The organism is Micromonospora sp. NPDC007208 (genome assembly GCF_042869175.1).
Classification (GTDB): Bacteria; Actinomycetota; Actinomycetes; order Mycobacteriales; family Micromonosporaceae; genus Micromonospora; species Micromonospora foliorum.
Genome location: NZ_JBIAFG010000022.1, coordinates 1 through 56877 on the forward strand (window position 1 = coordinate 1; position 56877 = coordinate 56877).

General features: G+C 72.5%; 53 protein-coding genes (1 of these 53 only partly in view). 27 read left to right on the forward strand and 26 right to left on the reverse strand.

The features are described from left to right. Positions 1–127 precede the first annotated feature (127 nt). The 3 genes from ACFYL6_RS30265 to ACFYL6_RS30275 all read right to left on the reverse strand — a co-directional run bounded on the left by ACFYL6_RS30265 (position 128) and on the right by ACFYL6_RS30275 (position 2397). Positions 128–1156 (reverse strand): 6-phosphofructokinase, encoded by a 1029-nt coding sequence (locus ACFYL6_RS30265; protein ID WP_091408060.1) that lies wholly within the window; start codon positions 1154–1156, stop codon positions 128–130. Positions 1157–1318: 162 nt separating this feature from the next. Beyond that, positions 1319–1822: a pyridoxamine 5'-phosphate oxidase family protein gene (locus ACFYL6_RS30270; RefSeq protein ID WP_387176504.1), complete on the reverse strand. Its 504-nt coding sequence runs from the start codon at positions 1820–1822 to the stop codon at positions 1319–1321. A 77-nt stretch (positions 1823–1899) separates the two neighbouring features. Continuing rightward, a complete protein-coding gene (locus ACFYL6_RS30275) occupies positions 1900–2397 on the reverse strand; it encodes a polyadenylate-specific 3'-exoribonuclease AS (protein WP_112582786.1) in 498 nt (165 codons plus the stop codon). Positions 2398–2668: 271 nt separating this feature from the next. Here ACFYL6_RS30275 and ACFYL6_RS30280 point away from each other — a divergent pair, with 271 nt between their 5' ends. Next, positions 2669–3361: a Crp/Fnr family transcriptional regulator gene (locus tag ACFYL6_RS30280; protein WP_091407574.1), complete on the forward strand. Its 693-nt coding sequence runs from the start codon at positions 2669–2671 to the stop codon at positions 3359–3361. 183 nt (positions 3362–3544) lie between these two features. Here ACFYL6_RS30280 and ACFYL6_RS30285 read toward each other — a convergent pair whose 3' ends face one another. Then, entirely contained in the window at positions 3545–3802 is a 258-nt protein-coding gene (locus tag ACFYL6_RS30285) for a hypothetical protein (RefSeq protein WP_387176506.1), read from the reverse strand. A 137-nt stretch (positions 3803–3939) separates the two neighbouring features. On the opposite strand from ACFYL6_RS30285, the gene ACFYL6_RS30290 reads away from it, so the two are divergent. Continuing rightward, positions 3940–7431: an AAA family ATPase gene (locus ACFYL6_RS30290; protein WP_387176656.1), complete on the forward strand. Its 3492-nt coding sequence runs from the start codon at positions 3940–3942 to the stop codon at positions 7429–7431. Positions 7432–7471: 40 nt separating this feature from the next. Here the strand turns inward: ACFYL6_RS30290 and ACFYL6_RS30295 are convergent, their stop codons facing one another. Beyond that, positions 7472–8164 (reverse strand): lysophospholipid acyltransferase family protein, encoded by a 693-nt coding sequence (locus tag ACFYL6_RS30295; protein WP_387176508.1) that lies wholly within the window; start codon positions 8162–8164, stop codon positions 7472–7474. Between the two features lie 354 nt (positions 8165–8518). Between ACFYL6_RS30295 and ACFYL6_RS30300 the strand changes: the two genes are divergently transcribed. Both ACFYL6_RS30300 and ACFYL6_RS30305 read left to right on the forward strand, forming a co-directional pair. Beyond that, on the forward strand, positions 8519–9370 hold the full coding sequence (locus ACFYL6_RS30300; protein ID WP_387176510.1) for a DUF308 domain-containing protein: 852 nt from the start codon (positions 8519–8521) through the stop codon (positions 9368–9370). A gap of 158 nt (positions 9371–9528) precedes the next feature. Next, entirely contained in the window at positions 9529–11025 is a 1497-nt protein-coding gene (locus ACFYL6_RS30305) for a trehalose-6-phosphate synthase (RefSeq protein ID WP_387176512.1), read from the forward strand. A 16-nt stretch (positions 11026–11041) separates the two neighbouring features. Here the strand turns inward: ACFYL6_RS30305 and ACFYL6_RS30310 are convergent, their stop codons facing one another. The 6 genes from ACFYL6_RS30310 to ACFYL6_RS30335 all read right to left on the reverse strand — a co-directional run bounded on the left by ACFYL6_RS30310 (position 11042) and on the right by ACFYL6_RS30335 (position 16360). Next, positions 11042–11836 (reverse strand): alpha/beta hydrolase, encoded by a 795-nt coding sequence (locus ACFYL6_RS30310; RefSeq protein WP_387176658.1) that lies wholly within the window; start codon positions 11834–11836, stop codon positions 11042–11044. Positions 11837–11915: 79 nt separating this feature from the next. Beyond that, positions 11916–13322 carry a flavin-containing monooxygenase gene (locus ACFYL6_RS30315; protein ID WP_387176514.1) on the reverse strand — a complete coding sequence of 469 codons (1407 nt, stop codon included), beginning with the start codon at positions 13320–13322 and terminating at the stop codon, positions 11916–11918. Positions 13323–13440: 118 nt separating this feature from the next. After that, on the reverse strand, positions 13441–14133 hold the full coding sequence (locus tag ACFYL6_RS30320; protein ID WP_387176516.1) for an endonuclease/exonuclease/phosphatase family protein: 693 nt from the start codon (positions 14131–14133) through the stop codon (positions 13441–13443). Positions 14134–14144: 11 nt separating this feature from the next. After that, positions 14145–15092: an ROK family glucokinase gene (locus tag ACFYL6_RS30325; protein ID WP_387176518.1), complete on the reverse strand. Its 948-nt coding sequence runs from the start codon at positions 15090–15092 to the stop codon at positions 14145–14147. Positions 15093–15168: 76 nt separating this feature from the next. Continuing rightward, positions 15169–15873, reverse strand: a complete 705-nt coding sequence (locus tag ACFYL6_RS30330; protein ID WP_387176520.1) for a hypothetical protein — start codon at positions 15871–15873, stop codon at positions 15169–15171. A 31-nt stretch (positions 15874–15904) separates the two neighbouring features. After that, the gene (locus ACFYL6_RS30335) at positions 15905–16360 is read right to left on the reverse strand and encodes an SRPBCC family protein (protein WP_387176522.1); all 456 of its coding nucleotides are present in this window, start codon (positions 16358–16360) and stop codon (positions 15905–15907) included. Positions 16361–16477: 117 nt separating this feature from the next. On the opposite strand from ACFYL6_RS30335, the gene ACFYL6_RS30340 reads away from it, so the two are divergent. From ACFYL6_RS30340 to ACFYL6_RS30370, 7 genes are all read left to right on the forward strand, one after another. Further along, positions 16478–18292: an AMP-dependent synthetase/ligase gene (locus tag ACFYL6_RS30340; protein WP_387176524.1), complete on the forward strand. Its 1815-nt coding sequence runs from the start codon at positions 16478–16480 to the stop codon at positions 18290–18292. A gap of 14 nt (positions 18293–18306) precedes the next feature. After that, positions 18307–19998 (forward strand): GAF domain-containing sensor histidine kinase, encoded by a 1692-nt coding sequence (locus ACFYL6_RS30345; protein WP_387176526.1) that lies wholly within the window; start codon positions 18307–18309, stop codon positions 19996–19998. A 7-nt stretch (positions 19999–20005) separates the two neighbouring features. Further along, positions 20006–20674 (forward strand): response regulator transcription factor, encoded by a 669-nt coding sequence (locus ACFYL6_RS30350; RefSeq protein WP_030337723.1) that lies wholly within the window; start codon positions 20006–20008, stop codon positions 20672–20674. A 190-nt stretch (positions 20675–20864) separates the two neighbouring features. Further along, positions 20865–21674 carry an SAM-dependent methyltransferase gene (locus ACFYL6_RS30355; RefSeq protein WP_387176528.1) on the forward strand — a complete coding sequence of 270 codons (810 nt, stop codon included), beginning with the start codon at positions 20865–20867 and terminating at the stop codon, positions 21672–21674. A 79-nt stretch (positions 21675–21753) separates the two neighbouring features. Then, positions 21754–23412, forward strand: a complete 1659-nt coding sequence (locus ACFYL6_RS30360) for a putative bifunctional diguanylate cyclase/phosphodiesterase (RefSeq protein ID WP_387176660.1) — start codon at positions 21754–21756, stop codon at positions 23410–23412. A 305-nt stretch (positions 23413–23717) separates the two neighbouring features. Beyond that, positions 23718–24302 (forward strand): TetR/AcrR family transcriptional regulator, encoded by a 585-nt coding sequence (locus ACFYL6_RS30365; RefSeq protein ID WP_387176530.1) that lies wholly within the window; start codon positions 23718–23720, stop codon positions 24300–24302. A 20-nt stretch (positions 24303–24322) separates the two neighbouring features. After that, positions 24323–24985 carry a lysophospholipid acyltransferase family protein gene (locus tag ACFYL6_RS30370; RefSeq protein ID WP_387176532.1) on the forward strand — a complete coding sequence of 221 codons (663 nt, stop codon included), beginning with the start codon at positions 24323–24325 and terminating at the stop codon, positions 24983–24985. A 13-nt stretch (positions 24986–24998) separates the two neighbouring features. Here the strand turns inward: ACFYL6_RS30370 and ACFYL6_RS30375 are convergent, their stop codons facing one another. The 5 genes from ACFYL6_RS30375 to ACFYL6_RS30395 all read right to left on the reverse strand — a co-directional run bounded on the left by ACFYL6_RS30375 (position 24999) and on the right by ACFYL6_RS30395 (position 30232). Continuing rightward, a complete protein-coding gene (locus tag ACFYL6_RS30375) occupies positions 24999–26123 on the reverse strand; it encodes a glycosyltransferase family 4 protein (RefSeq protein ID WP_387176534.1) in 1125 nt (374 codons plus the stop codon). After that, positions 26120–27379 (reverse strand): M48 family metallopeptidase, encoded by a 1260-nt coding sequence (locus ACFYL6_RS30380; RefSeq protein WP_387176536.1) that lies wholly within the window; start codon positions 27377–27379, stop codon positions 26120–26122. Before ACFYL6_RS30380 ends, ACFYL6_RS30375 begins: the two co-directional genes overlap by 4 nt. Positions 27380–27535: 156 nt before the next feature. After that, positions 27536–27754 carry a hypothetical protein gene (locus tag ACFYL6_RS30385; protein ID WP_238657243.1) on the reverse strand — a complete coding sequence of 73 codons (219 nt, stop codon included), beginning with the start codon at positions 27752–27754 and terminating at the stop codon, positions 27536–27538. 217 nt (positions 27755–27971) lie between these two features. Beyond that, positions 27972–28694: a DinB family protein gene (locus ACFYL6_RS30390; protein ID WP_387176538.1), complete on the reverse strand. Its 723-nt coding sequence runs from the start codon at positions 28692–28694 to the stop codon at positions 27972–27974. An 86-nt stretch (positions 28695–28780) separates the two neighbouring features. Then, on the reverse strand, positions 28781–30232 hold the full coding sequence (locus tag ACFYL6_RS30395; protein ID WP_387176540.1) for an NYN domain-containing protein: 1452 nt from the start codon (positions 30230–30232) through the stop codon (positions 28781–28783). 127 nt (positions 30233–30359) lie between these two features. On the opposite strand from ACFYL6_RS30395, the gene ACFYL6_RS30400 reads away from it, so the two are divergent. The 5 genes from ACFYL6_RS30400 (at position 30360) to ACFYL6_RS30420 (ending at position 35865) form a co-directional block, all read left to right on the forward strand. After that, complete coding sequence (locus tag ACFYL6_RS30400; RefSeq protein WP_387176541.1) at positions 30360–32114, forward strand: DEDD exonuclease domain-containing protein; 1755 nt, start codon at positions 30360–30362, stop codon at positions 32112–32114. 128 nt (positions 32115–32242) lie between these two features. Further along, positions 32243–34036: a RelA/SpoT family protein gene (locus ACFYL6_RS30405; RefSeq protein WP_387176662.1), complete on the forward strand. Its 1794-nt coding sequence runs from the start codon at positions 32243–32245 to the stop codon at positions 34034–34036. 53 nt (positions 34037–34089) lie between these two features. Further along, entirely contained in the window at positions 34090–34632 is a 543-nt protein-coding gene (locus tag ACFYL6_RS30410) for an NUDIX hydrolase (protein WP_387176543.1), read from the forward strand. Beyond that, a complete protein-coding gene (locus ACFYL6_RS30415; protein WP_387176544.1) occupies positions 34629–35498 on the forward strand; it encodes an NDP-sugar synthase in 870 nt (289 codons plus the stop codon). Before ACFYL6_RS30410 ends, ACFYL6_RS30415 begins: the two co-directional genes overlap by 4 nt. 79 nt (positions 35499–35577) lie before the next feature. Continuing rightward, positions 35578–35865 (forward strand): Lrp/AsnC family transcriptional regulator, encoded by a 288-nt coding sequence (locus ACFYL6_RS30420; RefSeq protein ID WP_074313163.1) that lies wholly within the window; start codon positions 35578–35580, stop codon positions 35863–35865. Between the two features lie 93 nt (positions 35866–35958). On the opposite strand, the gene ACFYL6_RS30425 is transcribed toward ACFYL6_RS30420, so the two are convergent. The 5 genes from ACFYL6_RS30425 to ACFYL6_RS30445 form a co-directional block, all read right to left on the reverse strand. Further along, a complete protein-coding gene (locus ACFYL6_RS30425; protein ID WP_387176546.1) occupies positions 35959–36648 on the reverse strand; it encodes a DUF4142 domain-containing protein in 690 nt (229 codons plus the stop codon). 192 nt (positions 36649–36840) lie between these two features. Continuing rightward, positions 36841–38472 (reverse strand): cytochrome b N-terminal domain-containing protein, encoded by a 1632-nt coding sequence (locus ACFYL6_RS30430; protein WP_387176548.1) that lies wholly within the window; start codon positions 38470–38472, stop codon positions 36841–36843. Beyond that, positions 38469–39557: a ubiquinol-cytochrome c reductase iron-sulfur subunit gene (locus tag ACFYL6_RS30435; protein ID WP_387176550.1), complete on the reverse strand. Its 1089-nt coding sequence runs from the start codon at positions 39555–39557 to the stop codon at positions 38469–38471. The genes ACFYL6_RS30430 and ACFYL6_RS30435 overlap by 4 nt, the downstream gene beginning before the upstream one ends. A 64-nt stretch (positions 39558–39621) precedes the next feature. Next, positions 39622–40458, reverse strand: a complete 837-nt coding sequence (locus ACFYL6_RS30440) for a cytochrome c (protein WP_387176552.1) — start codon at positions 40456–40458, stop codon at positions 39622–39624. Positions 40459–40528: 70 nt separating this feature from the next. Beyond that, a complete protein-coding gene (locus ACFYL6_RS30445; RefSeq protein WP_091408043.1) occupies positions 40529–41128 on the reverse strand; it encodes a heme-copper oxidase subunit III in 600 nt (199 codons plus the stop codon). A 108-nt stretch (positions 41129–41236) separates the two neighbouring features. Here ACFYL6_RS30445 and ACFYL6_RS30450 point away from each other — a divergent pair, with 108 nt between their 5' ends. From ACFYL6_RS30450 to ACFYL6_RS30465, 4 genes are all read left to right on the forward strand, one after another. Next, positions 41237–42157: a cytochrome c oxidase assembly protein gene (locus ACFYL6_RS30450; protein ID WP_387176553.1), complete on the forward strand. Its 921-nt coding sequence runs from the start codon at positions 41237–41239 to the stop codon at positions 42155–42157. 107 nt (positions 42158–42264) lie between these two features. Then, complete coding sequence (locus tag ACFYL6_RS30455; RefSeq protein ID WP_387176555.1) at positions 42265–42660, forward strand: hypothetical protein; 396 nt, start codon at positions 42265–42267, stop codon at positions 42658–42660. Positions 42661–42751: 91 nt separating this feature from the next. Next, positions 42752–43795: an anthranilate phosphoribosyltransferase gene (gene trpD, locus ACFYL6_RS30460; RefSeq protein ID WP_387176557.1), complete on the forward strand. Its 1044-nt coding sequence runs from the start codon at positions 42752–42754 to the stop codon at positions 43793–43795. A gap of 139 nt (positions 43796–43934) precedes the next feature. Then, positions 43935–44138 (forward strand): hypothetical protein, encoded by a 204-nt coding sequence (locus ACFYL6_RS30465; protein ID WP_387176559.1) that lies wholly within the window; start codon positions 43935–43937, stop codon positions 44136–44138. Between the two features lie 103 nt (positions 44139–44241). On the opposite strand, the gene ACFYL6_RS30470 is transcribed toward ACFYL6_RS30465, so the two are convergent. Beyond that, positions 44242–44667, reverse strand: a complete 426-nt coding sequence (locus ACFYL6_RS30470) for a cytochrome c oxidase subunit 4 (protein ID WP_387176561.1) — start codon at positions 44665–44667, stop codon at positions 44242–44244. 9 nt (positions 44668–44676) lie between these two features. Next, entirely contained in the window at positions 44677–45648 is a 972-nt protein-coding gene (gene coxB / locus ACFYL6_RS30475) for a cytochrome c oxidase subunit II (RefSeq protein ID WP_387176563.1), read from the reverse strand. 171 nt (positions 45649–45819) lie between these two features. On the opposite strand from coxB, the gene ACFYL6_RS30480 reads away from it, so the two are divergent. Further along, complete coding sequence (locus ACFYL6_RS30480) at positions 45820–46971, forward strand: cysteine desulfurase family protein (protein ID WP_387176565.1); 1152 nt, start codon at positions 45820–45822, stop codon at positions 46969–46971. After that, complete coding sequence (locus ACFYL6_RS30485; protein ID WP_387176567.1) at positions 46968–47201, forward strand: sulfurtransferase TusA family protein; 234 nt, start codon at positions 46968–46970, stop codon at positions 47199–47201. Before ACFYL6_RS30480 ends, ACFYL6_RS30485 begins: the two co-directional genes overlap by 4 nt. 113 nt (positions 47202–47314) lie before the next feature. Here the strand turns inward: ACFYL6_RS30485 and ACFYL6_RS30490 are convergent, their stop codons facing one another. The 3 genes from ACFYL6_RS30490 to ACFYL6_RS30500 form a co-directional block, all read right to left on the reverse strand. Then, positions 47315–48295, reverse strand: coding sequence for a carbohydrate kinase family protein (locus ACFYL6_RS30490; RefSeq protein ID WP_387176569.1), 981 nt, complete (start codon positions 48293–48295; stop codon positions 47315–47317). 200 nt (positions 48296–48495) lie between these two features. Continuing rightward, the gene (gene erpA / locus ACFYL6_RS30495; protein ID WP_124774267.1) at positions 48496–48864 is read right to left on the reverse strand and encodes an iron-sulfur cluster insertion protein ErpA; all 369 of its coding nucleotides are present in this window, start codon (positions 48862–48864) and stop codon (positions 48496–48498) included. Positions 48865–49033: 169 nt separating this feature from the next. Further along, the gene (locus ACFYL6_RS30500; protein ID WP_387176664.1) at positions 49034–50173 is read right to left on the reverse strand and encodes a glycerate kinase; all 1140 of its coding nucleotides are present in this window, start codon (positions 50171–50173) and stop codon (positions 49034–49036) included. Between the two features lie 68 nt (positions 50174–50241). Here ACFYL6_RS30500 and nadA point away from each other — a divergent pair, with 68 nt between their 5' ends. The 5 genes from nadA to ACFYL6_RS30525 form a co-directional block, all read left to right on the forward strand. Continuing rightward, positions 50242–51441, forward strand: a complete 1200-nt coding sequence (gene nadA / locus ACFYL6_RS30505; RefSeq protein ID WP_387176572.1) for a quinolinate synthase NadA — start codon at positions 50242–50244, stop codon at positions 51439–51441. Positions 51442–51653: 212 nt separating this feature from the next. Further along, a complete protein-coding gene (murA, locus tag ACFYL6_RS30510) occupies positions 51654–53009 on the forward strand; it encodes a UDP-N-acetylglucosamine 1-carboxyvinyltransferase (protein ID WP_110564159.1) in 1356 nt (451 codons plus the stop codon). A gap of 112 nt (positions 53010–53121) precedes the next feature. After that, positions 53122–53715 (forward strand): DUF3043 domain-containing protein, encoded by a 594-nt coding sequence (locus ACFYL6_RS30515; protein ID WP_387176574.1) that lies wholly within the window; start codon positions 53122–53124, stop codon positions 53713–53715. A gap of 166 nt (positions 53716–53881) precedes the next feature. After that, complete coding sequence (locus ACFYL6_RS30520; protein ID WP_387176576.1) at positions 53882–54442, forward strand: helix-turn-helix domain-containing protein; 561 nt, start codon at positions 53882–53884, stop codon at positions 54440–54442. A gap of 382 nt (positions 54443–54824) precedes the next feature. Beyond that, a protein-coding gene (locus ACFYL6_RS30525) for a WG repeat-containing protein (RefSeq protein ID WP_387176577.1) crosses the window boundary here: on the forward strand, positions 54825–56877 show its beginning. It continues 3008 nt past the right edge of the window; the window shows 2053 of its 5061 coding nt (coding positions 1–2053); the start codon lies at positions 54825–54827; its stop codon lies off the right edge, out of view.

A 56877-nucleotide genomic window follows, 5' to 3' on the forward strand; every position in this document is an offset into this window, starting at 1 on the left:
GCCCCCCTTGGGGCCCGGCGCCTCCCCCGGGGCCGGGGGCCCGGCGGGCGCGCGGGGGCCCCCCCCCCCCCGCGGTGGGGGGGGGGGGGGGGGGCCCCCGCCGCCCCCCCGCCCCGCCGACGATCGATCAGCTGCCGAAGAAGACCTCGGCCTCGGCGTACCGCTCCAGCGGAACGGTCTTCAGCTCGCGGGTGGCCTCGGCGAGGGGCACCCGGACGATGTCGGTGCTCTGCATCGCGACCATCTTGCCCCAGTCGCCGTCGTTGACGGCGTCGATGGCCTGCAGGCCCAGGCGGGTGGCGAGCACCCGGTCGAAGGCGGTCGGGGTGCCACCGCGCTGGATGTGGCCCAGCACCACGGTGCGGGCCTCCTTGCCGGTCTTGGCCTCCAGCTGCTCGGCGAGCCACTGGCCGATGCCGCCGAGGCGGACGTGGCCGAAGGAGTCGAGCTCCTGGTTGGCGAGGACCATCTGGCCGTCGAGCGGCTGGGCGCCCTCGGCGACCACGACGATCGGGGCGTACTGGTGCTGGAACCGCTTCTCGACGTAGCCGGCCACCTGGTCGACGTCGAACTGACGCTCGGGCAGCAGGATCACGTTGGCGCCGCCGGCCAGGCCGGCGTGCAGGGCGATCCAGCCGGCGTGCCGGCCCATCACCTCGACGACAAGGGTGCGGTGGTGGCTCTCCGCGGTGGTGTGCAGCCGGTCGATGGCCTCCATCGCGATGTTGACCGCGGTGTCGAAGCCGAAGGTGTAGTCGGTGGCGCCGAGGTCGTTGTCGATCGTCTTCGGCACGCCGACGACGTGCACGCCCAGCTCGTAGAGCTTGGTGGCCACGCCGAGGGTGTCCTCGCCGCCGATCGCGATCAGCGCGTCCACGCCCTGGGCGGCGAGGTTGTCCTTGATTCGCTCGACGCCGTTCTCGATCTTGAACGGGTTGGTCCGGGACGAGCCGAGGATGGTGCCGCCGCGGGGCAGGATGCCGCGGACGTCGGCGATGTCCAGGGGCCGGGACAGACCCTCGAGCGGGCCCTTCCAGCCGTCCCGGAAACCCACGAACTCGTGACCGTAAGTGGCGACGCCCTTGCGGACCACCGCCCGGATGACCGCGTTGAGACCGGGGCAGTCGCCGCCGCCGGTGAGCACGCCGATACGCATGATCCGCTCATCCTCCTGGAGCATCAGGTAAAGCCCGATATGCCCCAGGGTATGTGTCAGGTCAGACCATCGGCGCCGTTGCCGGCCCGGGGCGGGCCGTCACTGCGAACTGTAGTCGGCCCGCCGGTACGACGACAGCGCGCCCCGGCCACCCGCCCCCGGTCAGTAGGTCACCTCGTGGTTCTCGCCGGCCTCCGGTGGCCGGCCGGTGACCGCGGCCTTCGCGTAGCTGAGCAGGTTCACCACCGTGCTGTTCGGCGAGTCCCAGTACTCGGCGGAGCTGGCGTGCACCTTGATCAGCGTGAAACCGGGGGTGTCCAGCCCGTCGGGGAACCACGGCTTGAGCAGCGGGCTCCACAGCCGCTCGGCCCGGGCCCGGTCGAGCCCCTCGGTGGCGGTGCCGGAGATCGACACCCAGGCGTTGTGCTTCTGGTCGGAGAAGGCGACGTTGACCTCCGGGTTCACCCGGAGCTGACGGATCTTGGCCGAGTCGGCGTAGGCGAAGAACCACAGCTCGCCGTCGAACTCGGCCTCCTGGAGCGTCATCGGTCGACTCATCTGCCGCCCGTCCAGAGCGGTAGTGGTGAGCATGCAGATCCGCGCGGCCCGGGCCAGGCCGGTGACCCGGGCGCGTGCCTCCGCGGCGCTGGTCGGCTGGTCGCTCATGGCAATCTCCCTCGGCTCGGCTGGTCGAACCGTTGCCCGGGACAGAACCGGTCAAACCTACGGCGGGCGGCCACCACTCAACGGGCGGTCATCGCCCGCCAGCGGGCCAGGTTGTGCCGGGCGTCGACCAGAGCGTCGTGCCGGGCCGCGTCCGCGTCCGGCAGGGGCGGCCGGCCACGGTCGTCCCAGAGCTGCCGCAGTTCCTTGGTGTAGCGGGGAATCTCCCGGGGTAACGCCGGCATCGCACCCCAGAGCTGGGCGAGCACCACGTGGTCGTACGCGGCGAACCAGGCCCACAGCTCCAACTGCTCCCCCGGGCGGTCCCGGATCGGCTCGACCAGGAAGTCGTACAGGTCGTCGCGGATGCGTTCACGCGAGCGCCAGGCCCGGTCCGCAGGGGAGGGCAGCTTGTCCAGCACGTTGCGTCGCACCCAGGGCACGGCGCGGGAGTCGTCGAACTCGGTGGAGACCGCGTAGAACTCGCGGCCGTACTCGTCGACGACACCGATCGAGACGAGGTCGACGGTCGTGCCGTCCTCGATGAACTCGCAGTCGTAGAAGTAGCGGTAGACCATTCCGGGCATCTTCGCCCACCGCCGCACGGCCGTGCCCGGCGGGGCCCGTCCGGAGGGTCGGCCGCGCCGCGACGGAACCCCGGTGAACGGTCCGTCGCAGCTCGCGACGGTCACGGAAGTGCTTCGAGGGGTGTACAGCAAGCGACCGGACCGTCATGATCTGATGTGTACCGCTACCGGACGCCGAATCGGTGTCAGTTCACCTTGTCGGGGCCCATCACGTTCGCCCGGTGAGCGAGTTGTGGTCCATGACCGGGGGAGGGGTTGGGCCGTGGAGGTTCGCCTGCCAGAGCCGGGTGACGCGCTCACGGGAGTCGAGATGTTCGCCGGGCTGGAGCCCGAGGTGCGGCAGCGCGTGATCGCTGCCGCCGTTCCGCGCACCTACCGCAAGGGCCAACTGCTCTTCGTGGAGAACGACCCCGGCGAGTCGCTGATCGTGCTGCGCCGCGGCGCGGTGGCCGTGTTCCGCACCGCACCCACCGGCGAGCGAGCCGTGCTGTCGGTTATCCGTCCACCGGACGTGCTCGGTGAGGTCTCCCTGCTCGACGCGTCCACCCGGTCCGCCTCGGCGGAGGCCATCGAGGACTGCGCGGCGCTCGCGCTGTCGCGGGGCGCGTTCATGGAGTTGGTGCACTCCAACCCCCGCATCCTGGACGCGGTGATGCGCTCACTGGGCGGGCTGATCCGCCGGCTCACCGAGCAGAACGCCGACCACGTCTTCCTCGACCTGCCCGGTCGGGTGGCGAAGACGCTGGTTCGGTTGGCCGGCGAGAGCCAGGCGCCGATGATCACGATCGAGCTCAACCAGAGCCAGCTGGCCGAGATGGCCGGTGGTTCCCGGCAGAGCGTCAACCAGGCGATCGGCTCGTTCGCGAGCCGCGGCTGGCTGCGTACCGAGGGCCGCCGGATCGTGGTGACCGACGTGGCCGCGCTGCGCCGCCGCGCCGGCATGGCCGACCGCTGACCGACCGGCCCGCCCCGCCTTCGTCGCCGACCCGAATCTCCCGTGTGGACGCCGGTCGCCGGCCGGCCCACCCACCCATGCCCACGGCTGATGCCGGCTGCCACTGGCAACCGGCATCAGCGAATGTGCAGGCCAAACGGGTGCGGCCGATGAGCCGTCGGCCCACCGACCGCACCCGGGCGATCAGTTCTCTTTGCTGTCGGCCGGCGGCGCACCCGGCCCCGGACCGATCTTCTTCGGATCGGTCGGCTTACCGGCCGTGGACGTGCTCGACGAGGTGGTCGTGGTCTCCCCCGACCCGCCCGACTGACCCTCAGGCTCTTCCACCATGCCCTGCTCCTCCAGTTCGGCGAGAGTGACCGCATCGACGTCGATCGTGTCGCCCGGCGCCCACTGCGTGCCACCCGGATCGGTCCACGAGGCGGACAGTCGTACCTGCACGGCACTCTCCCTGACATGAAACTTCCTGGTACGGAACACTAACCCCGACCGATCGATGACGTTGCCCGTCCGCACGTCGGGTACCCGACTGGGCTGACCGGCCGCGATACTGACCTCTTTCGCCCACGGAGCTGAACATCGACCTCAAGTGTGGACACTGCGCACGCGCGGCCGGGCCGGACGACCGCTTCTGCGGCGGGTGTGGCCAGCCGCTCGGAGTCAACTGTGCGCACTGCGGGCACGCCAACAGCACCGAGGTCAACTTCTGCACGAGCTGTGGCCAACCGTTGCGGGACGACGTCGTCGCGGTGCAGGAGGACAGGCGTCAGGTCAGCGTGCTCTTCGTCGACATCGTGGACTTCACAAGCTACGCGGAGCGGGCCGACCCGGAGCAGGCGCGCAGTCTGCAACAGACCTACTTCGCCACGGTGCGCCGGATCGTGCACCAGTACGGCGGGGTGGTCGAGAAGTACATCGGCGACGCGGCGATGGCGCTGTTCGGCGCGCCGGTGGCCACCGACAACGACGCGTTGCGGTGCGTCCGCGCCGGCCTGGAACTGCAGCGGAACCTGGCCCGCCAGCCCGCAGGTCCGCAGCCGCCGCTGGGCTTCCGGGTCGGCATCGCGACCGGCGAGGCCCTGGTCGACCTTTCCGCCACCCGCGACGGTGGGCAGGCCTTCGTGACCGGAGACGTGGTCAACACGGCCTCCCGCCTGCAGGGGTTCGCCCCACCGGGCGGCGTCGTCGTCGACGAGAGCACCTGGTCGGCCACCCGACACGAGATGGAGTACGCCGACCAGCCGCCGGTCACCCTGCGCGGCCGGTCCGCGGTGAGCCGGATCTGGCTGGCCGTCCAGGTCCGACCACACCGGGACCCGCGCGGCGCCGAGCTGACCCCGATGGTGGACCGGGACCACGAGCGCGGTCTGCTGGTCAACGCGCTGCACCGGATGGTGACCGAGCGGACCTCCCAGTTGGTGACGGTGTTCGGCCCGGCCGGTGTGGGCAAGAGCCGGCTGCTGCGCGAGCTGGCCCGGCACGCCGGCAGCATGCCCGGCCCGCCGATCACCTGGCTCGTCGGGCAGTGCCCGCCGTTCGGCGAGAACGTCACCTGGGCCGCGCTGTCGGACATCGTGAAGACCTGGGTGGGGGTGCCGGAGGTCGACGACCCGGCCGCGCTGCGCGAGCGGCTGCGGGCCCGTCTGGGCGAACTCGCCGACCCGCACGCGACCCGGCTGGCCGAGGCGCTCGGGCCGCTGATCGGCGTACCCGGCGAGCGACTCACCCCCGGCGAGACCGAGGCCGCCTGGCGGCGGTTCCTGCTGGCCCTGGCCACCACCGGCCCGACCGTGCTGGTCTTCGAGGACATGCACTGGGCGGACCAGGCCATGCTCGCCTTCGTCGAGCAGTTGGGCGCGTCAGCGCGCGGCGTACCGCTGCTGGTCGTCGCGACCGCCCGGCCGGAACTGCGGGAACGGAACCCGGCCTGGACCGGCACGATCAGCGGCGCGATGTCCATCTCGGTGCCGCCGATGCACGACACCGACATCGACGCGCTCTACTCGCTGCTCCTCGGGCAGGCGACGCTGCCCTCCAGCTCGCGTACCCCGCTGATCGAGTTCGCCGACGGCAACCCGCTCTACGCCCAGGAGTACGCCCGGATGCTGCTGGACGGCGGCCTGCTCGACGCGGTCGGTTCGGCCTCCCGCCCCGACCTCGACGGTGGCGCGGAGATGCCGCGCACGGTGCAGGCGGTCATCGCCAACCGGCTCGACCTGCTGGACCCGGCCGACCGGGCGGTGCTCCAGGCCGCCGCCGTGGTCGGCGTGGTGTTCTGGGCCGCGCCGGTGGGGATGGCGCTGGGCCGGCCGGTGGAGTGGGTGGAGCGTGCGCTGGACCGCCTGCAACGTCGCGACCTGGTGTACGAGCAGAGCACGTCGACGATGCCCGGCCAGTCCGAGTACCGGTTCCGGCACATCCTGGTGCGCGACGTCTGCTACCAGCGGCTGCCCCGGGCCGAGCGGGTGCTGCGCCACCAACGCACCGCCGACTGGATGGCGCAGCTCACCGACGGCCGGCAGTACGACCTGGCCGAGGTGCTGGCCAACCATCGCTGGGCGGCACACGAGATCGCCCGGACCGTCGGTCTGGACACCGCCCCCTACGCCCCGTCGGCGCGGGCCGCGCTGCACCGGGCGGCCCGCCGGGCGTACGAGCTGCACGCGCTGGACACCGCCGCCGCGCTGGTGGGCCGGGCGCTGGCCCTGGACGTCGGGCCGGACCCGGCGTTGGAGCTGTTCGACGCCGAGCTGGCGTTCTATCGGGACGGGGACGCCTTCCTGGTGGGGGGAGGCACGGACACCCTCACCCGGCTGGCCGAGCGGCTCACCATGGGCGGCGACCGGACGGGGGCGGCGCGCGCCTGGACACTGCTCGCCACCGCCGCGTGGAGTCGGGCCGACCGTTCGGCGACCCTGCACTGCCTGGACCAGGCGATCGGCCTCTACAGCGACCTACCGGACAGCCAGGAGAAGGCGGGCGCCCTGCTGGAGCTGGCCCGGGTGCACATGCTGAACGCGGAGACCGAGCCGGCGTGCACCGCGGCGCGGGCGGCGGCGTCCCTCGCCGAGCGGCTCCAACTGCGCGAGGTCCAGGCCAACGCGCGGATCACCCTGGCCGTGGCGCGCTACCTGGCCGGCTCCGCCGACGCGTTCCCGGAGCTGGCGGAGGTGACCGAGCACTGCCGGGTGGAACGGCTGACCAGTCGACGCCGGGCGGTGCAGAACCTGGCCTGGGCGTTGCAGGAGGAGGGCGACCTGGCCGGCTCGGCCCGGTTGGTCGACGAGCAGCTCACCCTCGACCTGGGCGGCGAGCACAGCCTGGCCACCAGCTTCGCCGACCAGTGGGCGCGGTCGTACTACGCGGGCGACTGGACGGCGGCCCTGGCGATGGCGGCGGAGTCGACCCGACGGCCGACCGCCGAGTGGGACCTGCACATCGTGGCGGTCTCGGGTTGGATGCGCGGGCTGGCCGGCGCCGAGCTGGTCGCAACCGCCGGGCCCGAGGGAGCCGCGCGGCCGGACGGAACGAGTGGGGATCTGGTCGAGCAGGCGCTGGTCGCGGCCCGGCGCAGCGGATTCCACCGGGTGCTGCGCTCCACCCTGGCGCACGCCGCGCTCTGCCGGGCGGTGCAGGGCCACCGGGACGAGGCGATGGCGCTGCTCACCGAGCTGGACGAGGACTGGCGACGAACCCGGATGATTCCGTTCGCGGAGTGGGTGCCGGCCGTCGGACACGTCGCCGGGGTGCTCGGCGCGGACGCGGCCCGGCTGGTCCGGCAGCTGCTCGACCGGGCCCCGCGGACGACCCCGTGGGCTCGGGCCGCCGGTCAGGTCGCCGACGCCACGCTGGCCCGGCACGCCGGGGACGCCTCGACCGCAGCGACCCTGCTGCGCTCGGCGGCGGCGAGCTACGCCCGGATGGCCGACGTGACCGACGAGGTCATCACGCTGGCGCTGGCGATCGGCCCGCTGGCCGAGACCGACCCACCCGCCGCCGCGGCGACCCGCGCCCGCCTGCACGACTTCGCCACCCGTCACCACGCCCCGGCCCTGCTCCACCTGCCCTGACCGCCGACCGGGGCGGCAGGGCGGGCCGGCACGGCGGTGGTCAGGCGGCCAGCGGCGCCGGGACGGGCTCCTTGAGCTTCTGGGCGTAGATGTCGACGTACTCCCGACCGGAGAGCTCCATCAACTCGTACATGATCTCGTCGGTGACCGCGCGCTCGACGAACCGGTCGCCGGCCAGACCGGCGTAGCGGGAGAAGTCCAGCGGCGCCCCGAACCGGATCTTCACCCGGTCGATCTTGGGGATGAGCTTGCCCGGCGGCTGGATCTCGTCGGCGTTGAGCATCGCCACCGGCACCACCACCGCGCCGCTCTCCAGGGCGAGCCGGGCCACCCCGGTCTTGCCCCGGTAGAGCCGCCCGTCCGGGGAGCGGGTGCCCTCGGGGTAGATGCCGGCCACTCCCCCGGCGCGCAGCACCTGCAACTGGGTGTCCAGGGCGGCGCGCGCGGCCCGGCCGCCGGAGCGGTCCACCGGAATCGTCCCGGTACCGACGAAGAACATCTTGGTCAGCCAGCCCTTGACGCCCTTGCCGGTGAAGTATTCGGCCTTGGCGACGAAGGTGACCTTCCGGGCGGTGATCAACGGCGTGAAGATCGAGTCGGAGAAGGAGAGGTGGTTGCTCGCCAGGATCACCGGACCGGTCGCCGGCACGTTGCGCAGACCCTCCACCTGCGGGCGGAAGATCAGCTTGAGCAGCGGACCGAGGATGACGTACTTCAGCAGCCAGTAGAGCACCGGCGTCCTTTCCGTGGTGTGCCCGCGACAGCGCCAGCCGTCGTCGCCGCCGAGCCTACGAAGCGAGCGCTCTCACCACAACGGACGAAACCCGGATCGCTGGCAGGTCAGCGGGGCGGCGCTCGGCGGGTCGCGCCACCCGCCGCTAACGATCACCGAGATCGCACTTGTCGCGCAAGAACGGACAAAGGAGCCCCGCCGCGACCTGCGGAAGCAGCCGTGACTTTGGAAGACGCGACACAACGCACTCCCGGAACCATGCCCTGACGTGTCACGATTCAGAGCACGGCGTGCGGACGGGCGTCGAGGGGCAGCGGTGGCCGCGCCGGAAGGCGCGTTAAGGGGGATGTCCGGGTGTCAGCGGGTGGGGCCCGCCGGGGACGGCGGGACAACGGGCTCGACGCGAACGAGTACGCCGTCGTCGGCGACGTCGATCCGCGCGTCGGTGAGCACCTGCTCGACGTGCTGGCCGCCGGTGGGATCGCCGCCTACCTCCAGCCCTCCGCCGACCTCAACCCGGTCACCCGCACCACCACCGTGCCGGCCCGGCCGGTCGACCGGCTCTACGTCGACCGCTCGCACCTGACCACCGCCCGGGACTATCTGACCCAGCTCGCCGACGAGACCGCTCCGGAGCAGCCGCCGGCTCGCGACGAACCGGACATCGACGCCGAGTGGGCGCGGATCGTGGCGGGCTTCCACACCACCTCCACGCCCGGTGACCACCCGTGGCCGGCCTCGGAGGACGTGGACGAACGGGACGGGCGGGACGAGCCAACCTCCGGGCCGCTGACCCGTTCCGGCGCCGACGAGCCCGGTCCGACCGCCACCGACGTTCGCCGCCTACCGTCCGCCACGGACATCTCCGGGATCTCCGTGGGGCGCGGCACCCGACCGGACGAGCCCTCCCTGCTGGACGGGCTGGACACCTTCGGTGCCGACCTGCCCGACGACGAGGACGACGAGGGTTACCACCCACCGCCACCGCCGCCGCTGCCGCGGGTCAGCAAGTACGCGGTGGTCGGCGTGCTCGGGGTGGTCGTCGGGTTCGTGCTGTTCCTCTTCCCGTGGCTGCTCCCGATCGACCGCTCGGCGGTCACGCTGTTCGGGTTCACCGGCATCCTGGCCGGTTTCGTCACGCTGATCTGGCGGCTGCGCCCCGGCGACGAGGACGAGGACGACCCGGACAACGGCGCCGTCGTCTGAATCGGGCCCGCATCCCGGGACGGCAGCGCCCCGCCGGGGGCGTAACAGTGGTGTAACTTACTGTCAGTAGGAATACCGCTGTACGTCACTTCCCCCGCTGACTGACCGGTTTTTCCTTGCTCGCGGCGGTCAGTCCTCTGCTGATCGGAATGCCCGAGATGCGACAGAGTTCTCTCGTGGTGGTGGCCAACCGCCTCCCCATCGACGACAATCAGGCCCCCGACGGGGCCTGCGAGTGGCGGCGCAGCCCAGGTGGGTTGGTCAGCGCGCTGCACCCGCTCCTGCGGCACACCCCGGCGACCTGGGTCGGCTGGGCCGGTGGCACCGGGCCGGCCCCCGAACTGCCGGACGTGGACGGCGTGCGGATGCACACCGTCGCGCTCAGCCCGGAAGACCTGCGCGACCACTACGAGGGGTTCGCCAACGCCACCCTCTGGCCGCTCTACCACGACTCGGTGGAGCAGCCGCAGCACCACCGCCGGTGGTGGGAGGCGTACCAGCGGGTCAACCAGCGCTTCGCCGAGGCGACCGCGGAGGTGGCCGAGCCGGGCGGGGTGGTCTGGGTGCAGGATTACCACCTGCAACTGGTCCCCGGTCTGCTGCGCGCCCTCCGCCCGGACCTGCGCATCGGGTTCTTCCTGCACGTGCCGTTCCCGCCGCCGGAGCTTTTCATGCAACTGCCCCGCCGGGCCGAACTGCTGCGCGGCATGCTCGGCGCCGACCTGGTCGGCTTCCAGCGCGTGCAGGCGGCGCACAACTTCGCCCAGCTGGTGACCCGGGTGCTGGAGCTGCCGGCCACCGACCGACGGATCGGCATCGACGACCGGGTGGTGCGCATCGGCGCGTTCCCGGTCTCCATCGACACCGCCGAGATGGCCGCGCTCGCCGACCGCCCGGACGTGGCCGCTCGGGCCCACCGACTCCGCCAGGATCTCGGCGACCCCCGACAGGTCGTCCTCAGCGTGGACCGGATGGATTACACCAAGGGCATCGAGCAGCGCCTCAAGGCGTACAGCGAACTGCTCGCCAGCGGCGACGTGAAGGTCCGCGACACGGTGCTGGTGCAGGTCGCCATGCCGAGCCGGGAACGCGTCGGCCAGTACCAGATCCTGCGCGAGCGCATCGAGCGCGAGGTCGGCCGGATCAACGGCGAGTTCGGCCGGGTCGGTGAGCCGGCGATCCACTACCTCACCCAGCCCTTCGACCGGGCCGAGCTGGCCGCGCTCTACCGGGTCGCCGACGTGATGGCGGTGACCCCGTTGCGCGACGGAATGAACCTGGTCGCCAAGGAGTACGTGGCCGCGCGGGTCGACGACACGGGCGCGCTGCTGCTCAGCGAGTTCGCCGGCACCGCCGCCGAGCTGTCCCAGGCGTACCTGGTCAACCCGCACGACCTGGAAGGGCTCAAGCAGGGCCTGCGCGCGGCGCTGCGGGCCGACCCGGCCGACACCACCCAGCGGATGCGGGCCATGCGCGCCCACCTGCACCAGCACGACATCCGGGCCTGGGCCCGCTCCTACCTGCACGCCCTGGACGAGGGAGGTGCCCTGGTCGGTCGCCTGACCAGCACCGACGCCGGCTCCGACGGCACCGCCCGGGTGCCCCGGCCGGCCACCCCGAGCGGCAGCCCGACCGTCCACCAGGCCGGCGGCTGACCGGCGGCCCGGCTGCTCAGTGCGCTGCGGGCTCCTTCTCCAGCCAGTCCAGGATCGCGTCGATCGGCTCCGCCCACCGCGCGTCCAGCATCAGGTCGTGGCCCATCCCGGGAAACAGCAGCGGTGCCGACCCGTACCGGCGGGCCACCCGGGTCAACGTCGACGCCGGCACCACCCGGTCGTCCGGGCTGCCCAGCACCAGCACCGGGGGCGCACCAACGGCCGGCTCGGCCTCCGGCTCACCCAGCAGGGCCCACTGCGCCCGCCGGCCCGCCCGACCGAGGCGTCCGACGTACCGGCGGGCCTCCTCGTCGGGCAACTCGCGGCTGAACAACTGCCCCCGGTTGAGCCGCAACGACCCGCCGAACACCGCCGGCAGCGTGCCGGCGGGGTTGCGCCGCAACGCCGCGCCCAGCACTCCCCAGCCGCCGAAGACCGGTGCCACCAGGACCGCGCCCCGCGCCGGGTAGCGGGCCAACGCGTGCGCCACCACCAGGGCGCCGGCGCCGTGCCCCACCAGCACCGCCTGCCGCGGCAGGCTCGCGGCCACCTGGACCACATCGTGGGCGTACGCCCGCAGCGTCGCCTCCGGCGCCGGCTCGCTGGCACCGTGCCCGCGCAGGCTCACCGCGTACGCCGGGAACCCTCGCGACGCCGCGTGACCCAACCAGTGCTCGGCGAACGCCCACGCGCCGTGCCCGAACCCGGGAACGAAGAGCAGCGGCGGACGCCCCTCCTCCAGCTCGGGGATCGCGCTGAGCACCTCCCGCCGGGCCGGCCGGACCGGGCGGGACCACTCCCGACCCCGCATGATCCGCAGTTCACCGCTCGCGCTCACCGTGCCAGCCTTTCGTTCGCGACTGCGGGGCTCGCAAGCTCACTCCTCGCGCTCACTTGCCCTCCAGCTCGACCAGGGCGCGCTGGATGGCGCGCAGGTAGTCGGCGTGCCCGACCTCGAACCAGTGTCGGCTGCTCTCCTTGACCGGCCCGGAGTACCGCTCCCCGGCCCGGTCCCGGACCCGCTGCGCGAACGCCGTGGCCCGTTCCGGCCGGTCCCGACGGGCCTGGAGCAGTCGGGCGAAGAGCACCGTCTGCCAGTGCGACAGGGTGAACAGCCCGGAGTCCGGTTGCAGCAGGCCGGCGACGGCCAGGGTCGGGTGCCCCGGGGTGAACGCGTTGAGCCACAGCGTGGGCCGGCCCGCGCCCGCGCTGTCACCGAACACCGACGCGTCGAGGAACTCGAAGCGCGGCAGGTAGCCGGTGGCGAAGACGACCACCTCGGGGTCGATCTCGCGGCCGTCGGCCAACTCCACGGCATACGGGTGGAACCGGGCGACGTCCGGCACCGGGCCGATCCCGCCGTGGCCCACGTAGTAGACGAGCTGGCTGTTCGCGATCGGGTGCGTCTCGTACACCCGGTGGTCGGGCTTGGGCAGGCCGAAGCGGGTCAGGTCACCGACGGTCAGTCGCAGCGTCCAGTGGTAGAGCCACTGCCGCACCCGCAGCGGCACCCGCAGCGCCAACAGGGTGTCGTTGACCTGGTCGGCGGGGCGACCGAGCACGTACTTCGGCGCGTACCAGTAGCCGCGCCGGGTGGAGTGCCAGCAGCGCGACGCCTGCTGGGCGGCCTCGACGGCGATGTCGCAGCCGGTGTTGCCGGCCCCGACCACCAGCACCCGCTTGCCGCGCAGCTGCGCCGGGTCCTTGTAGGACGACGCGTGCATGATCTCGCCACGGAACTGTTCGAGGCCCTCGTAGCGGGGCAGCTTCGGCGACCAGTTGTGGCCGTTGGCGATCACCACTGCGGCGTACCGGGCGGTGCGCTCGGGGCCGTACCCGCCGGTGGAGCGCGTGGTCACGTCCCACCGGTCCCCCTCGACGGGCTCGACCCGGATCACCTCGGTGCCGAACCAGATGTGCGAGCGCAAGTCGAAGTGGTCGGCGTACCGCTCGAAGTACGACAGCACCTGACCGTGGTGCGGGTAGTCCGGCCAGGAGTCCGGCATCGGGAAGTCGGGGAACTGGGTGAACGGCTTCGACGAGATGAGGTGGGTGCTGGCGTACACCGGGCTGCGGTCGTGCCGCCAGTTCCAGGCGCCGCCGACGCCGGTCTCCCGCTCGTAGCAGTCCACGCCGAACCCGTGCTCGCGCAGGTTCTTGATGGCCGTCAGGCCGCTGGCCCCGGCCCCGATGACGCAGACCGTGTCGCCCCGGTCGGAGACCGGTCGGCCGTCGCCGTTCGCCGCGGGCGAGGTCGCCTCCGGGTCGGGCCGGCCGTGGTCGGTGGAGGTGGACACCGGGGACATCTCCTTTTGGTACGGCAGGCGTGCCGGTCGCCGCGAAATCCTCTCCACAACCGAGCCGGATGTCCAGTCCTGGGACGGATGCGTCGACGGTCGGGGCGGGGTCGGGGGGTCAGTCGGTGGTGGGCAGCAGCAGGTCGACCAGGACCGGGAAGTGGTCACTGGCCCGACGCGTCTGCGGAGTGTCCACCACGTCGTAGTCGACCACTGTGATCCGCGGGTCGACGAAGAGCGCGTCGATGCGCCGACGCGGGTCGGCGCAGGAGTAGGTGAGCCGCTCGGCCCGGTCGGCCGCCACCGCGGCGTCGGTCAACCCGCGCGCCACGGTGGCCCAGGCGGGGCCGTCCGGACCCTCGTTGAGGTCCGCCCCGGCCAGCACCGGGCTCGTCGCCGCGTCCAGGCCGCGCTTGAACTCGGCGGCCTGGGACGGCCGTTCGGCCGGGTCGGTGGACAGGTGCGAGCCGGCGAGGGTGAACCGGGCGTCACCGACCCGGCAGTCGGCGTACGCGGCGCCGCGCAGGTGCCGGCCGGGGGTCAGCGGGAAGCGCTGGCAGCGGGTGCCCCGCACCTGGACCCGCAGGCTGGTCAGCAGCAGGTTGCCCAGGGCGGGCAGCCCACCGGCGGCCACCACCAGGCCGAACGACTCGGCCAACGTGGCGGACTTCTGCCGCCACCGGAACCGGCGCGGCCCCTCCTGCACGATCACCACGTCTGGCGTCGCGGCCCGGACCACCGCCGCCAGCGCGGCGGTGTCGTCGCGCTGGCTGTGGATGTTGTACGAGACCACCCGCAGCGGCACACCCATCCCGGACCGCCTCAGATCCGGCGGGCCAGGTCAGCGGCGCCGATCACCCCGGCGCTGTTGCCCAACTCCGCCGGGAGCACCTCGGCCACCGGCAGGCGACCACGCTGGGCGAGCGCGTCGAGGTACGAGCGGCGGGTGGGGCCGAGCAGCAGGTCACCGGCGTCGATCACACCGCCGCCGACCACCAGGGTCTGCGGGTCGAGGATCTGCGCCATGTCGGCGAGGCTGGTGCCCAGCCACCGGCCGATCTGGGCGAACGCCTCGGCGGAGACCGGGTCGCCGCCCTGCGCGGCGGCCGTCACCATCGGACCGGTGATCGCCTCGGCCTCACCGCCGGCCAGCTTCAGCAGGGCGGTGGCCCGGTTGGGCTCCTGCCGGGCACCGGCCCGGGCGAACCGGACCAGGGCGCTGCCGCTGGCGTACTGCTCAATGCAGCCCAGCCGGCCGCAACCGCACTGGTGCCCGTCCGGCACCGCCAGCATGTGGCCCAGCTCGGCGGCGATGCCGTTCGCGCCGCGCATCAGGTCGCCGCCGAGGACGATGCCGCCGCCCACACCGGTGCCGATGGTGAACATGATCATCGAGTCGTCGGCGTCGCGGGCCGCGCCGTAGCGGAACTCGGCCCACGCGGCGACGTTCCCGTCGTTCTCCACGATCACCGGCAGACCGACGGCCTCGCTGACGTACTCGCGCAGCGGTTCGTCACGCCAGGCCAGGTTCGGGGCGAAGAGCACAGTCGAACGGCTGGCGTCGATCCAACCCGCCGCGCCGATGCCGACGGCCTCGATGGTCCGCCCGGCAGCCAGCTCGCCGACCAACTCGATGATGACGTCGCGGGTCTTGGCCACGTCATCGGCGGGAGTGTCCCGTCGGGTCTGCACGAGGACCGTGCCGGTGTCGTCCACGACACCGCCGGCCACCTTCGTGCCACCGACGTCGACTCCGATGGTCAGCGTCACCGCTACCGCCCCCCTCTGCTGTGCTGTCCGGCCCAGGGCCCGGCCCAGTGCCGGTCCGGGTCGGAATGTCCCGCGCTCAGGCGCCGTCGCCCGATGCTTCCGCGTCGGCGTCATCGGGCACCCGCGAGGCGGGCACCACGGGACGGGTGGTCGGTGCCGGTACGGTCGCCGACCCGGCCTCGTCGACGGGTGGTACGGCGGCCGGGGCGAGTGGGTCCGCCGTCCGGGTGGCGACCGACCAGACATCCCGCTCCGGCGCCGGCTGAGAATCATGCCCGGTGCGGGTGGCATCGCGCCACACGTGCTCGTCGCCGGTGGCGGTGGACGGGGCGCTCGGGGGTGGCTCGGGGAGCACGTCGTCGGTGCTGGCGGTGGGTGCCGGCGATGGCGGGGCGTACGCCTCGGCGGCCGGCTCGGCGGGGCTCGTCGCGGACGGTTCCGCCGGGGAGAACGCGCGGAGCAGGCTGGCGACCCCGGCGGCGAGGTCACCGGCGCCGGTCGCGAGACGTTCCGCGAATTCCGGACTCGGGTCCCGCAACGCGGCGATGCCCCGACAGACCGGGCAGACGCAACATTCGGCCGAACCGGTGGCGAAAGCACCACCGGTGCCGGAGCGGGCGTCCGGGCCGGCGCTGTGACCGAGGACACCGGACAACATCCCGCCCAACGAGCCGAGCGCGCCGCCCGCCGAGCCGGCCGAGGCCAGTCGCGCCCCCGCCAGCAGGGTGGCGACCAGCCGCTCCGCCTCTTCCCGGGCCGAACCCGGATCCGTTCCGCCCACCGTCGGCTCCTCTACCGTGCCACCGGACACGTCACTGCGCCGCACCGGTTGCTTCTACCCGGCGCTTGAGCTGCTTCAACGCGGTGTCCATGATCATTTTCTCGGCTTTGCGCCGAAACATCCCGAGCATGCCGACCGACAGGTCGACCTCCAGCGTGTAGGTCACCGTGGTGCTGCCGTCCGGGTTACCCACCAGGTCGTACGAACCACGCTGGGCCTTCTGCATCTTCGAGGGGGCGACCAGGTGCCACTCGATCCGGGACAGGTCCTCGGCGTACTCGTAGGCGAGCACGTAGTCGTCGGCCATCACCCCGGCGTCGATGGTGAAGTGCACCTGACTGGCGTAGCCGTCCTCGTACTCCTCGACGACCTCGACGCGACGCACCGCGTCGGTCCACTCCGGGTAGCGCGCGAAGTCGCAGATGACCGCCGTCACCCGGTCCGGTGCGGCGCCGATGATGATCGACTGGGTGGAGGAGTCCGCCATGGGGGGAGGCTACCCGCCTCCTGGTTGTCCCACCCCGACCGCCCGCCGGGTAGGTTTCGACACATGCCGACGCCACGGCGGCGGCCGTCCGACCAGTGCGAGCACGAAGGAGTGCAGGTGCGCGAGTTCTCCGTCCCACCGATCGTCACCGTTGGCGACGCGGCCAACCTCACCGATCCGGTCTGGGACAATGCCGAAGTCGCGCCCGACACCGTCCAGTTCGCCCGCCCCACCCCGCGCACCGACGGCACCGTCACCGAGTGGACCGAGGTGACCTGCCTCCAGTTCCGCGACGAGGTGGCCGCCGTGGCCCGCGGGCTGATCGCCGCCGGCATCGAGCCCGGTGTCCGGGTCGGGCTGATGAGCCGCACCCGCTACGAGTGGACGCTGCTGGACTACGCCATCTGGGCCGTCGGCGCGGTGACCGTGCCGATCTACGAGACGTCCAGCGCCGAGCAGGCCGCGTGGATCCTCGAGGACTCCAACGCGGTCGCCGTGATGGTGGAGACCGAGGCGCACGCTGCCCTGATCGCCGGTGTCCGGCACCGACTGCCCGAGTTGGGCCAGGTCTGGCAGATCGACCACGGCGGAGTCGACGAGCTGGTCACCACCGGCGCCACGGTCGAGTTGGCCGAGGTCGAGCGGCGGCGCAAGGCCGTCCGCGCCGGCGACCTGGCCACGATCATCTACACCAGCGGCACCACCGGCCGACCCAAGGGCTGCGTGCTCACCCACCGCAACATGTACGCCGACATCGCCAACGCGGTGCCGGTGCTGCCGAACCTGTTCAACGCCGGCGCGAGCACCCTGCTCTTCCTCCCGCTGGCACACGCCTTCGCCCGACTCATCCAGATCGGCGTCGTGCAGGCGCGGGCCACCATGGCGCACTGCGCCGACACCAAGAACCTGGTCGCCGAACTGCAGGCGTTCCGGCCCACCTTCGTGCTCTCCGTACCCCGGGTCTTCGAGAAGGTCTACAACGCCGCCAAGCAGAAGGCCGACGCGGACGGCAAGGGCGGCATCTTCGCCCGCGCCGAGCAGGTCGCCATCTCCTACAGCGAGGCGCTGGAGACCCCGGGCGGACCGGGCCTGGCGCTGCGCGCCCAGCACGTCGTCTTCGACCGGCTGGTCTACCGCAAGCTACGCGCCGCGCTCGGCGGACGGTGCCGGGACGCGATCTCCGGCGGCGCGCCACTCGGCGCCCGACTCGGCCACTTCTTCCGGGGTGTCGGCGTGACGATCCTGGAGGGCTACGGCCTCACCGAGACCTCGCCCGCCGCCGCCGCGAACCTGCCCAGCGGCACCCGGATGGGCAGCGTCGGCCGTCCGCTGCCCGGCGTGACCGTGCGGATCGAGGACGACGGCGAGATCCTGATCTCCGGCGAGCTGGTCTTCCAGGGCTACTGGCGCAACGAGACGGCGACCGCCGAGACGATCAGCGCCGACGGCTGGTTCCGCACCGGCGACCTGGGCCAGCTCGACTCCGACGGCTACCTGAGCATCACCGGCCGCAAGAAGGAGTTGATCGTCACCGCCGGCGGCAAGAACGTCGCCCCGGCGGTGCTGGAGGACCTGGTCCGGGCGCACCCGCTGATCAGCCAGTGCGTCGTGGTCGGTGACCGGAAGCCGTTCATCTCGGCGCTGGTCACCGTCGACGAGGAGGCGCTGCCGACCTGGCTGGAGAGCGCCGGGATGCCCGCCGACACCTCCGTCGAGCAACTGCGCGAGCACGAGGGCCTGCGCAAGGAGATCCAGACCGCGATCGACACCGCGAACCAGGCCGTGTCGAAGGCCGAAGCGATCAAGGTGTTCCGGGTCCTGCCCCACGACTTCACCGAGGCGACCGGCGAGCTGACCCCGTCGCTCAAGGTCAAGCGCCAGGTTGTCCACAAGACGTACGCGGCGGAGATCGCCGATATCTACCGAGGCTGACTACCATCCGTCACGTGCCCGCATCCACAGCCACCGCACCGCACCCGCATCCCCTCGCCGCGGCCGCCCGCCTGGTGATGCTGGCGCTGGTCGCCATCCTGACCCTGTTCGCCACCCGCGACGTCACCCAGCTGTGGTGGATCGCGCTGCTGGCGGTGGCCGGGCTGCCGTCGCTGCTGGCACCACAGCACCGGCTGGTCGGCCCGCTGAGCCGGGTGGCCGAGGTGGTGGTGCTGGGGCTGGCCGCGAGCCACGTCGCCGCGGTGGCGTCCATCGGCGGCACGGTCGACGGCCTGGGCGCGTCGGCGGTGCTGCCCTACCTGGCGGTCCCGGTGACCGTCACCGCACTGCGCCGCCGCTTCCCCGAGGGCGCCGCGCTGCTCGTGGTCACCGCCGCCACCCTGCTGGTCAGCGGCGCGCTGACCCGGGTCGACGGCGGGTCCCAGCTCGGCCAGCCGGGTTACCTCGCGGTCTGCGCGCAGTGGCTGATCCTGGCCGCGCTGGGGCTCTACGCCGCCGGCACGCTGCACCGGGTGATGGCAGTGCGCGGTGAGGGCAAACCCCAGCCGTACGCCGAGGCCACCCGGCTGCTGACCCAGCTGCGTACGGTGGCCCGGCAGCTGCCCGGGGCGACCCTGGACCCGGGCGGCATCTCCGAGCACCTGCTGGAGGAGCTGCGCACGGTGGCCCAGGCGGACCGGGGCGCGGTGCTGTCGGCCAGCGGCGGAGGTCGGCTCGTGGTGCTCGCCCAGGCCGGCGTCGACCGGGTGGACTGGGAGACGACGCTGGACGCGGACTCGGCGATCGCCGACGCCTGGGCCACCCAGCAGGCCACCACGGCCGCCCGGTCGCAGTCCCGCTCGCACCGGGGCGGCGACGTGTCCGCGCTGATCATTCCGCTGGTCGCCGGGGTGCGCACGGTGGGGCTGGTGGTGCTGGAGGCCGACGCCGCGCACGCGTACCCGCCGGCGGTGGTGTCCCGGGTGACCGCGCTGACCCGCCCGGCCGCGCTGCGGCTGGAGGCGGCACTGCTCTTCGACGAGGTGCGCTCGCTGGCCACCAACGAGGAACGGCAGCGGTTGGCCCGCGAGATCCACGACGGGGTGGCCCAGGAACTGGTGATGGTCGGCTACGGCATCGACAATGCCCTGGCCACCGTCTTCGACGACGCCGACGAGACCGCCGAGGCCCTGCGTACGCTGCGCGCCGAGGTGACCCGGGTGATCCAGGAGCTGCGGCTGAGCCTCTTCGAGCTGCGTAGCGAGGTGGACCGGCAGGGCGGGCTGGCCGCGGCGATCGCGGAGTACGCGCGAACCGTGGGCGCGTCCGGTGGGCTGCGGGTGCACCTGTCGCTGGACGAGTCCACTGCCCGGCTGCCCGCCGCCACCGAGGCCGAGTTGCTGCGCATCGCGCAGGAGGCGGTGACCAACGCGCGCAAGCACGCCGGGGCGTCGAATTTGTGGGTCACGTGTGAGGTCGACCCCCCGTACGCGCAAATAGAAGTGTCGGATGACGGTCAGGGGATGGCTGACCAGCGCCCGGACGGGCGGTACGGTCTTGCGATCATGGCCGAGAGGGCGGAACGTATCCGGGGCCGGTTGGAGATCAGGCCGCGGCAACCCAGCGGCACGACCGTGGCCGTGGTTCTCGGCACCTCGGCCCGGCGCGATAACGTGCGCGGCAGCGCAGCACCAGAAGGGGAGTAACCCGAGGATGACCACAAGTCCGATACCGGCCACCCGTACCAAGGTCCTCCTTGTCGACGATCATGACCTGATTCGCAAGGGTTTGCGGCACGCCTTCGAGCGCGACCGCCAGTTCGAGGTCGTCGGTGAGGCGGCCACGGCGGCGGAGGGGGTACGCCAGGCCGGCGCCCTGCAGCCGGACGTGGTGATCATGGATCTGCGGCTGCCCGACGGCAGCGGCCTGGAGGCCACCCGCGCGCTGCGCAAGTCCAGCGCGTCGATGGGCATCGTGGTGCTGACCATGTACGCCGGCGACGATCAGCTCTTCGGCGCCCTGGAGGCCGGCGCGAGCGCCTTCGTGCCGAAGACCGCCCCCGCCGACGAGGTGGTGGCCGCCGCGCGGCACGCCGCCTCCTCCCCCAGCGCGTTCACCGCGGCCGACCTGGCCGAGGCGATGAAGCGCCGGCTCGCCCCGTCCGGCCCGCAGTTGTCGCCGCGGGAGGGGCAGGTGCTGCGGCTGCTCGCCGACGGGATGAGCGTGGCGGGCATCGCCAAGCAGCTGTTCGTCAGCGAGTCCACGGCGAAGACGCACATCTCCAAGCTCTACGAGAAGCTCGGCGCGGCCAACCGGGCTCAGGCCCTGATGACCGCGCTCCGGCTCGGCCTGCTCGAGGCACCGGACGCGCCGAAGTTCTGACCTGCCACCCGCTCGTCGAGCGGGACGTCGCGACCGACGGTCCGCGCCAGCTTCGGCCGGCGCGGACCGTCGCGCATTGACCGACGTCGGCGGGCAACCTCAGGCGCGCTATGGTCTGGCGTGCGTGGCGGGTGCACAATACCCGCGCGGGCGGCGATGCTCGTGTCGCGGACTCGAGGGGTGAAAACGCATGCAGCGGCCGGACTGGGCACCCGACACCATCGACATCGAGCGCCCGAGCGTCGCGCGGATGTACGACTACTACCTCGGTGGCTCGCACAACTTCGCCGCCGACCGGGCCGCGGCGCAGGCGATGGTCGCCGCGGTGCCCGAGGCGCCGTTGATGGCCCAGGCCAACCGGGCGTTCCTGCGCCGGGCCGTGCACCACCTCGCCGACGCCGGGATCCGGCAGTTCCTGGACATCGGCTCGGGCATCCCGACGGTCGGCAACGTGCACGAGATCGCCCAGCAGCTCGACCCGCAGTCGCGAGTGGTCTATGTGGACGTCGACCCGGTGGCCGTGGCGCACAGCCGCGAGATCCTCGCCGGCAACGAGCAGGCCGCGGTGGTGCAGGAGGACCTGCGCCACCCGGAGGCGATCCTGGCCCATCCGGACGTCCGCAAGCTGCTCGACCTGAGCCAACCGGTGGCCGTGATGGTCGTGGCCGTCCTGCACTTCGTCTCCGACGACGACCGGCCGGCGGAGCTGCTGCGGACGCTACGCGACGCGTTGGCGCCCGGCAGCTACCTGGTGCTGTCACAGGCCAGCGACGACGGGCGCAGCGAGGACGAACGCGCCGAGGCGGAGCGGGTCTACCGGCGCACCGACAGCCCGCTGTGGGTGCGCAGCCGCGCCGAGTTGACCGCGCTCTTCGACGGGTTCGAGCTGCTCGACCCCGGCGTGGTCTGGGTGCCGCAGTGGCGACCGGACACTCCGGAGAGCGCGGAGGACGCCGAGCGGGCGGTCTTCATGGGCGGCGTCGGGCGCCTCGGTGGCTGAGTCGCCCGGGGCGACCCCCTACTCGGGGACGTTCGCCCGGGCCTGGGCAAAGGCTGTTTCCGGCACCAGCTACCTACCGATGACCCAGGCCCAGTTGGAGTCCCTGCTGGACCGGCTCACCGGGCAACTGGCCGGCGCGTTGCTCACCGAGCCGTTCGACCTTCGTGCCGGGCACCGGGTCGGCGCCGAGTTGGTCGCCGCGCACATCGCTTCCGCCGAGGGGCTGGGTCGTACCGTCGAGGTCATCCAGCTCCGCTTCGTGCGCGACCTGGGGTTGGTGGCCGAGGACGTCGAGGACCGGATGGCCCGGCTGCTGGCGGCCGTGGCGACCGGCTACGCCCGCGCGCTGCGCGACCGGACGCTCGACGAGCAGGAGTCGATCCGCCGTGCCGCGATGCGGGCCCGCACCCAGGCCGAGCGGGCGCTGCGGGCCAGCGAGGCCCGGTTCCGGCACCAGGCCACCCACGACCCGCTCACCGGCCTGCCCAACCGGACGTTGTTCACCGAGCGGCTCACCGCCGCGCTCAACGAGCCGGGCCGGGGCGCGCAGCGGGTCGGGGTGTGCTTCCTGGACCTGGACCGTTTCAAGGTGGTCAACGACACCCTGGGGCACCAGATCGGTGACCTGCTGCTGGCCACGGTGGCCGAGCGGTTGCGCAAGGCCATGGGTGAGCACCTGGTGGCCCGGCTCGGCGGCGACGAGTTCGTCATCCTGGTGGAACACACCAATGGCACCGACGACATGGTCGCGGTGGCCGAGACCGCCCTCGCCGCGGTACGCACACCGGCGCTGGTGGATGGGCACGAGCTGCAGATCGCGGCGAGCATCGGCATCGTCGAGCGCCAGGTGGCCGGGGCCAACCCCACGGACCTGATGCGGGCCGCCGACAGCACCCTGCACTGGGCGAAGTCCGCCGGTGGTGCGCGCTGGGCCCTCTACGACGCCGAACGCAACCAACGCGAACTGGCCCGCTACGCGCTCTCCGCGGCCATCCCGGCGGCCTTGGAGCGAGGCGAGTTCTACCTCGACTACCAGCCGCTGACCTCACTGCGCGACGGCAGCCTGGTCGGCGTGGAGGCGCTGGTCCGCTGGCGGCACCCCGAGTTGGGGGTGCTGCGCCCGGACAGCTTCATCGGGTTGGCCGAGGAGACCGGCCTGATCGTCCAGTTGGGCGGGTGGGTGCTGGCCGAGGCGTGCCGCGAGGCCGAGGCGTGGTCGGCCGGGGGTGCCACCGCGCCATTCGTCAGCGTCAACCTGGCGGTACGGCAGGTGCACCGGCCCGGCCTGGTGCAGGAGGTCCGTGCGCTGCTGCGGCAGACCGGCCTGCCACCGGAGCGGCTGCAACTGGAGATCACCGAGAGCACCATGATGAGCACCGCCGAGGAGCCGGTACGCGCCCTGCGGGTGCTTGCCGACCTCGGGGTACGCATCGCCATCGACGATTTCGGCACCGGCTACAGCAACCTCGCGTACCTGCGGGATCTGCCGGTGACCGAACTGAAGGTGGCCGGTGAGTTCGTGGCCGGCCTGCGGTCGCCCTCCGTCGGCCGCACCGACGAGCGGATCCTCGCCTCCCTGGTCTCGTTGGCGCACGCGCTGGACCTGACCGTCACGGCCGAAGGGGTGGAGACCGCCGGGCAGGCCGAGCGGCTGCGCGCGATCGGCTGCGACGCCGCCCAGGGCTGGCACTTCGGCCGCCCGGCCCCCGCCGATCGCATCCTGGCCCGCATCCGCTGAACCCTCCCGGGCCCGCTTCACGGCACCGGGCTCCTCGCCGAGGCGAGGACGGCACCTCCCCCGATTACCCCGGCGCCACCTCGGCTCGGCCGGGTTGCGGGTCGAGCGGGCTAACCGAAGACATCCGGCGGCGCGGGGTGAGTCCGGGTCTGGTCCCTCCGTTGAGCGTGATGCCTGTGAGTCATCAAGATGACGTACAGGCATCACGCTGATCGCGGCGCGCCCGGCATGCCGCGACACGGTGGTCGACGGGGGATCCGCACCGGAGGTAGACAGTGTCTACGGGCGCCTGGTAGACAGTGTCTATGGAGGCCGACGAGACGGGGCTGCGGGCGCGGCTGGTGGCCGTCGGGGTGGACCTGGTGCTGCGCGAGGGCCAGTCGGCGGTGTCGCTGCGGGAGATCGCCCGCCGTGCCGGGGTCTCGCACGGCGCGCCGCGCCGCTACTTCCCCACCCACGTCGACCTGCTGTCCGCCATCGCCCGGGAGGGCTTCGCCGACCTCACCGCCCGGGTCGAGCAGACGATGCGCGATGTCGACGCGGACCCGCGTACCCGATTGACCGCGCTGGCCCGGACATACCTGGACTTCGCGGCGGCCCACCGCGGCATGTTCGAGCTGATGTTTCGCCACGACCTGCTGGACAGCGGCCGGCTGCGGCTGCGCGAGACGAGCCTGCCGCTGTTCGCCGTCCTGGCCGACCTGGTGACGCAGGCGCGCCGGCCCACCGACGCGCCCGCGGCGGTGCTCGCCGGCGCGCTCTGGGCGAACCTGCACGGCATCGCCCAACTCTGGGCCTGGGGCAGCCTGCCGCTGGCCACCGGCGCCAGCGACGACGACGCCCTGCTGCGCGCCGCGCTGGAGGCCCACCTCGGCCCGGCGCCCGCCTGAGACTCGACCCCGGAGGACACGTGCCCCTGCTGTACGACGTCACCAAGCTGACCGTCGGCACCGCGCTGCGATTCGGCTGGCGGCCGCGGGTGGAAGGGCTTGAGCATCTGCCCCGGGACGGCGGGGCGATCCTCGCCGGCAACCACCTGTCCGTCGCCGACGAGTTGTTCCTCGTCGCCTCGACGCCCCGACACGTCACCTTCTGGGCGAAGGTCGAGTACTTCAACGGCCGGGGGCCGGGCGGCTGGCTCAACCGGCGGATCGTCGCCGGCATGGGCGCCATCCCGGTCGACCGCACCGACGGCCGGGCCGCCCTGCGCGCCCTCGACGCCGCCATCCCGGTGCTGCGCGCCGGCGGCCTGGTCGCCGTCTACCCGGAGGGCACCCGCTCGCCGGACGGGCGGCTCTACCGGGGCCGGGTCGGGATGACCCGGCTGGCCCGCGACGCCGGGGTGCCGATCATCCCGGTCGGCGTGCTCGGCACCGCCGAGGTGCTGCCGGTCGACGCGCGGCTGCCCCGTCGACACCCGGTCACCCTGCGGTTCGGCCCGCCGATCCCGGTCGCCGAACGGATCAACGGGCCGCGCGACATCCGGACGGTCACCGACGAGGTGATGGCGGCGATCCAGAAGCTCACCGGCCAGGAGTACGTGCCGCGCTACGCGCCCGCCCGGGAGAGCTGAACACGGGCGGCGGTCAGCCGGCGAGCAGTGCCGCCATGCGTTCCGCCTGCGCCTCCCAGCGCCACTCTCGTTCCACCCACGCCCGGCCGGCCGCGCCCAGTTGACGGGCCAGGTCTCGGTCGGCGAGCAGCCGGGCGACCCGGTCGGCGAGCTGGGCAACGTCCCGGCCGCGTACGACGTAGCCGGTCTCCCCCTCCCGGACCGCGTCCGGCGCACCCCCGGAGTCACCGGCCACCACCGGCAGGCCGGTCGCGGATGCCTCCAGGTAGACGATGCCCAGCCCCTCGACGTCGAGGCCACGGTTGCGGGTGCGGCACGGCATCGCGTAGACGTCGCCGGCCGCGTAGTGCGGCGGCAACTCGACCGACGGCACCGTGCCGGTGAACACCACATCCCGTTCCACGCCGGTCTGGCGGGCCAGCTTCTCCAGGGTCGCCCGGTACGGCCCGCCACCGACGATCAGCAGCGCCGCGTCGGGCACCCGACGGCGGATCTCCGGTAGGGCCCGGATCAGGGTGTCCTGCCCCTTGCGCGGCACCAGCCGGGACACACAGACCACCACCGGCCGGTCGGTCAACCCGAGCCGGGCCCGGACGTGTTCACCGTCCACGGTCGGGTGGTAGGTGTCCACGTCGACCCCGGGGGCGAGCCGGCGCAGCTCGGTCACCCCGTCCAGCACGCGCGCCAACCGGCTACGGGTGTACTCGCCGAGATAGGTGGTCACATCCACACCCCGACCGATGCGCCGCAGCGCCGGCCGGGCGGCCGGCACCGCGGCCCAACCGACCTCGTGGCCGTGGGTCTGCGCCACCACCCGGTGGATGCCGGCCCGCCTCCGCAGGCCGGCCGCGAGCAGCCCCAACGGGGCCGCCGCGCCGAACCACACCGTGTCGCAGTCGTACGCGCGCGCCAACCGGGCCGCCCTGCGGGCGATCAACGGGGTCGGCAACAGCACCCGGGTGCGCTCCCGGACCACCTCGAACGGCTGGTCGGCATCGAACTTCGCGGCCCCGCGCCAGCTCGACGCGTAGACGACCACCGAGCCGGCCGGTTGACGGACCGCGAGGTTGTGCACGAAGGACTGGATCCCACCCGGGCGGGGCGGGAAGTCGTTGGTGATCAGCAGCGTGCGGCTCATCGGCCGGCCTCCCGGGCGTACGCGCGGGCGGCGGCCATCCGCTCCACGGTGGACGGATGCGAGGCCGAATAGAGGTATTCCCAGCGGGGCGGGTCGGGGTCGCCGAGGTTGACCGAGCCGAGCCGGCGCTGCATCGACTCGAAGGACTCCGGGTCGTTGGTGAGCGCGAGCGCGTGCGCGTCGGCCCGCGCCTCCACGCGTCGGGACATCAGCGCCTGGACCGGAGCGGCGACCAGACCGGCCACCGTGACCAGGGCGACCAGCAGCGGAAACGCGCTCGGTTGGGCCACCGAGTCGACACCGGCCAGCCGCAGCAGTGGCCCCCACGAGCCGAGCAGGTAGAGCGCCACCACGGCCGCCGCGGCACCCAGCGCCCCGGTCAGGGTGCCGGCCGCCACGTCGGAATCCTTGGCGTGCCCCAACTCGTGCGCCACGACGGCGGTCACCTCGGCCGGGGTCGCCTCACGCAGCAGCGTGTCGTAGACGACCACCCGTCGGGTCGGCCCGAGACCGGAGACGTACGCGTTGACCGCCCTGGTGCGGCGGGAGGCGTCGGCGACCAGCACGTCACGCACAGGCACCCCGTCGCGGGCGGCCATGCTCATCAACTCGGTGCGCAGCGGGCCCTGCTCCATCGGGGTGAACCGGTTGAACACGGGCTCCACCAGCACCGGCAGCACGAACGACAGCAGCACCACCAGCACCGCGGCGCCGGCCGCGCCGAACGCCCACCACCAGCGCGGCGCGAGCCGGATGACCGCGTAGAAGCCGAACAGCGCCACCGCGCCGATCACCGCGCTGACCGCGTACGACTTGAGCAGGTCGACCGCCCAGCCGCTCCAGCCGTTGGTGCTCAACCCGTAGCGGGTGAGCACGCTCTGCCGCCAGGCGGCGAACGGGAGCGTCACCAGGTCGGCGACGAGCACCACCGCCAGCCCGCCGAGCACCGCCTGCGCGGCCCAGTGCCCGCCGAACGGCCGGCCCACCAGCTCGACCAGGCGACTGCCCAGCGGGGTCAACCCGAGCGCGAGGGCGATCAGCAGCCCGACGGCGAGCGCGGCATAGCCGCCGGGGCGCAGCGCGGCGCGGAACTCCCGCCCCTTGGCCACCTGCTCGGCCGGCAGGTCACCCAGCGCGGCGAGCTGGTCGGCCCGGGGTGCCGGCGGGCGGTGCCACGGGATGAGCAGCGCGGCCAGCACGACAAGCGCGATGGTCAGCCCGGCCAGGGCCAGCAGCGCCCAACCGCGCGGGGTCACCGCGTCACCGCCCGGCGGGCCCTGCCGGCGTCACCGAGCGCGCCGTCGACTAGCCCGCCGTCGTGCCGTCGTTCCCCGCTCATCGCGCCGCTCCTCCCGCCGTGACCGCTCATCCTATGGCCCGGGAGAAGCGCGCTTCCGGGCGCGGTGTCGCGCTCAGGCGACCCGACGGGTGGGACGGCGGCGAGCCGCGCCGGGGCGCGCCGGCGCGGCCAGCACCTCCACGTCGAAGCCGGCCCGAGCGAGCACCTCGATGGCCTCGACCTCGGCGGCGACCAACCCGGCCGCCGGGGACGTCTCGTCGAACAGGGCGGTCAGCGGGCAGCCGGAACAGCCTCCGGCCCGCTTCGCGCACCCGTCGCAGTCGATGAGCATCACGCCTCCTGATCGGCTCTCGGTGCACGGGCGACCCCTGCCGTCGCCGTCCGAGCACCGTCGGTGACATCGACACTAACCACCGGGTACGACAGGAACCGCGTCCGACCGCCCGTTTCAGTGCTAGATCCACTCCAGATCAGCGAAATCGGGGTATCCCGCCCGGCCGGAAACCCTCGACATCACGGAACCCGGGTTGATCGCGCGCGGCGAGGTCTCAACCCTGCGCGTCGAGGTCACGCAGTGCGTAGCGGAGGTGTTGCCACTCCTCCTGAAAGATCACGTGGAGGCAGTGCAGGACGGACACGATGTGCTCGGGCCACCAAGCGCTCGGCCGAGACTCGGTGAGCAGCTCCGGCGTGACGGCCGCCAGGAATTCGCGCACCATCGCCTGCCGCTCGGCCCGCACCTGGAGGACCGCGTCGAAGGTCGGCTGCTCCGTAGCGAAGACCGACATGTCGAAGCCGTCGGTCTCGTACTCGACGTGCCACTGACCCAGCGGATGGAACGGCTGCGGCAGGCGCAGGACCGCCTTGCCCAACCACGCGTCGGCGGCGAACGCGAGATGGCGCAGCGTCTGCGCGAACGACCACTCCCCGTCGATCGAGACGTCGACCGCACCCTCAGGCATGGCCAAGGCCCGGTCAACCGCCGACGCCCAGGCCCGTTCGAGCGCGGCCCACCCCGCCCGGAGGTCGTCCGGGTTGTCGGCCTGCCTGAGCTCACGCCCGGGGAACCGTCGGTTGAGCTCGGCCTCGACGAGCGGCACGACATCGACGCCGTTGACCACGAATGTGCTGTCGGCCAGCCACGGGGCGTCGATGTCCAGGCCATCCACGTCGATGCCGCGCATCACCGCGCCGGCCAATGTCGACCTGTTGAACCGCGCACCCCGCAAGTCCCGGTCGACGAAGACCTTGACGTCGTCGTCCTGTGCCATGGCGACTCCCATCCCTCGGCGGTCGCGGCGATGCTAGCGCCGGGGTGGGACAGGTTCAGGCACAGCGCGACGTGTGGCCGGCCGGGTCAGGAGCGGGCGAGTCGCCGCAGCAGCGAGTCCGCGCCCAGCGGGTACGCCCCGTGCCGGCGTACCCCGTCGGCGACCTCGCGGTCGGAGGAGACAACGACCACCGGCCGGCCCGCCGGCTCGGCGCGGACCAGGCGCCGGATCAACTCGTCGGCGGTCTCGCCCTTGCGGGAGAAGAGCACCCGTACGCCGCGCGGGGCGGGCGGCAGCCCGTGCATCCGTTCGGCGCCGTCGAAGACCACGGTGACCTCGTCGCCGGTCTGCGCGGCGATCCCGCCCAGCCCGGTGATGAGGCGTTTGCGCTGCTGCTCCAGGGACATCTCGCCGAAGCCACGCTTGGTGACGTTGTAGCCGTCCACCACGAGGTGCGCCCGGGGCAGGGCGAGCAACTGGTCGAGCCGGGCCGGGTCGTCGGTGTCGCGGGCGCGGGCGGCGGGGCCGGCCGGGGCGGTGCCCGGCTGCTCGGCGAACGCGTCGGCGACGAAGTCGGCGGGGAGTTTGTCCACCGGGTCGAGCGCCAACTCGCGGCGCAGCCCGACGGCGGCCTGACCGATGGTCTCCAGCAGCAGCCAGAGCCGGGCGTCGTCGACCGAGCGGGCCTCCTTGGCGCTGGCCCGCGCCACCCCGGCGGCGGCCTCCGCCTCGGCCAGCCGGGCCCGGGCGCGGCGGAGCTCGGCGTCCACGTCGGCGCTGGCGCGAGCGGCCCGGCCGCGCTCGGTGGCCAGCAGCTCGGTGGCCTTCCGCTCGCGGACCTGGGTCTCCCGCAGGGTGCGGGCCACCTGCCGGGACTCCTCGCGGAGCTGACCCAACTCCTCGCGGACGCGGGCCAACTCGTCGCGGAGCTTCTCGGCCTCGACCCGGGCCACCGCGCGGTCGTGCTCGGCCCGGGTGGCCCGCTGCTCGGCCTCGCGGACCAGCTCGGCGACGACGGCGCTGTCCGCCTCGGCGCGCACGGCCGCGCCGCTGGCGTCGATCAGCTCCCGCCAGCCACGGGGCCGGGCCAGGTAGGCCAGCGCGGCCACCTCGACCGGGTCGGCGGCGGCCGGCGCGGTGCCCTCGACCACTGCCGCACCGAGGTCACCGGCGTCGGCCAGGACCCGCGCCGTGACCCGCTGCCGGAACAGCGGGTCGGCGGTGAGCTGGGCGGCGATGACCGGCGCGCCGAGCCGGGCGCGTCGGTTGGGGGCGAACTTGGCCACCCGGCGCAACGGCACCGGGACCTCGTCGGTGGGGAGGGTGGGTAGCACCGCCGCGGTAAGCGTCACGATCCGCTGCCGGACCGGCTCGGGCAGGGTCGGCTCGGGCTCGGCAGCGGGGCCGTCGCCCGTCGTCGGGTCAGATGCGCCCGATGTGTCGGTGACTACGTTGTCGTCCGGGTTGCCGACAGCCCCGTCGAGCGCGACCGGATCCTCCTGCGGGAGGTGGTCGTCGTACGGCTCGGTGAGGGGCATGTGGCAAGTCTCCCACCGCGACCGGGCCCACCGCCCGGTGAGTGAGCCGATCTCTCATCCTAGCCCCATGGTGACGGATGGGACGGCTGCGACGGGAGTGTCGGACCGTGGCGCTAGCGTGCCGCCGATGGCACAGGCGGAGTACGTCCAGGAGTCACTGGCCGGTCTCGACCCGGCGGTGGGCGGGGTGGACCCGGCGCTGCCGCTCTACGCGACGACCTTCGTGGTGGTCGACCTGGAGACCACCGGCGGCGCGCCGGACGGCGGCGGCATCACCGAGATCGGCGCGGTCAAGGTGCGCGGTGGCGAGCAGTTGGGGGTGCTGGCGACCCTGGTCAACCCGGGCCAGCCGATTCCGCCCTTCATCACCGTGCTGACCGGCATCACCCAGGCCATGCTGGTGCCGGCGCCACCGATCGAGCAGGTGCTGCCGAGCTTCCTGGAGTTCATCGACGACGCGGTGCTGGTGGCCCACAACGCCCCGTACGACGTGGGCTTCCTCAAGGCCGCCTGCGCGAAGCACGGCTACCGCTGGCCCAACCCCCGGGTCCTGGACACCGCGGCGCTGGCCCGCCGGGTGCTGACCCGCGACGAGGTGCCAAACCGCAAGCTCGGCACCCTGGCCGCCTACTTCCGCACCGCCACCCAACCCACCCACCGGGCGCTGGACGACGCGAAGGCCACCGTCGACGTGCTGCACGGGCTGATCGGTCGCCTCGGTGGGCACCGGGTGGACACGGTCGGCGACGCCATCGAGTTCGCCCGCGCGGTCACCCCGACCCAGCGCCGCAAACGGCACCTGGCCGAGGGGCTGCCCAAGGTCCCGGGGGTCTACATCTTCCGGGCCGCCGACGACCGACCGCTCTACGTCGGCACCTCCGTCGACATCGCCACCCGGGTGCGCAGCTACTTCACGGCCGGCGAGAAGCGTGCCCGGATCTCCGAGATGCTGGGTGCGGCCGAGCGGGTCGAGGCGGTGGAGTGCTCCCACTCGTTGGAGGCGGAGGTCCGTGAGCTGCGGTTGATCGCCGCGCACGCCCCGCCGTACAACCGCCGGTCCAAGTACCCGGAACGGATGGTCTGGCTCAAGCTGACCGACGGTCCGTACCCTCGGCTGTCGATCGTCCGCGACCTCTCCCCCACCGACACCGCGTACCTCGGGCCGTTCACCTCCCGGCGGGCCGCCGAGCTGGCCGCCGCCGGTTTCCACGACGCGGTGCCGCTGCGCCAGTGCACGCACCGGCTCTCGCTGCGCACCGTCACGCCGGCGTGCGCGCTGGCCGAGCTGGGTCGCTGCCCGGCACCCTGCGAACACAAGATCACCCCCGAGGAGTACGACGACAGCGCCGCCGCGCCCTTCCGCACCGCGACGGCCAGCGACCCCCAGCCGGTGGTGGACGCGCTGCTCGCCCGGATCGACGTGCTCTCCCGCGACCAGCGCTACGAGGAGGCCGCCGTGGTGCGGTCCCGGCTGGCCGCCGTGCTGCGGGCCACCGTGCGGATGCAGCGGCTGGCCGCGCTGACCGGGATCGTCGAGTTGGCGGCGGCCCGGCCGGCCGCCCGGGGCGGCTGGGAGCTGGCGCTGGTCCGGCACGGCCGGCTGGCCGGCGCGGGGGTGTCGCCGCCGGGCGTGCACCCGCGACCCACGTTGACCACGATCCGGGCCACCGCCGAGACGGTGTCCGGCGGGCACGGTCCGGTGCCGGCCGCCACCGCGGAGGAGTCCGAGCGGATCCTGTCCTGGTTGGAGCGACCGGAGACCCGACTCGTCGAGATGTCCTCCGGTTGGTCCTCTCCGGCGAGTGGCGCGGGCCGGTTCCGTGACCTGCTGACGAAGGCCGAGAGCGGCGCGTCCCACCAACTCTCGACCGAACGCTCATGACCAACTGACCGATCGGACTACGTCGACTCGCTTAGGCTGTTAGAGAAGTGCAGTCCTGCCCGATTCGTGGGCCTGCTCCCCGCCGCCGGGATCCGGCGGTGCGGAGCCGGGGTGAGGAGGTGTCCCTCGTGGACGTCGACGCCGGACACGGCGCCGCCCTGGGGGGCGCCCTGCCGACACAGCCGGGTGAGCTGCCGCTCGCCCGCCGGCTGCGGTCGCTGCTCAGCTGGCCGACCACCGACTCCGACCCGGTCACGCAGCTGGTCCGCACCCACCGGGGCATCCACGCCGGCACCGACCCCGCGGTGCTGCGTCGTGCGTACACCATCGCGGAGAACATGCACCGCGGGCAGTTCCGCAAGAGCGGGGAGCCGTACATCACCCACCCCCTCGCGGTGGCGCAGATCTGTGCCGAGCTGGGGATGGACACCATCACCCTGGTCGCGGCGCTGCTGCACGACACCGTGGAGGACACCCGCTACACCCTCCAGGCGCTCTCCGAGGATTTCGGTGGCGAGGTGGCTCACCTGGTCGACGGGGTGACCAAGTTCGACAAGGCGTTCTACGGCAAGGCCGCCGAGGCGGAGACGATCCGCAAGATGATCGTCGCGGCCGCCAAGGACGTCCGGGTGCTGATCATCAAGCTGGCCGACCGCCTGCACAACATGCGCACGCTCGGGGTGCGTTCCGCGTCGTCGCGGGAACGGATCGCCCGCAAGACCCAGGAGGTGCTGGTCCCGCTCTGTGACCGGCTGGGCATCCAGACCCTCAAGCGCGAGCTGGACGACGTGGTGCTGCTGCACCTTGAGCCCGACGAGCACGCCCGGCTGGCCCGGCACGTGCACGACCGGCCGGGCTGGGACGCGTACCTCGACTCGGTGGTGACCCGGGCCCGGGTGGCGCTGCGTCGCAGCCGGGTCGACGCCGAGGTGAGCCCGCGTCCCCGGCACCTCTACTCGATCTGGAAGGACACCATCGCCGGCGGCCACACCGCCCCGTACGACCTGCCCCGCATCGTGGTGGTGGTCGACGGCCCGGCCACCGACTGTTACGCCGCGCTGGGCGCGATCCACGGCACCTGGCGACCGGTGCCCGGCCGTTTCAAGGACTTCATCGCCTCGCCGAAGAACAACCTCTACCGTTCGCTGCACACCAGCGTCTGCGGCCCCCAGGACCGCACGGTGGAGGTGCTGATCCGCACCGAGGAGATGCACCGCTCGGCCGAGTACGGCATCGCCGCCGACTTCCGGTTTCCCCGCTCGGGCAGCAGCAGCGCCGCGGCCCGCGCGGAGCAGTTGGACTGGCTGCGCCGGGTGCTCGACTGGGAGCCGGACGCCGCCGACCCGGCACAGTTCTACGAGTCGCTGCGCTGTGACCTGGCCGAGGGGCAGATCCAGGTCTTCTCCGACGGGCGGCAGGTCGTGCTGCCGGCCGGCGCCACGCCCGTCGACCTCGCGTACGAGCTGGGCAACGACCGGGGCGACCACTGCCTGGCCGCGCGCATCAACGGTCGACTGGCCCCGCTCAGTTCGGAGCTGGACGAGGGCGACGTGGTGGAGATCTTCACCGAGAACGACGGCGACAACGGCTTCGAGGCCGGGGTGGCGCCGCGCGGCCCCCGCCGGGAGTGGCTGAGCTTCGTCAAGTCGCCGCACGCGCAGATGCAGATCAACAGGTGGTTCGCCGAGCACACCGAGCCGGGCATCACGATCAGCGACAAGGTACGCCTCGGTCGGGCCACCATCGGGCTCGCCCTGCGCCAGCACAACCGGGGCCTCGCCAGTGACCTGCCGCTGCTGCGCCTCTCCGAGGAGCTGGGCTACCCCGACCTGGAGACCCTGCTGGTCGCGGTCTTCGACCGGGTGATCGAACCGGACACCGTGGTCCGCCAGCTCATCGACCTGGTCGACCATCGACAGTGACCCGGCGGGCCCCAGCGCGTCCGAAGGACATTCGTGACCACTAGCCTGGAGCCATGATCCCCCGCTCCCGCGCCACCGGTCGGGCCCTCTTCTACCAGGCCTTCTACCGGCTGCCGCTGCCGGTGCGCCGGCGCCTGGTCCGGCTTGCCGTGCCGAAGTACATCGTCGGCGCGGTGACCCTGGTCCGTGACTCCGAGGCGACGGGCGCGGGTCGGTTGCTCATGCTGCGCCAGCCGCCCGGCAAGGGTTGGTCACTCCCCGCCGGCCTGCTCAACCGGGGCGAGGCCCCGGTGGTGGGCGCGGCCCGTGAGCTGTTCGAGGAGTCCGGCGTCCGGCTCCCTCCGTCCCGGCTGCGTCCGGCGCTGCCGAACGCGATCGTGCACGCCAAGGGCTGGGTGGACATGGTCTTCGAGACCGAGGTGCCGGCGTCCAGCACCGAGCTGACCGTCGACGGCGGGGAGGTCTTCGAGGCCGCCTGGCACCCCCTGGACGACCTGCCCAAGCTGACCTGGCCGACGGCCCGGCTGCTCGCCTACTACGACATCGGGCCGCTGGCCGGGCAGTTCCCGCCACCGGTGCCCGACGACACCCCGTGACCGGCACGGCCGGTGTGCCGGCGGAGCTGTGCGCGGTGGTGCTGGCCGCCGGCGAGGGCACGCGGCTGCGTCCGCTCACCGAACGGGTCCCCAAGGCGCTCTGCCCGGTGGGCAACGTACCCCTGCTGGAGCGGGCGTTGGCGCGGCTGGCCGGCCTGGGCCTGACCGGTCCCGACCGGGTCGCGGTGAACGCCTGCTACCTCGGCGACCAGGTGGTGGCACACGTCGGCGACCGGGCGCACCTGTCGGTGGAGCCGGGCGACCCGCTGGGCACCGCGGGCGGGGTGGCCAACCTGCGAGACTGGATCGACGGGCGGCCGGTGCTGGTCGGCAACGCCGACGCGTACCTCGCCGACCCGGATGCTCCCCCGGGCCCGGACGTGGCCGCCCTGCTCGCCGACTGGGACGGGCACACCGTACGCCTGCTCGGCCAGCCCGCCGCGGACCCGGCGGCGCCGGGCACCTTCGCCGGGCACTCCTTCACCGGCTTCTCGCTGCTGCCCTGGCGGCTGGTCCGCGACCTGCCGGTCGTCTTCTCGGACCTGGTCCGCGCCGTGTGGCGTCCGGCCGAGGCGGCGGGCGCCCTGACGGTGGTGCCCTATCCGGGCACCTTCATCGACACCGGCACCCCGGCCGACTACCTGGCGGCCAACCTGCACGCGGCAGCCGGCGGCGCTCTCGTCGAGGAGTCCGCGACGGTGACCGGCCGCTGCGTGGAGTCGGTCGTCGGCGCGGGCGCGCGGGTGGACGGCGACGTGTTCCGCACGGTGGTGTGGCCGGGCGCGACCGTACGCGCCGGTGAGCGGCTGCGGAACGTGATCCGGGCCGGAAGCGACCTGACCGTGCCCTGCCCCGCCCAGGGCTGAGCCCCGACGGCTCCCGCCTCCGGTCTCGGGCGGGAACATCTAGCATGGGCGACGACGCCGACGAACGGAGAAATGCCCCGTGATCACCGCGATCGTGCTGATCGACTGCGCCACCGATGCGATCCCCGAGGTGGCGGAGAACCTGGCCAACCTTCCCGGTGTCAGCGAGGTCTACTCGGTGGCCGGGCACGTCGACCTCATCGCCATCGTCCGGGTCCGCGAGTTCGACCAGATCGCCCAGGTCATCGCGGGCAGCATCTCCAAGGTCCCGGGCGTGCTCAACACCGAGTCGCACATCGCCTTCCGAGCGTACTCCCAGCACGACCTGGAGGAGGCGTTCGCGATCGGCCTGGCCAGCGCCGACTGACCCGCCCGCCGTTCCGGGGCCCGTGCCGGCCCCAGGGCGCACAGGGCGGCCGGTCCACCCCGTGGGGTGGACCGGCCGTCTGCTGTGGCTACGTCAGCTCTCGCTGGGAGCCGGTACCTCGGTGCTGCCGCCGCCCGGAGCCGGGGACTCGGTGGTCCCACCCGGAGCCGGCGACTCGGTGCCGGTGCCGCCCGGAGCCGGCGACTCAGTGCCGGTGCCGCCCGGGCTGGGCGTACCGCTGGCGCTGGTCTGCGGAACCGGGATGCCCAACTTGTTGGCGAGCGCCACCAACTCGTCGTAGTGCGTCTGCAGCGTCGGAAGCGCCGTCTGCGCCAACTGGACCACCGTCGGCTCGGAGCCCTGCGAGATCTCCGTCTGGGTGGCCTGGATGGCCTGGACGTGGCCGGCCAGCTCACTGGTCACCCAGAGCCGGTCGAACTCCGCGCCGCTGGCGTTGTTCAGCTTGTCGATGACCGCCTGCTGATCGGCGCTGGGCTCGTTCGGCAGTTCCACCCCGAGCTGCGACGCGGTCTGCTGCACCGTCTGGTCCAGCTGGGTGTGGTCGGTCTTCAGCATCGCGCCCAGGTCCTTGACCCCCTGGTCCTGGCCCTTCTGCTGAGCCAGGTCACCAGCGGTGATCTCGAACAGGTTGACCTGGTGTACCGCCTGCAGGTACTGGGTGTCCTGCGTCGACGGCTGTGCCGCGGCCTGCGCGGCCGCAGCCGGCGCGACACCGACCAGTACCAGCGCGGCCAACAGGCCGAGGCGTTTGATACCCAACATGCTTCCCCCCCTTGAGACGTTGGACCGCACGGATACCCGGCTCACCGGGGTTATTCCTGCGATCGCCCGTCGCGCGGGGTCGACCGGTCCCGCTGTGGCCGTCCGACTCCTGGTCGGATGGGCGGGGGGTGCGGATACGACGGGGCGCCCACCGGAATCCGGCGGGCGCCCCGTAACAGTGCGATCGGGCGGTCAGCGGCGGCTCTCGCCGCTGGTGATCTCCTCGCGCTCGGGTCGGGCCTCGACCGGCGGGTGCCCCGGCGAGACCGGCGCCTCGACCGGCTTCTCGATCGGGTAGAAGAAGCCCCGGATGGCCGGGCCGAGGGCCCCCAGCCGGTTCATCTTCTTCGGCACGACCCAGCCGACGTAGTCCAGCTGGCCGTGGCCGTCCGCGTGCCCGTTGGACGCGCTGAGCGGCTGGTGCACCTCGACGAACCGGCCGTCCGGCAGGCGCCGGATGATGCCGGTCTCCACGCCGTGCGCGAGCACCTCCCGGTCGTGCTGTTGCAGACCCAGGCAGAGCCGGTAGGTGACGTAGTACGCCAGCGGCGGGACCACCAGCAGGCCGATCCGGCCCGCCCAGGTCATCGCGTTCAGGCTGATCTGGAACTTGTCCGCGATCACGTCGTTGGCGCCGGAGAGCGTCAGCACGATGTAGAACGAGACGGCCATGGCGCCGACGGCGGTCCGGGCCGGAGCATCCCGGGGACGCTCGAGCAGGTTGTGGCTCTTGCGGTCCTTGAGGTGCCGGGCTTCCAGGAACGGGTACATCGTCGACAGGCCCACCAGGATGCCGGGCAGCACGACCGTCGGCCAGAACAGCGGCGGGATGACGTACCCGTCGCCGATCGGGATGGGGATCTCCCAGGCCGGCATGAGTCGGGTCGACCCGTCGAGGAACATGACGTACCAGTCGGGCTGGCTGGCGGCCGAGACCACCCACGCCTCGTACGGGCCGAACAGCCAGATCGGGTTGATCTGGAACAGACCGCCCATCAGCGCGATGACGCCGAAGACGACCATGAAGAAGCCGCCCTGCTTCAACGCGTACCGCGGGAACATCCGCTCGCCGACCACGTTGTTGTTGGTCCGGCCGGGGCCGGGCCACTGGGTGTGCTTCTGCTTGAAGACCAGGCCCAGGTGGACGCTGATCAGCGCGACCAGCAGACCCGGGATGAGCAGCACGTGGGCGATGAAGAAGCGGCTGATGATGATCGTGCCCGGGAACTCGCCGCCGAAGATCGACGAGGTGACCCAGGAGCCGATCACCGGGATGGACAGCATGATCGCCGAGGCGATCCGCAGGCCGGTGCCGGACAGGCCGTCGTCCGGCAGTGAGTAGCCGGTGAAGCCGGCCAGGAAGCCGACCCAGAACAGCAACGAACCGATGATCCAGTTGGTCTCGCGCGGCTTGCGGAAGGCACCGGTGAAGAACACCCGCAGCATGTGCACGACGATCGCGGCCATGAACAGCAGCGCCGCCCAGTGGTGCATCTGCCGCATCACCAGACCGCCGCGGACATCGAACGAGATGTCCAGGCTGGAGGCGTACGCGGCGGACATCGGGGTGCCCTGCAACGGCGCGTAGCTGCCGTCGTAGACCACCTCGGTCATCGCCGGCTCGAAGAAGAAGGTGAGGAACACACCGGTCAGCAGCAGCACGACGAACGAGAACAGCGCGATCTCGCCGAGCAGGAAGGACCAGTGGTCCGGGAAGACCTTGTTCAGTAGCTTGCGCAGCGGGGTGGCCACCGCGAAGCGGTCGTCCACTCCCACCGCGGCCTTGCCCGGCGTCGCCGCAAGGTCAAACTTTCGACGCTTCATGGCCGCTCCCAGAAATCAGGCCCGACGGTCTCGGTGTAGTCGGACTTCGCCACGAAGAAGCCCTCGGCGTCCACCTCGATCGGCAGCTGCGGCAGCCGCCGGCTGGCGGGGCCGAAGACTGGCCGGGCGTTGTCGGTGATCAGGAACTGGGACTGGTGGCACGGGCAGAGCAGCCGGTTGGTCTGCTGCTCGTACAGGCTGGCCGGGCATCCCGCGTGCGTGCAGATCTTGGAGAACGCCGCGTAGTTGCCCCACATGTAGTCACCGTGGCCGACCCGCTCGTTGGCCCGGCGCGACTCCTGCGCGTCGGAGTCGCGGAGGTGGATCAACAGCGTCGGCGAGTCGGCGTGCCTGTTGCTCACGCCGTGGTCGATGCCGGGGAAAACGGTCAGCTGCCCACCGGTGCTGATGTCCGCCGGGCGGATCGGCCGGCCGTCCTCGCGGACCAGGCGGATCCGCTGGCCGCCCTCGGCCGCCGCGAACCCGGTGGTGAACATCTGGTTGTTCTTGTGCGGCTGCGAGATCAAACCGCCGACCAGCGGCGCGGCGGCGACCGCGGCGACCGGCGCGAGACCGGCCAGCAGCGAGATGCCGAGCAGGGGGCGACGCTTCACGCCCAGCTCGTCCGCCATGTAGAGCATGGTCTGGCCGGTGATCGTGCGGCCTTCCTCGTCAACCTGGCCCTCGTGCCGGTCCTGGATCGAGACCTCCTTGGGCAGCAACTTCTTGCCCCAGGTCAGGATGCCGAAGCCGACGGCGAGCAGCGCCACGCCGAGGGTGAAGCCGAGCAGCGGGGTGTAGAACTTGTCGCCGCCCCGGCCCGCCTCGTACTTCCACGGCCACCAGATGTAGATGGCCAGGAAGGCGGTCGCGGCCAGGCCGGTGATCAGGAAGAAGCCGGCGACCACCCGGGTCAGCCGACGCTCGGCCTTGGTGCCCGGCAGCACCTGGGGCTCGTAGTGGACGATCTCGATGTCGTCCCGGCGCGCGCCCTCACGAACGATGTCGAACCGGGTCAGCTTGGGGTCGTTCACGTCGAGCGGCTCCTGGCCCTGCGGGGCCTGGTGCTCGGTGTGGGTGCTCATGCCGTCACCTCGCTACGGGTGGCGCCGAGCGGCACCACAGCACTGATTCGGATGGCCTGCTCGGTCACGACTTACCCGCAATCCACAGGCTAGCGAAGACGAGCGCCACGATGCCAACCAGGAAGATCGCCAGGCCCTCGGTGGACGGGCCGTACCGCCCGAGGTTGAACCCACCCGGGTCCTGGTCGTGCTTCAGCGTCTCCTGGATGTAGGCGATGATGTCGGCCTTCTGCTCCGGCCGAAGCTGGTTGTCGCCGAACACCGGCATGTTCTGCGGGCCGCTCAGCATCGCCGCGTAGATCTGGCGGTCGGTCGCGGGGTGCAGGCTCGGGGCGAACTTGCCCGAGGAGAGCGCGCCGCCGCCACCACCGAAGGCGTGGCACTGCGAGCAGTTGATCCGGAACAGTTCACCGCCGGCCGCGATGTTGCCGTCCTCGCGGAGGTCGTCGCCGTCGGGCACGACCGGGCCGCCGCCGAGCTCCTGGATGTACTGGGCCAGCTGGCGGGTCTGCTCGTCGGTGAAGAGCGGGGGCTTGCGGTGCGCCTGGGCCTCCTGGCGGGCCAGCGGCATCCGCCCGGAGCTGACCTGGAACTCGACCGATGCCGCGCCGACGCCGATCAGGCTCGGCCCGCGGCCCTCGACACCCTGGGCGTTACGGCCGTGGCAGGTCACGCAGCTCACGTCGAACAGCGCCTTGCCCTCGGCGGCGGCGCCGGTCAGCTGCGGGTTGTCCTGCGCCTGCGCGCCCGGGGCGAAGACGGTGTAGGCGCCGCCGGCGAGCATCAGCGCGGCGATCAGCCGGACCGCGGCGCCCAGCCGGCGGCGGCCCCTGCTGCGCGCGGCGGGCCGCTCACGCAACCGCGCGAGCAGACCGCGTCGGCGGTCGTTGTCAGAAGTCATGAGCGGTGTCCTTAACCGGTTGGACCTGTCTCAGGGGACGGAGCAGCAGCGCGGAATGTGACGCGCAAGATCACTGGAGCCAGTAGATCATGGCGTACAGCCCGATCCACACGACGTCGACGAAGTGCCAGTAGTACGACACGACGATCGCCGAGGTCGCCTGCGCCGGGGTGAACCGGCCCATGGTCGTGCGGACCATGAAGATGATGAAGGCGATCAGACCGCCGGTCACGTGCAGGCCGTGGAAGCCGGTGGTCAGGTAGAACACCGACCCGTACCCGTCTCCGTTGATCTTGATGCCGTCGGCGACCAGGTGCCGGTACTCGTTCAGCTGGCCGAGAACGAAGATCAGGCCCATCACGAAGGTGACGGTGAACCAGCGCCGCAGCGCGTGCACGTCACCCTTCTCCGCCGCGAAGACGCCGAGCTGGCACGTCACCGAGGACAGCACCAGGATCACCGTGAAGGTGGTCGCGTACGGGATGTTCAGCGCCTCGGTGTGCTTCTCCCACTGCTCCGGCGCAGCCGCGCGGATCGAGAAGTACATCGCGAACAGCGCCGCGAAGAACATGAGTTCGCTGGAGAGCCACACGATCGTCCCGACGCTGACCATGTTTGGTCGGGTCAGAGAGTGGATCCGGCTCTTGTCAATGGCTGGGGCCGCAGTCACGCCGTCATTATTGCCCCTGACCATGGCCGGCGATCAGCGGGGTGGCAAACCTGCGCCTTCCGTGGCCCGAGCGTCAGGGTCCGGTTCGCCTGGCCTAGCCTGAAAAGCGTGCTGCACGTCGATCCGATCTTCGCCGCCACCTCGGCCCCGCCGCCGTTCACCGTCGGCGCGGTGCTGAGCGAGACCCGGCTGGACAGCTGGCTGGCCCTCGGCCTGGTGCTCGCCGCCGGCCTGTACCTCTACGGGGTGTACCGGCTGCGGCTGCGGGGCGACCGCTGGCCGGTCGTCCGTACGGTGTTCTTCCTCGGCCCCGGGCTGGGCGGTATCGCGCTCGTCACGGTCAGCGGTCTGCACGCGTACGACACCGCGCTGCTGTCCGTGCACATGATCCAGCACATGGTGCTGTCCATGGTGGCGCCGATCTTCCTGGCGCTGGGCGCGCCGATGACCCTGGCCCTGCGGACCCTGCCGGTCGGCCCGCGTAAGCGCCTGCTCGCGATCGTGCACAGCCGCGTCGCCCGGGTCTACAGCTTCCCGCTGGTGGCGTTCGCCATCTTCGTGGTCAACCCGTTCGTGCTGTACTTCAGTGATCTGTACCGCTTCACCCTCGAACACGCCTGGGCGCACGAGCTGGTGCACGCGCACTTCATCATGACCGGCTGCGTGTTCTTCTGGCCGCTGCTCGGCCTCGACCCGCTGCCCGGCCGCTGGCCGTACCCGGCGCGTGCGCTGCTGATGCTGCTCTCCGTGCCGTTCCACACCGTGCTCGGTCTCACCATCATGCAGAGCAGCACGCTCTTCGGCGGCGACTGGTACCCGTCGCTCAACCTCGGTTGGGTCGACCCCTGGCAGGACCAGGTGGTCGCCGGCGGCATCCTCTGGGCCGGTGGCGAGTTCGTCAGTGTGACCATGCTCGCGGTGCTGGTGGTGCAGTGGGTCAAGCAGTCCGAGCGGGAGGCCCGCCGGGTGGACCGCGAGCTGGACCGCCAGGAGGCCCGCGACCGCGCCGCCGACGCCGCGCCCGCCTGAGCTGCCCGGACGGTACGCCCCGACGCGCGACGCCGGGCGGGATGTCGGCTACGTCACGCCGACCGGTACGATCTGCGAGCAGCTACGAGGTGGGAGTCAGGCCAGCCATGAGCGATCGTCTTTGCACCGTTTTGCTCTACAGCGACGACCCGCAGGTCCGTGATCGGATGCGGATGGCCGTCGGCACCCGGCCCGCGCCCGGTCTGCAGATCGAGTTCGTCGAGGCGTCGACCTACGCGGAGACCATCCGGCTGGTCGACGACTACGAGATCGACCTGCTGCTGCTCGACGGTGAGGCGAGCCCGGGCGGCGGCATCGGCATCGCCCGGCAGATCAAGGACGACCGGGACGACGCTCCCCCGACCTGCCTGGTGATCGCCCGCGCGGCCGACCGATGGCTCGCCGCGTACGCCGAGGTCGACGCGACGCTGGTGCACCCGCTCGACCCGGTGACCACCGGCGGCACGGTGGCCGAGCTGCTGCGGACGCACGCACCCGCCTGACGTCCCACGCTCCTCCGGCACCCCCACGGCGCCGGATCTCCTCGGCGCCGGTTCCAGCCCACCCGCACTTCGCATGCTCGGGAGGCCCGCCATGGGCGATCGGACCTGGCCGCACCTGCTCAACGCGCTGCTGCGCGGTGACGAACTCTCCACCGCCGACACCGCCTGGGCGATGGACGAGATCATGACCGGCTCGGCGAGCGCGGCGCAGATCGCCGCCTTCGCCGTGGCGCTGCGGGCCAAGGGCGAAACCCCCGCGGAGCTGGCCGGCCTTGTGGAGGCGATGCTGGGTCGCGCGGTCCCGGTGGCCCTCTCCGAGGAGCTGCGCCGTACCGCACTCGACGTGGTCGGCACCGGCGGTGACCTCGCCCACACGGTCAACATCTCCACGATGACGGCGCTGGTGGTCGCCGGCGCGGGGGTGCGCGTCGTGAAGCACGGCAACCGGGCCGCCTCCTCCCTGTGCGGCACCGCGGACCTGCTGGAGTTCCTCGGCATCCCGCTGGATCTCGGCCCGGAGCAGGTCGCCCGCTGTGTCGAGGAGGCCGGCATCGGGTTCTGCTTCGCGGCCCGGTTCCACCCCGGGATGCGGCACGCCGGCCCGGTTCGCCGCGAGGTGGGCGTGCCCACCTTCTTCAACTTCCTCGGCCCGCTGACCAACCCGGCCCGCCCCCGGGCCGGCGCGGTCGGCTGCTTCGACCTGCGGATGGCGCCGGTGATGGCCAGCGTGTTCGCGGCCCGTGGCGACTCGGCGATCGTGATGCGCGGCGAGGACGGGCTGGACGAGTTCACCACCGCCGCGCCGACCCGGGTCTGGGCGGCCCAGGGCGGCACCGTACGCGAGGCCGTGCTGGACGCGACGGACCTGGGGGTACCCCGGGCCACCCTCGCGGACCTGCGCGGCGGAGACGCCGCGTACAACGCGGGCGTAGCCCATCGCCTGCTGGCCGGCGAGACGGGCCCGGTCCGGGACGCGGTGCTGGTCAACGCGGCGGCGGCGCTCGCCACCCAGGGCCCACTCGACGGCGACCTGACCGAGGCGCTCCGCACCGGCCTGGCCCGCGCTGCCGAGGCGATCGACTCCGGCGCGGCCGCCGCGACCCTGGACCGCTGGATCGAGACCGCCACCGCCTGACCCCGCCCCTCGCCGGACCCATCGGCGCGGAGATTTGTCGGACCCGTCTGGGAAACTACAGCTGAGTGGTTCTCTGCCGCCGTCGGTGCGTCGTTGTCGCATCCGGGGGTGGCCCGCCTGGTATCGAGAGGAGACGCCCGTGTCGCATCGCGAGCTCTACTGCGACGTCTGCGAGGGCGTGGCGCTGTTCGAGGCGCCGCCCTGCGTCGACGGCCACGGCACCGACTGTCCAGAGCTGATCTGCACCGACTGCGGCGCCGCCGTGGTGGTCAGCGCGTTCGCCTTCCCGGTCACCCGGCTGGCCGTCCGCCGCCGTCAGCCCGCCCGCCGCCACGCCGCCTGACCGCCGCACCACCGCACCGGGCGCCGCGCATGACCGAAGGCCCGCTCCCCTCGGGGAACGGGCCTTCGTCGTGCGGGGTCGGTCGCGACGGCGACCGGGTGGGTTAGTGCTCGGCGGTGCGCCGGGTGCCGCTGTAGTACTCGAACAGCAGCCCACAGGCGGCGAAGACGACGGCCAGCAGGCCGGCGCCGATCAGCCAGAACTGCCAGAACACCATGCCGAGCGCGGCGATCGCGGCGGCCAGCGCCAGACCGAACGGCCAGTAGCTGCCCGGGCTGAAGAAGCCGACCTCACCGGCGCCGTCGGCGATCTCGGCGTCCGGGCGGTCCTCCGGGCGCAGGTCGATGCGGCGGGAGACGAACCAGAAGAAGCCACCGCACATCGAGCAGAGCAGGAACGACAGCAGCAGGGCGACGGTGCCGACCCACTCGACGCCGCCCGACTCCCCGTTCGTCCAGGCGCCGTAGAGGATGGTGGCACCGAAGAGGAACCCGGCGATGATCAGGAAGATACGCCACTCGGTCTTCATGCGGCTGCCTCAGCTTCCCGTGCGGGCCGGAACGTCGTCCGGGTTGAAGTTGTCCTGCGTCCGCCGCGTGTCGAACGGCTGCGTGGTCTGCGCGTACGGCTGCTCACCGATCGCGGACAGCGCATCCTGCGTGGACTTGCCACTCTGCTTGGCCGCCAGGAACTGGTCGTACTTCTCCGGCGAGACCACCCGCAGCTCGAAGTTCATGAACGCGTGGTAGCTGCCGCACAGCTCGGCGCAGCGCCCGACGTAGGCACCCTCGGCATCCAGGCTGGAGACCTCGAACACGTTGCGGATCTTGCCCGGCATGACGTCGCGCTTGAAGAGCAGCTCCGGCACCCAGAACGAGTGGATGACGTCGCGGCTGGTCTCCTCGAACCGGATGGACCGGTTGGTCGGCAGCACCAGCACCGGGATGACCTCACTGGTGCCGAGCGTCGACGCGGTGGTGCGTGCTTCCGTTCCCTGGCCGTCGCGGTAGTTGAACTGCCAGTTCCACTTGAACGCGACGACCTCGACCGTGACGTCCGGGTTCTTCGACAGCTTGTCCACGTCGGTCTGCACGATCGCCGTGTAGTAGAAGAGCACGGAGACGATCAGGATCGGCGCGATGGTGTAGAGGAACTCCATCGGCATGTTGTAGCGGGTCTGCACCGGCAGCGAGTTGCCACGCTTGCGGTAGCGCACGACGCACCAGAAGATCAGGCCCCACACGAAGACGCCGACCGCGAGCGCGGCGATGCAGGAGGCGATCCACAGGTCGTACATCCGCTTGGACTCCGCCGAGATGCCGCCCTGCGGCCAGCCGAAGCCGTGGAACGTCTGACCGACGTCACAGCCCGTGAGCAGAACCAGCAACGCCACGCCACCGAGACCGAGCCCGGCCAGGCGACCAGCACCACGCCCCCGGCGTCCACCAACCCCTGGGGAAGCGCTGTGCCGTACGGCCGACGGCCGTACCTCCGAACTCCTTGCGACCACCTGGTCCTGCCTCCCTAGCGCGCCGCGGTGCGTCTTTCGTCAGCACCGGCGGCAAAGGCGTCACCGACGGTCGCAGATTACTCGACCATGACGGGCTCGGCCGTGGTGGGGTCACTGTCCGACCCCCATCGGGGGCATCCTAGGCATACCGCCGCGATACCGTCTTCGTCTGTGAGCGCATCCCCGGTCTACCTGGACGCGGCGACCGCCGCGCCGACGCATCCGGTCGCGCGGCAGGCGCTGCTGGCCGCGCTCGACGACGGCTGGGCCGACCCGGGCAAGCTGTACACGCAGGCCCGCCGGGCCCGGCAACTACTCGACGCCGCCCGCGAGGCCACCGCGCTGACGCTCGGTGTCCGCGCCGACGAGGTCTCCTTCACCCCCAGTGGTACGACCGCAGCCCACGGCGCGGTGCTCGGAGGTCTGGCGGGGCGGCGCCGGGTCGGGTCGACGCTGGTGCACTCGGCGATCGAACACTCGGCGGTGTTGCACGCGGCGGAGCGGCACGTTGGCGCGGGCGGGTCCGCCACCGCGGTGCCGGTCGACCGGTTGGGCCGGCTGGACCTGACCGCGTGGTCGAGCGCGGTTCGGGCCCCGGGGGTCGCGCTGGCCGCGTTGATCACCGCCAGTCACGAGGTGGGTACGGTGCAGCCGGTCGCCGAGGCGGCGGCCGCGTGCGCCGACGCGGGTGTGCCGCTGTACGTGGACGCGGCGCAGTCGGTGGGCCGGGTGCCCCTGCCGGCCGGCTGGTCGGTGCTCACGGCGAGCGCCCACAAGTGGGGCGGACCACCCGGGGTGGGGGTGTTGGCGGTGCGCAAGGGCACCCGCTGGGAGTCACCCTGGCCGGCCGACGAGCGGGAGGGCGGACGTACCCCCGGGGTGGTGAACCTGCCCGCGGTCGTGGCGGCGGCGGCGAGCCTGCGGGCGGCGGCGGCCGACGCGGCGACCGAGGCGACCCGGCTGGCCGCCCTGGTGGACCGGATCCGCGAGCGGGTCGCGGCGGAGGTGCCCGACGTGGAGGTGGTGGGTGACCCGGTGCTCCGGCTCCCCCACCTGGTCACCTTCTCCTGCCTGTACGTCGACGGGGAAGCGCTGCTGCACGCCCTGGACCGGCGGGGCTTCGCCGTGTCGTCCGGCTCGTCCTGCACCTCGTCGACGTTGCGTCCGTCGCACGTGTTGGAGGCGATGGGGGTGCTCTCGCACGGCAACGTGCGGGTCAGCCTGCACCGGGAGACGACGGAGGCGGACGTGGAGCGGTTCCTTACCGAGTTGCCCGGGATCGTCGCCGGGCTGCGCGCCGAGGCCGGGGTGGTGGGGCTGTGACGATGCCGGACGAGGTGATCGACTGCCGGGGGCAACGCTGTCCGCTGCCCGTGATCGCGGCGGCGCGACGGATGCCCGAGGTGCCGGTCGGCACGGTGGTCCGGGTGCTGGCCGACGACCCGGCGGCGGCGGTCGACATTCCGGCCTGGTGCCGGATGCGTGGCCAGGAGTACCTAGGGTCCGTCGACGGCCCAGACGGCCCCGCCTACGACGTCCGCCGCACCCACTGACCCACCCCCGTCCCCGCGATCTTGCAGTTTCTGCGGGGACAAAAGCGTGCAGAAGCCGCGATACGACGACAGAAAGTGCAAGATCGCCGGGGTGGGGTGGGGTGGGGTGGGGGCTACGCCGGGAGGAGGTGGGGGCGGATTTCGTCCGCCGCGGTGTCGCCGTAGGACTCGGCGAGCCGCTTGACGAACAGGTCGCGGCGGACGTCGTACTCCTGGGTGCCGACGGTCTCCAGGACCAGCGTGGCCAGCAGCGAGCCCACCTGGGCGGCGCGTTCCAGGCCAACTCCCCAGGAGAGCGCGGTGAAGAAGCCGGCCCGGAAACCGTCGCCGACGCCGGTCGGGTCGACCGCCCGGATCTCCCGCGCGATCGGTACGTGGATCGGGTCGATGCCGCGCCCGGCGATCTCCACACCGTGCTTGCCCAGCGTGGTGACCCGCACCTTGACCAGGTCCAGCAGTTGGTCGTCGCTCAGCTGCGCCTTGCTCTGCAGCAGCGACTTCTCGTAGTCGTTGGTCATCAGGTACTCGGCGCCTTCGATCAGCGCCACCACGTCCTCGCCGCCCATCCGGGCGAGCTGCTGGGACGGGTCGGCGGCGAAGGCGTACCCGCGGGTGCGGCACTCGGCCGAGTGGCGCAGCATCGCCTCGGGGTCGTTGGCGCCGACCAGCACCAGGTCCAGACCGCCGAGCCGGTCGGCGACCGGGGCCAGCTCGATGTTGCGGGCCTCACTCATCGCACCGGCGTAGAACGACGCGATCTGGCACATGTCGGTGTCGGTGGTGCAGACGAAGCGGGCGGTGTGTGCCACCTCGCTGACGTGCACCGAGTCGCAGTCCACGCCGTGGCGCTCCAGCCAGGAGCGGTAGTCGGCGAAGTCGGCCCCGACCGCGCCGAGCAGCACCGGGCGCAGGCCGAGCTGGCCCATCCCGAAGGAGATGTTCGCCGCCACGCCGCCGCGGCGGAGCACCAGGTCGTCCACCAGGAAGGAGAGGGACACCTTGTGCAGTTGATCGGCGATGAGCTGGTCGGCGAAGCGACCGGGGAAACTCATCAGGTGATCGGTGGCGATCGAGCCGGTGACGGCGATCTTCATGTCAACCCTCGGGGTCGGGAGCAGGGCGCGGTCAGCCTACCGGCACGGCAACCCGATGGTCACCGCTCGGTCGGACACCGGCAACCAGCTCGCCACGGCCCCGTGCGGGACCGCTCCCCGGCCGGTGTGCGACCCCCGACCGGTACGGCGATGGGGCCGTCCCGAAGGACGGCCCCATCGTCGCTGGTGTGTGGTGTGACTCAGTTGAACGAGTCACCGCAGGCGCAGGAGCTGCCCGCGTTGGGGTTGTCGATGGTGAAGCCCTGGGCGTCGATCCGGTCGGCGAAGTCGATCGTCGCGCCGGAAAGGTACGGGGCGCTCATGCGGTCGACGACGACACCGACACCACCGAAGTCGGTCACGACATCACCGTCGAGCGAACGCTCGTCGAAGAAGAGCTGGTACCGCAGGCCGGAGCAGCCGCCCGGCTGCACGGCGACGCGGAGCCGCAGGTCGTCGCGGCCCTCCTGCTCGATCAGGGCCTTGACCTTCTGCGCCGCGACGTCGGTGAGGACGACGGAAGTAGGGGCCTGGGCCTCGGTCGACTCGGTCTGCGCTGGCGTGGTCACGTGGAAGTCTCCCTGCGCGGTTTGGGTCCGGACGCACTGGCCAACGTCGCACGCCGTCCAGTGATTCCCGGTTGTGGTCCTCAGCCGATCGTACGCCGCCTCGGCCCGGCTCACCCGCGTGGCGTGACCCCCGCCCCAGGTCGGGCCCAAGTCCCAGCGGCCGGGACGCTCAGCGGCTCCACTGCCGGGCCAGCCGGGCGCCCAGCTCGCGCAGCCCCTCCGCGGGCCGGCTCAGCGCGGCGTCGAGCCCGCCGCCCTCCTCGCCACCGAAGTGCTCCACCAGGCTGTACGCGTCGGTCACCCCGGCCGAGGCGGCCTCCCGCCGGCCGGTGCTCACCTGCCCGGCCACCACCACGCACGGCACTCCCCGGTCGCGGGCTGCGCCGGCCACCCCGGCGACGACCTTGCCGCGCAGCGACTGGTGGTCGAACGACCCCTCGCCCGTGATCACCAGATCGGCGGTGTCCAGTGCGGCGTCGAGTCTGGTGGCCCGGGTGACCAGGCCGATCCCCGACTCGCAGTCGCCGCCCAGGGCGAGGAGCGCCGCGCCGATGCCACCGGCGGCCCCGCCCCCGGGCAGCGCGCCGAGCCCTGCCGGACAACCGGCCAGGTCCCGTTCCAGCACCGCCGCGAAACGCTCCAGGGCCGCGTCGAGCAGCAGCACGTCGGCGCGGTCGGCACCCTTCTGCGGGCCGAACACGTTGCTCGCGCCGTGCAGGCCGAGCAGGGGGTTGTCCACGTCGGTGGCCGCGACCAGCCGGACGCCGCGCAGCCGGGGCGCGCCGTCCAGCGCGTCGACGACGGCGAGCGCCGCCCCGCCGTACGGAAGCGCGGCGCCGCCCTGGTCGAGGGGGGTCGCGCCCAGCGCGGCGAGCATTCCGGCGCCGGCGTCGTTGGTGCCGGAGCCGCCCAGCCCGATCACCACCGTGCGGGCGCCGCTCTCCACCGCGGCGGCCACCAACAGACCCAGCCCGTACGAGGTGGTGACCTTCGGGTCACGTTCGGCCGCGGAGAGCAGGTGCAGGCCGCACGCCTGCGCGCTCTCCAGATAGGCGGTCGTGCCGTCGGCGGTGAGCAGGATCTCACCGGCCGCTGGTCGGCCCAGCGGATCGACCGTCGACACCGGCACCCGCCGGCCGCCGAGGGCTTCCGCGAGCACCTCGACGAAGCCCGGCCCGCCGTCGGCGAGCGGCCGGATCAGCAGATCGTCTCCGTCGGTGACGGTGCGCCAACCTTCGGCGACCGCGGCGGCCACCTCCGGTGCGGGCAGGGTGCCGGCGAACTTGTCCGGGCAGAGCAGCACGCGCATGCCGAGCAGTGTGGCAGCCCACACCGAGCGAAGCTGCGTCGCGCTCGCGCTGTGGGACCATGGGCTACGTGACTTCGACCTGGGTGGAACCCTCCAACACGGCGACGGCTCTGCTGCTGCTCGGCCGGGGCAGCGACCCCGACACCGAGCGCGGCGTCGAGTGTCCGGGCGACCTGCCGGCGCCCAGCGACCCGGATCTGGTGGCCCGTGCCACCGCCGCAAAGGCGAAGCTGGGCAGCAAGGTCTTCGTGCTGGGGCACCACTACCAGCGCGACGAGGTGATCCAGTTCGCGGACGTGACCGGCGACTCGTTCAAGCTGGCCCGGGAGGCCGCGGCCCGCCCGGACGCGGAGTACATCGTCTTCTGCGGCGTGCACTTCATGGCCGAGAGCGCCGACATCCTCACCACCGACACCCAGCGGGTGATCCTGCCCGACCTCGCGGCGGGTTGCTCGATGGCCGACATGGCGGTCCTGGGTCAGGTCGAGGCCGCCTGGGACACGCTTACCGAGCTGGGCATCGCCGGCGAGACCGTGCCGGTGACGTACATGAACTCCTCGGCCGACATCAAGGGCTTCGTGGGCCGCAACGGCGGCGTGGTCTGCACCTCGTCCAACGCCAAGCGCGCCCTGGACTGGGCCTTCGAGCAGGGGTCGAAGGTGCTCTTCCTGCCGGACCAGCACCTGGGCCGCAACACGGCGGTGCTGGAGATGGGCCTGTCGCTGGACGACTGCGTGCTCTACGACCCGCACAAGCCCGGCGGCGGGCTCACCCCGGAGCAGCTGCGCGACGCCAAGATGATCCTCTGGCGGGGGCACTGCTCGGTGCACGGCCGGTTCACGCTCGACAGCGTCAACGACGTACGGGAGCGGGTGCCCGGGGTGAACGTCCTGGTTCACCCGGAGTGCCGGCACGAGGTGGTGACGGCCTCCGACTACGTGGGCTCCACCGAATACATCATCAAGACGATCGAGGCGGCTCCGGCCGGCTCGGCGTGGGCGCTCGGCACCGAGCTGAACCTGGTCCGCCGGCTCGCGCTGGCGCACCCGGACAAGCAGATCATGTTCCTGGACAAGGCCGTCTGCTACTGCTCGACGATGAATCGGATCGATCTGCCGCACCTCGTCTGGGCCCTGGAGGAGCTGGTCGCGGGGCGGGTCGTCAACCAGATCACGGTGGACGCCGACACCGCGCACCACGCCCGGGTCGCACTGGACCAGATGCTCGCCCTGCCCGGCGCGGACACTCCGCCGCCGACGGTGTCCTGATCACGATCCGTAGCGCTGTTGGTACGCAAAAGTGCCGGATCACCGATTAATGCCACACACGCCGATGTGACCGAGTCCTTTTTCGTCACCGAGGGCTATGCTCCCCAAGCGACGACACACGCGGGCCGTTTCGACATGGCCGCATCCGGGGTAGCGAGAAGGTTCAGGCGCCCCACCATCAACACGGCAGCACCGACGCGCTGGAGGTTGCGTTGACCGACGACGTCCTGGTTGTGCACGGAGGCACTCCGCTCGAAGGGCGGATCCGCGTGCGCGGCGCGAAGAACCTGGTATCGAAGGCGATGGTCGCCGCGCTGCTCGGCGACAGCCCGAGCCGACTGTTCGACGTGCCCAAGATCCGCGACGTCGAGGTGGTGCGAGGTCTGCTCGGCCTGCACGGCGTCAAGGTGACCGACGGCACCGAGGACGGCGAGCTCGTCTTCGACCCGGCGAACGTGGAGAGCGCGAGCACCGACCAGATCAACGTGCACGCCGGTTCCAGCCGGATCCCGATCCTGTTCTGCGGCCCGCTGCTGCACCGCCTCGGGCACGCGTTCATCCCCGACCTGGGCGGCTGCCACATCGGCCCGCGCCCGATCGACTTCCACCTGCAGGCGCTGCGGGAGTTCGGCGCCACGGTCGAGAAGCGGCCGGAGGGGTTGCACCTGTCCGCGCCGAACGGGCTGCACGGCACCAAGTTCGCCCTGCCGTACCCGAGCGTCGGCGCCACCGAGCAGGTGCTGCTGACCGCCGTGATGGCCGAGGGCGTCACCGAGCTGCGCAACGCGGCGGTGGAGCCGGAGATCATCGACCTGATCTGCATCCTGCAGAAGATGGGCGCGATCATCAAGGTCCACACCGACCGGGTGATCGAGATCCAGGGCGTGCCCAAGCTGCACGGCTACACCCACCGGCCGATCCCGGACCGGATCGAGGCGGCGAGCTGGGCGGCCGCCGCCCTGGCGACCCGTGGTCACGTCGAGGTGCTGGGCGCGCAGCAGGCCGACATGATGACCTTCCTGAACATCTTCCGCTCGGTCGGCGGCGAGTACGAGGTCACCGACGCCCGCGCACCGAAGCTGGGCGACCCCGGCCAGGAGGGCGGCATCCGGTTCTGGCACCCGGGTGGCGAGCTGAACGCGGTGGCGCTGGAGACCGACGTACACCCGGGCTTCATGACCGACTGGCAGCAGCCGCTGGTCGTGGCGCTGACCCAGGCCCGCGGCCTGTCGATCGTCCACGAGACGGTCTACGAGCAGCGGCTGGGCTACACCGAGGCCCTCAACTCGATGGGCGCCAACATCCAGGTCTACCGGGACTGCCTCGGCGGCACCCCGTGCCGCTTCGGCCGGCGCAACTTCAAGCACTCCGCGGTGATCGCCGGGCCGAGCAAGCTGCACGCCGCCGACCTGGTCATCCCGGACCTGCGGGCGGGGTTCAGCCACCTCATCGCGGCGCTCGCGGCCGAGGGCACCTCGCGGGTGTACGGCGTGGACCTGATCAACCGGGGCTACGAGGACTTCGAGGCGAAGCTCGCCGACCTGGGCGCGCACGCCGAGCGTCCGTAACCTCGGTCACCCTTCGTTCCCTCCGACGGCTCCAGGTCGCGCTGCGACCTGGAGCCGTCGGCCGTTGCACCGCGATGTGCAGCGGGCGCGGACGGTTGGCTACCCTTGCCGCGTGCCGTCGCTCTTTCGCCGCAAGTCCACCGACCTCGTCGACGAGGCCGTCTCCTCGGTGACCCCCGAGGAGACCGCTGAGCGTTCCCGGGGTTACACCCCGGCCAAGGGTCGGGAGACGCCCAAGCGGCCCACCGCCGGCCGGCGCCCGGCCGGCCCCACTCGCCCCCTCACCAAGGAGGAGGAGCGGGAGCGTCGCCGCCAACTGCGCGCCGAGGCCGCGTCGGAGTTCCGCCGTGAGGGCGGCCCCCGTGACCGTGGCCCGGAGCGGCTGTTGGCCCGCAACGTGGTCGACTCCCGGCGTACCGTCGGCACCTGGTTCTTCGGCGGCGCGCTGATCGTGCTGGTCGGGTCGAACGCGGCCATGCCGCCGCTGGTCCGGTTGATCTCCAACGTGCTCTGGGGCGCGCTGGCGCTGGGCGTGGTCGTCGACTCGGTGCTGATCTGCCGCAAGATCAGCAAGCTGGTCCGGGAGCGCTTCCCGAAGACCGACCAGCGGATGGGCTCGCTCTTCCTCTACGCGGTCATGCGGTCGATCACCTTCCGGCGGATGCGCGCTCCGGCGCCCCAGGTCAAGCTGGGCGACAAGGTCTGAGCCCCGGGCTCCCGCAAGATCCCTGCTCCATCAGCGAAACTGCTGCCTCAGGCACCTCGGAGGCAGCAGTTTCGCCGTAACTGCGCGGATCCTGTCGTGCGTTCATCATGCTGAACGGGTCGCCGTTGTTCGCCAGACCGAACGTTCGACCCAATGGAGCGAAGGCATGCCTTCGGAACCGGCTGCCCCGCTGGCCACCATCGCCGCCGCCCTGCGCCGGGAGCGGGAACGGGTCGGCATCTCGCTGACCGAACTGGCCCGCCGGGCCGGGGTGGCCAAGTCCACCCTCTCCCAACTGGAGTCGGGCACCGGCAACCCGAGCGTCGAGACGCTCTGGGCGCTGGGCGTCGCTCTCGGGGTGCCGTTCAGCCGGCTGGTGGAGCCCGTCGACGACGGAATACGGGTCATCCGGGCTGGGGACGGGCCGGACGTCCGCTCCGAGCAGGCCGACTTCAGCGGAAAGCTGCTCAGCGCCGGCGCGGCGCACCTGCGCCGGGACGTCTACCTGATCAGGCTGGAACCGGGTGCGGTCCGGACCGGCCACGGACACACCCCGCGCAGCACCGAGCACGTGGTGGTCGCCGCCGGCCGACTGCGGGTAGGGCCCGAGAGTGCGCCGGTCGAACTCGACCCCGGCGACTACGCCACGTTCCCCGGCGACGCCCCGCACCGTTACGAGGCGCTCGCTCCCGGCACCTTCGCCGTCCTCATCATGGAGCATCCCTGAACGAGCCCTCGATCCCGCCGGGGCCGGGTGGTCTTCGAGTGCGGTAGGGTCGGAGTCCAGATTCGGTTATAGGCCCAAATGTCCGAAACCAATGGGATAACGTTTGCGCCGGTGGGCGGCACCACAGTGGCGGTGAGCGAGCCCACGCCGTTACCCTCCATCCGCAGCCACGGCCTGCCGGAGCGGCGACCTGACCGGCACGTGCGGCCCCAGCGCGACAATTTGCAACGAGGTGACAACGCGTGAGCGAGCGGACGCGAGCCGGCCACCGGGGCGTGGCAGGCGGCGACCGGACGCCCAGCGGTCACCCGACGGCGGCTGCGGACAGCTCACCCCCGGCGAGGATCGGCCCGGCGGCCGGGTGTGGCGACGGGCTCGACGGATGAACGGCCGCTACACCGACCGGTGGCCGGACCCGAACGAACCGTCCTGGGTGGTCGAACCGACCACCGAGTGGCACCCCCAGTTCCCCGGCCAGCGCTACCCCGGCGACATCGGCATGCCGCACCAGCCGCCGCCGCGCGGCCGGGCGACGGTGTCCGGCCGCGCCGAGGTGCCGCCGCTCGCCCCCACCCGCCCGGACGGCACCTACCTCGGCCGGTCGTGGTCCGACGAACCACCGGCGGAACAGGCACCCCAGGGCCGGTCCTGGGTGGACGACGAGCCGGACGAGACACCGACCTACGGCCGACCCCGCGGCGACGAGCGCTCCGCGGACACGTCCGCCTACGGCCGGCCCGACAGCGCCGACTCCCGCCACTACGACCACGAGCCGTACCGTCGTCCGCTGCCCGAGCCACCCCGCCGCGACGAACGCCGCTCCCCCGAGTCGGACCGGCGTACCGCCTGGTCCGACCGACGCCCCGCCGACGAGCGGGGGCCCGCGCGGGAAGCCGCCTGGCATCGGGACCAGCCCACCACCGAGCGGTACGACAGCCGCCGTCCCCGGCAGGAGCCAACCGAGCGGGATCGGGGTTACCGGGGCACGCCGCCGGTCTCCCCCGCGCCCCGGGCCGAACCCGGCTGGGTGCCCGAGCCGGACGACGCGCCACGTCGACGCGGCACACCGGAGCGACCGGCGGCTGGCTACGAACGGCACCCCGGCGACGGGTACGGCGTCCGACCCACCCGCGACCACGATGGCCGGATCGCCGACGCGGTCGACCCGTGGGCGCCGGTGGACGACCGCACGCGGTACCGCGCCGACGGGTACCCGGACCGGACCGCCGACGACCCGCGCCGCCCAGAGCCGCGCTACCGCGCGGACGAGGGGATCGGGGCAGCGCCCGCACCCAACGGTGGACGACGGCGGCGCCCCGAGCCGGACCTGCCCGACCAGCCCCGCCTCGACGACGACCGGCGTCGGCCCGACACCGACCCGCACCGGCAGCAGCCCCGTGAGGCGGCGGCCCGTGCCGAGGCGTACCCGGACCGGCGACCCCGCGAGCAGGCTCGCCCGGACGCGTACCGCGAGAACGGGTACCGCGAGGACGCGCCTCGTGAGGACGCGTACCGCGAGGCCCGGCCGCAGCCGGGTCAACGGCCGGACGGCAGTCTGCCCTGGCCCCCGCCGGGTCCGGTGCGCCAGGACCGCACCCGGGAGCCCGGCCACCGCACCGACCCACAGCGCACCGCAGATCCACACCGCGCCGACCCGCACCGCAGCCCCGACCCGCACCGCACATCGGACCCGTACCGCAGTGCCGAGCCGGGCGTCGCGTCGCGGCCGGCCGCCCGGCCGGACCGTCCGGCTGCCACGCCGTCCCGGCCCGACGAGCGCCCGCCGGCCACTCCGGCGCGGTACGACGATCGACCGGTACGCCCGGCCGCGACGGCGCCGCCCGCGTCCGGCCGTTCCCTGCCGGTCCCACCGGTCTCCCCGGAGCGACCGGTGTCGTCGGCACCCGTCTCCCCCGGTTGGGACCGACCGGTGTCGGCCGCCCCGGTCTCCCCGGCCTCCCCGGCACGGCCGGTGTCGCCGGCACCCGACTCCCCCGCCGCACGCGAGTGGGACCGACCGGTGTCAGCCGTCCCCGCGCCCCCGGAACGGCCGGTGTCGCCGGCACCCGACTCCCCCGCCGCACGCGAGTGGGACCGACCGGTCTCTGCCGCCCCGGAACGGCCGGTGTCGCCGGCGCCCGTATCCCCTGCCGCGCCCGGTTGGGAAAGACCGGTGTCGGCTGCCCCGGTCTCTCCCGCCTTCGACCGTCCCGTCTCCGGGCCGCCCGCCGCACGCCTGCGGCTGGAGTACCTGCCCGCGCCGGTGGACCCGCCCGGCGCCGACGAGCGGTCGGACGCCCCGCCAGCGTCGGGACGCCGGCCGCTGGCCGAACCGCCACCGGCGTCCGGGCCACATCCCGCCCCGCCACCGCGTTACCCCGGCCCGGGCACCGGGGACCGCCCGGCGGACCAGCGGCGCGGCGAGGAGCCGGACC

Excerpts from the sequence above, each read along its gene's own strand:
- ACFYL6_RS30520 (WP_387176576.1), top strand. The coding sequence starts at position 53,882 with ATGCCTTCGGAACCGGCTGCCCCGCTGGCCACCATCGCCGCCGCCCTG.
- ACFYL6_RS30430 (WP_387176548.1), bottom strand. The coding sequence starts at position 38,472 with ATGAAGCGTCGAAAGTTTGACCTTGCGGCGACGCCGGGCAAGGCCGCG.
- ACFYL6_RS30390 (WP_387176538.1), bottom strand. The coding sequence starts at position 28,694 with ATGGCACAGGACGACGACGTCAAGGTCTTCGTCGACCGGGACTTGCGG.
- ACFYL6_RS30490 (WP_387176569.1), bottom strand. The coding sequence starts at position 48,295 with ATGAAGATCGCCGTCACCGGCTCGATCGCCACCGATCACCTGATGAGT.
- ACFYL6_RS30375 (WP_387176534.1), bottom strand. The coding sequence starts at position 26,123 with ATGAGCCGCACGCTGCTGATCACCAACGACTTCCCGCCCCGCCCGGGT.
- ACFYL6_RS30335 (WP_387176522.1), bottom strand. The coding sequence starts at position 16,360 with ATGGCGGACTCCTCCACCCAGTCGATCATCATCGGCGCCGCACCGGAC.
- ACFYL6_RS30305 (WP_387176512.1), top strand. The coding sequence starts at position 9,529 with ATGCGACAGAGTTCTCTCGTGGTGGTGGCCAACCGCCTCCCCATCGAC.
- ACFYL6_RS30320 (WP_387176516.1), bottom strand. The coding sequence starts at position 14,133 with ATGGGTGTGCCGCTGCGGGTGGTCTCGTACAACATCCACAGCCAGCGC.
- ACFYL6_RS30360 (WP_387176660.1), top strand. The coding sequence starts at position 21,754 with ATGACCCAGGCCCAGTTGGAGTCCCTGCTGGACCGGCTCACCGGGCAA.
- ACFYL6_RS30310 (WP_387176658.1), bottom strand. The coding sequence starts at position 11,836 with ATGCGGGGTCGGGAGTGGTCCCGCCCGGTCCGGCCGGCCCGGCGGGAG.
- ACFYL6_RS30470 (WP_387176561.1), bottom strand. The coding sequence starts at position 44,667 with ATGAAGACCGAGTGGCGTATCTTCCTGATCATCGCCGGGTTCCTCTTC.
- trpD (WP_387176557.1), top strand. The coding sequence starts at position 42,752 with ATGGGCGATCGGACCTGGCCGCACCTGCTCAACGCGCTGCTGCGCGGT.
- ACFYL6_RS30350 (WP_030337723.1), top strand. The coding sequence starts at position 20,006 with ATGACCACAAGTCCGATACCGGCCACCCGTACCAAGGTCCTCCTTGTC.
- ACFYL6_RS30270 (WP_387176504.1), bottom strand. The coding sequence starts at position 1,822 with ATGAGCGACCAGCCGACCAGCGCCGCGGAGGCACGCGCCCGGGTCACC.
- ACFYL6_RS30425 (WP_387176546.1), bottom strand. The coding sequence starts at position 36,648 with ATGTTGGGTATCAAACGCCTCGGCCTGTTGGCCGCGCTGGTACTGGTC.
- ACFYL6_RS30265 (WP_091408060.1), bottom strand. The coding sequence starts at position 1,156 with ATGCGTATCGGCGTGCTCACCGGCGGCGGCGACTGCCCCGGTCTCAAC.
- ACFYL6_RS30395 (WP_387176540.1), bottom strand. The coding sequence starts at position 30,232 with ATGCCCCTCACCGAGCCGTACGACGACCACCTCCCGCAGGAGGATCCG.
- ACFYL6_RS30410 (WP_387176543.1), top strand. The coding sequence starts at position 34,090 with ATGATCCCCCGCTCCCGCGCCACCGGTCGGGCCCTCTTCTACCAGGCC.
- ACFYL6_RS30355 (WP_387176528.1), top strand. The coding sequence starts at position 20,865 with ATGCAGCGGCCGGACTGGGCACCCGACACCATCGACATCGAGCGCCCG.
- ACFYL6_RS30365 (WP_387176530.1), top strand. The coding sequence starts at position 23,718 with ATGGAGGCCGACGAGACGGGGCTGCGGGCGCGGCTGGTGGCCGTCGGG.
- ACFYL6_RS30435 (WP_387176550.1), bottom strand. The coding sequence starts at position 39,557 with ATGAGCACCCACACCGAGCACCAGGCCCCGCAGGGCCAGGAGCCGCTC.
- ACFYL6_RS30385 (WP_238657243.1), bottom strand. The coding sequence starts at position 27,754 with ATGCTCATCGACTGCGACGGGTGCGCGAAGCGGGCCGGAGGCTGTTCC.
- ACFYL6_RS30500 (WP_387176664.1), bottom strand. The coding sequence starts at position 50,173 with ATGCGCGTGCTGCTCTGCCCGGACAAGTTCGCCGGCACCCTGCCCGCA.
- ACFYL6_RS30275 (WP_112582786.1), bottom strand. The coding sequence starts at position 2,397 with ATGGTCTACCGCTACTTCTACGACTGCGAGTTCATCGAGGACGGCACG.
- ACFYL6_RS30440 (WP_387176552.1), bottom strand. The coding sequence starts at position 40,458 with ATGACTTCTGACAACGACCGCCGACGCGGTCTGCTCGCGCGGTTGCGT.
- ACFYL6_RS30455 (WP_387176555.1), top strand. The coding sequence starts at position 42,265 with ATGAGCGATCGTCTTTGCACCGTTTTGCTCTACAGCGACGACCCGCAG.
- ACFYL6_RS30400 (WP_387176541.1), top strand. The coding sequence starts at position 30,360 with ATGGCACAGGCGGAGTACGTCCAGGAGTCACTGGCCGGTCTCGACCCG.